Below are 57,671 nucleotides of genomic sequence, written 5' to 3' on the forward strand. Positions count from 1 at the left end.
TACGTAGTTGCTAGAGAGGGTAGGGCGTTCTCAAGGCAAAATGTGTATACTTCCTATTAGCGCTTCGGCGATTTTCACCATTAAAACGCAGAGCGTTTTCTTTTGGATAGCCCCTCTCCGCTGAGCCTAAGGCGAAGCGTGTCGGAGAGGGGTTGGGGTGAGGTTACCACGGAAAGAATTGGCTTCAGATTACACACCCCGGCTCCGAGCCCCACGCCCACGAAGAACTCATCGCCGAGCTCGGCGCCGTCTACCTTTGCCAGCACGCCGGCATCCTGAATGCTCCCCCTTTGGGGGTTGGGGGGCTAGAGAACGCCGCAGCTTACATCGACTCCTATTTGGGCTGCCTCAAAAACGACAAGCGGTTCCTCTTCCAGGCTTCCAGCCAGGCGCAGAAGGCAGTTAACTTTTTGTTGGAGGCGCCTTCGTAGTTTGGAGGCAAGCGGGACCTAACCCTTTCTTTTGGCTAAGGGAATTCCCCGGTCAGATGTCCTCAATTACTCTAATTTATCATTACTAGTCAACTACTTTTGAGGTCCAAACATTTTGTATCTTGTCAGTAGGCCCAATGTCTCTAATTCTAAACAGGTGTGTACGCACCTGTTTAGAATCTCATTCCCTTTAAAAACCGACTTCTACTCAACTTATGCTCAAACACGTCATGATCGGCGATATCAAAGTCCGTATCGATCACGAATCGGGATTTCTCTGCGTTACCGATTTAGCGGGCATTCGTGGAGACTCTACAGACAACATCAAAAACTGGATGAAAAACACGCAGACCATCCAATTCTTTGAAGCTTGGGAAAGAGATAATTCCACCGAACCGGAAACTATCGACTTTCAATCCATTTACGATAAAAACCGGGACCAAGCCTATAGGCTTAGCGCAACCCAACTCGTAGACTTCGGCTGCCAGGGAATCTTCGTCCGCCGTGGCCGCCACGGTGGAACCTTCTGTCATATCGATTGGGCAACCCATTTCGCTAACTGGTTTGATCCTGAGTACTACGTCTACACTATACGTGCCGGCCGAGAGATGTATAATCTTCTTTACGGTATGGATCAGAACTACCTTCGTTTCTCCCGACAACTAGCTGCTAAAAACTACGGATTAGTCAATGAAGCAAACCAAAAAAGACGCTATCCACAACTTCCGCTTCCTCACACCAAAAATCACGTCCCAGGACAGGGTGACGAGATCCTCCTCCTCCGCCTTCAGCAACAAGTAGACGCTGACATCCTAAATCTCGCTCTCTGGGAAATGACTGCCCTCGACTGGCGAACCCGCTTTTCTGAACTAGCTAAAGGGAATAAAAATATGCGCGATTATGCAACTACCGAGGAACTCGAAACTATGTCCGCCCTCCAGATCGTCATGCGCGAACTCCAGGACCACCAATATAGTGCTACCGAAAAACTTCAACACCTCCGCGATCGAGCGGTAGATCTCCTGAAATTTTACTGTGATACTCCTCAGAAGGAAGATACCCTTGAACTCGCCCGCCAAAAACGTGGCTGGTAAGTGCCCGCTCCCTCAATGCTCATAGACACCCTATCCTCAGCTACTGTGCAGGTGTGGCCAGGAAGCCTTCAAACTGCGTAGTGGCCGTAAAGTTCTCTCTCCCGAAGACTGGACGGGGCTAGAGAACGCCGCAGCTTACATCGACTCCTATTTGGGCTGCCTCAAAAACGACAAGCGCTTCCTCTTCCAGGCTTCCAGCCAGGCGCAGAAGGCGGTTAACTTTTTGTTGGAGGCGCCGACGTAGTTGCTAGAGAGGGTAGGGCGTTCTCAAGGCAAAATGTGTATACTTCCTATTAGCGCTTCGGCGATTTTCACCATTAAAACGCAGAGCGTTTTCTTTTGGATAGCCCCTCTCCGCTGAGCCTAAGGCGAAGCGTGTCGGAGAGGGGTTGGGGTGAGGTTACCACGGAAAGAATTGGCTTCAGATTACACACCCCGGCTCCGAGCCCCACGCCCACGAAGAACTCATCGCCGAGCTCGGCGCCGTCTACCTTTGCCAGCACGCCGGCATCCTGAATGCTCCCCCTTTGGGGGTTGGGGGGCTAGAGAACGCCGCAGCTTACATCGACTCCTATTTGGGCTGCCTCAAAAACGACAAGCGCTTCCTCTTCCAGGCTTCCAGCCAAGCACAGAAGGCGGTTAACTTTTTGTTGGAGGCTCCGACGTAGTTGACTTGGTTCTAAATGGGGTTGTACGACCCCATTTAGAACATCAACTCTCTAATCTGATCTTCTGTACTTTGTATCTTCGTTTTAAGTTTTATTGAATCAGAACTGATACAATCAGAACTTACCCATTCTAAACCTGTCGAATTCGACAGGTTTAGAATGGGGCTTCAAACTTTCGTATCCATGGCTAAATCATCATCTTTAATCGTCAAGGGCAACAACGTCCGACACGATACCAAAACAGATTACATCTGTATCACCGATTTGGCACGCTTAAAAGATGAGGAACCCGCAGGCTTAGTAGCCAATTGGCTTCGCTCAGCTGATACTGTAGACTTCATCTACGAGTGGGAATCGATCTACAATCCTAATTTTAATCATGTCGAATTCGACATGATTAGAAATCAAGCCGGGCGAAATGCCTTCCGACTGTCTACTAAGAACCTTACTGACGTTGGCTGTATAGGGATATACGCTAAAGCTGGTCGCTAGGGTGGAACCTATGCCGCTATTCAATGGGCGATCCACTTCGCCAACTGGATGGACCCCGCCTTTTATCTGGCGACCCTTGATTCTTACATCAACCTGCAAAGAGAAGTTTACGGAGAAGACGCCACCCGCCTCCGCTTCTCCCGCGAGCTCGCCGCCAAGAACTACAAGATGATAACCCAGGCTAACAGCGAACGGCACATCCCAAAACTTCCTGACCCGGGTACCCGCGACATAATTTACGGCGACTCCAGAGGCCCCGTCCGCCGTCACCTCAAACAAGTAGACGCTGACATCCTCAACCTGGCCATCTGGCAAATGACCGCCAAACAATGGCGCGCAAAATTTCAGCCCGACGATAAGCGAGCCAATATGCGCGACTTCGCTACCGCCGAAGAACTCAACACCATGGCCTCTCTCCAGGTCATCCTCCGCCACCTTCAGGAAGACCAGTACACCCGCGAAGAGATGCTCGACCGGCTAACCGTCAAAGCCAGAGAGTTCGTCAAATTTTACTGCGACACGCCGGAAAAGCTGGAGCGGTTGAAGAGGGCACGGAAAACACGTGGCTGGTAATCAATTGCAATTTCAGCAGTTTAAAGCGGTCACATCTGACAGCTTTAAACTGCTGAAGGAAACTAACTAAAAGCGCGGCCCACCCCAAAAGGCAAGCCGCGCGAAAACTTAATAGATAAGCACACAAGATAGTAAATTTCAAACTATTTGCGGCAAAAACCGAAGGCGCCGTTTATAACACTCCCTTTCAACGCTTACCTCCACTTCTTTGGCTGGCTACCGGGGTAGCCCACCAAAGAAGTCGGGTGCCTCATTCACACCGTGAACAAACCCAGCCGCACACTGACTCGGTAAAGCAAGTGCGCTGGGAGTGTGGCAAAGCAGCCAGTAGGACCTGAAGGCTTCTAAGCTGGTCAAACCTCAAAAAATGCTCATCAGCTAAGCGCAGCAGGCAAACATTTTGTCTACACAAAGTGTATAAATAATTAACACTTGTGCTATCTTTCTTACTTGGAAATTCCGTACTTTTGATGATCGAAGAACATCAGTGTTATCTAACTTTTTTAGCACGTTACCCTCACAATAAGTAGGTTTATCTTCTCTAAAAAATAAGGAGCAACTGTAAGTGCACTGCATTCGCTCCGCCAATTTTAACACCCACATGTCTAAAGAAAAAAACGGAACCCCAAGAAAGAAGCTCTCCAAGCCCATCAAAGACCCACGGATAGCTGTCAATATGCGGTTGCCCAGTAAAATCTTGGAACTACTTCGCTACGAAGCCATCGAATCCGATCGCAGCGCCACTAGTATTGTTGTCGAACTGCTACGAAAACGATACGAGGATGACTTATAAAATGAGATCCTAAAAAAGGGAGCGACTGAACTCAGTCGCTCCCTTTTTAGTGACTCAACTAGCATTTCTATCAACGAATACCTTTGCTGGGCTCTACGTTCTACCTAAGCCCGAGCAGTTTACAATGATTAACACCAGCCAGCGCAGTGTTCCTGACAAAGTCGAAAACCACGCAATCCAGGAGAAACAAAGCTTGGTATCGTCTATTCAGACATAAATCGTGGGAGGAATATCAACAATGTGAAGTGAGATAGATCCATTTGCATACTTTGTATATACTTTTAATGTATTTTGTGCTTATATTGTCCACGTGAAAAATGAACAGCTAATCCAGCTAATTCAACTTCCTCCCAAATTGTTTCGCTCTGTGGTGCAAGACGCCCTCATGGCCAAAGAACCAATTCCTACCCTTATCATCATCGGCTTCCATGACAAAGTCATCCGCTATTACCGTCCGGTTGATTCCTTACCACTTGCTGCCGATTAAGAAGTTTTACTCCAACGACCGATTTTCTACACCACTCGACCTACACTCATATGCGTAATCTTTTATTTCTAGACATTGAGACCTCCGGTCTTAACACTGGAAAAGACCGAATCGTACAGCTAAGTACACGCTTGGTATCTTTAACAGAGCCTCAAGACTATAACCAGCTTATCCGCTCCCGTAAGCTGGTCGTTCCTGCCGTAAATGCAAGCATCTATGGAGTCATCAATCAAGCTGCCGTAACAAAAGAAATAGCAATCGCTCAGGCCATCATTGAATTGACCCCATATATCCGGCAAGCCGATATCATCGTCGGTCATAACATTGCTCAGACTATCGCTATCCTTCTCGCCGCAGCCCGGCGCAATAATCATCAGGCCATCATCAAGATGCTCACCCATCCGCATTTCGGCTTCGACCTGGGAAACCGCGCCGCCATCTGCACTCAGCAACTCGCCGGCGACTACCTCCGTTTCCTCGGCCAATCTCCTTCCAGTTCCGATACCGAGTTGGCTGTCATCTACCACAGAATCTTTGGTGAAGACATCCCCCACAATCATGATATCCCTGCCAGAGCCCTCGCCTCTCAGCGTGTTTACGACTTCTTGAGCACCTTCAAGCAGAAGCACGAAAACGAGTTCCTGGCGGATATCGTCTTCTTCTAAATCTAGACGGGATAAGGCCCTGCGACTTAAACCAGATCGTAGCTCCTTACCCCAACGGGGTCCAAAGCCCCTAACACGGAGTCCGGACCAGGTCTCACGGCGGTAATCGATACCCAACGACAATCTTACGCTCACCTCTCCCCATGGACGCTCTATACCTAGCCCTCGTAACCTCCGGCCCCGATCCCATCCACGACCGGATCACCCAGATCGCCGCCCGTCTCCGCCGCGACAATTTCACCTTCGTCGACCTAAACCAGCGGGTAGGGGAGGACAATTTCAACGGCATCTTATCCCAATTCAACCACCTCCTGAAAGAGTGCGAAGTACTCATCGGCCACAACCTCCACCATCAGCTCGACTTCCTCATCGCCGCCTGCGTTCGCTCCGGCAACACCGCCCGCTTCATTCAACTGCGGCGCTGCAAGATCCTTTGCACCAAAACCTTGGCCTCCCATTATCATGAATCTGAGGGTAAGAAAGCCAGCACTACCTTGCACGCTCTTCTTGATGAACTCGCCAGCATCCCATTATCTGTTGATCCTGACGCTCAATCACAGGTAGTTGCCACCGAAATCGTCCATCAGCTAATTTTTCACCGCCTCCAGGAATCCCCCAATTTTACGCGTTTGGGTAGAGATCTCGTCCAGATTAGAGCGTGTCTAAAAATTTGAGTCAAGCTTTTTCTGAATTGACGATAGAACCATCTGAATGTTAGCCATCAAAATGAACGAAGCCGAATTTTCTATTGTCTGTTCCAAATCTTTGGTGATTCTGCGGTAGAAATTCATCCAGGCGAAGCTTCTTTCGACTACCCACCGTTTGGCTTCCACTACAAACCCCTTCGAACCTTCCGGTCTTGATGGACACTCAAAAACAACCGTGTCAAGTTGATTCATCAGGTCGGCAAACTGACCACGATAAGCATTATCCCCAAGAACCTTTGCCGCTCTTGGCATCTGAGTCCTAAAGTCAGGATAAACAAGGTCACGACCTGCTATGCCATCATGGATATTGGCAGCATGAACATTTACTCTCCATGTCCGTCCTAGTGTGTCGGTTAAGATACTTCGTTTGCGACCGTTCACCCATTTCCCACCATCAATGCCGCGATGTGTTCCGATCATGGGAGTTAGCCTAACACTTTGAGCATCAACCAAAAGTAGACTAGGAGAATCCTCTCTATCATGGACAACCTTACGTTCTAGCCGATTGAGTCCATCATTGAGTGTCTCAATAGTCCCGTTTTTAGACCACTTGTTAAAGTGGTAGAATACGCTTCGGTAGGGAGGAAATTGATCCGGCAGGTTACGCCATTGAGTACCGGTACGCACCAGCCACAGAATGGCGTTAAGTACATCTCGGAGTTGATGTTTGTGTGTATATCAAATTGCAGGTTTACGCCACTTGGATAATTTTTTCTACCATCTCCCATGCTCCGCTACATCGGTAGCAGCGCAGATTAGCCATAGCTCTAGCCCCTTCTTCGGACCATTTTTGCCCCGACAGCTTCATCCGTTGTTGGATGACGCTGCGGTGAGCCGCCTCAATGGGCCCCGACCCAATTAACAACCCCTTATCGCGGTACGTTTTATACTGCATACGATCTTCGTGTTCAAGATAATATCGAATGAGATCGGCTTTGGCTTCCTTGGCTTCCGGGCTACGCGCACGACAGGACTGAATGGTTTGCAGGACGCCTTCTACCTCATTGTTACGTAAACGTTGTAGTTGTTTTTCGATCCACTCCAGCCTTATTTTTTCCTCTCGCCATTGGCTACGAGCAAACTCAACAAGCTTTTCTTTAGCGTGAAAAAAATCGAGGATCTGTACCGCTCCTGGATAATTGTCTTCTGCCCAATTCCATATCCATTTCGCTCCGTCACCAACAATCACTTTATGTGGGTAATGAACTAAGTGTCGTTCCAGTTTCGGGAAAAACTCATTTACACTACCAAGATGGTTGACATAGATTGAGCTACGGGCATGACGCCTGCTTTCACTAAGCTGGACAACGTTTTCGTCCGTAAAAATGCGAGCTAACTTAAGCTCTCGCCACTGGTTAGGACGCGTGAAAAGCATCGCTCCGTCTACCATAACATAGACCTTATCTTTTGATGACTCCGGCGATAAGCGGGGAATGATCGCTTCGCAATCCGCTTTGATGAGCGGGTCGAGTAAGCTTCCGTAGTGTGTGCAAAGTCGCTTAATCTGCATACCCCCAATCGTAATACCTCCAATTTCTTGGAGTAGTTCACTCGCTTGATCATACACCTCGGCTTGTCCCACTAGACAACACAGCCGACGTAAACGTTCGCTGATTGCAAACGAGGCCGTTCCACGGCATAGAACGTGAGACTTGGGTAGATCGAATTTCCCAAGGCTGGTCAGGACTTTTTTTTAGCGTTACGGTCTTTGGGGAGTTTACCCAGTCCTCCTGAAATTAACCCTGCAGCAAACTTTCGAGCAATTTCCAAGACCTTTTCTTCGTACTCAATCGAGGTGGGAATCTTTTCATGAGTGGCGAAGAATTGATTTACTTCCTCTCGCATCGATTCTAATAGTTCATCGGTCAGAGGGTGTGAGTTGTCTACGGGCATCAGCAGGTTGGAATTTCAGCCCAAGTTACTAAACCTGCAATTTGATATACAATGGTCCGCTACGATTTCAGGCTGTCCTGGCTCCAAACACCTTAAGCTCCTTGATCACTGCTTGCATTTTGGGCGTGTGTGGGTCTATCCCACACTTGCGAAAAATGTGTAGAGCTAGTCTTTCGTTACGGTAAGCCGTTGTAATGTCAGACATTGAAAAAGCCACTCGATGACTTGCTGGCTGGTCCAGATAGTGGGCAATTTTGGCCAGATTTACCGTCGTCAATGCCATATTGGTGTGGAAATGGATCTTCTCTTTGCTTCGCCCTTGTCCTTGTTCCAGGCCAACAAACTGCTTGCCGTCACGAAAAAGAAACTCTTGTTGAAAACGGTATGCGTACTTACGCATAATTTCAGCGGCGGTCAATGAAGTATCCGTCGATAGATAAGTGCGGATTTCTTTTATTTGTCCTTCGTTATCTAATTCTTGAATTATAACGGCCTTGACCTCTAGCTTAACCGACTTTTGGTTGACTACTCCTTGCCAAACGCATCGCTCTGGCGTTTCCAAGTCATCTACCCTAGAAAACACGGCCGTATCAAGCTGAGCTAAATCCACTTTTCCGTCCCATTTGCGTTTTCTCACACCTGGTTTTGGTTGATGATAATAGCGTAAACTGATGTCTTTACGGGCCCGAGTGATTACGTGGAAGCCAGCTGCCACGACACGGCCCATAAAAGGATTACGGCTAAAGAAAGCATCGGCCACGATGTATTTACTGACTTTAAGTAACTCTTCGGCTCGTTCTTCAATGATGCGTGCATAGTAAGCTAACTCACTTTCACCTTCTTCCCTATCTATCGTTTGTACTGCTTCAAGATGATAAGCCGTTTTATCAGTCATATCAATGGCGGCCAAGCCTGTAATTTCAATACCGGGCTTACGCCTTCCTGCTTTGCCAGAGTGAAAGCGACCAACACCAGCAGTATGCTTGCCAGCCTTGGGGATGTAGGAAGGGTCGACGCCGATGATGAGTTCGTCGCTTGCCTGTTCTTTTACAAGTATGAGGTTGAAGGCCAACCAATCAAAAGGTTTATCAAAGTGCTTTCGATAAGTATATTCAATGAAATCACCTTGTCGGCCAAGGTTCACAAAATTGTGGCGACCTAGTAAAGCAGGCCACAGACCAAATAAATGTAGCAGAAAACGGGTCCGCCATGCACCAGTTATGGATAGCTTTTGCAATATTTGAGACGCGAGAATTTCGATTTTCGTAGAGCAAGTCATTCTTGAAGGTGTGAGAATCTACAAGGTAGGGCTTGCTCTTTTTATTTGGTGCGACAAAATCGTAGCGGACCATTGATATACACACTTGATGTTTTGTCTTGCGGTTGATTGGTAGATAATCTTTAACTTCGTTCCACTGGCTGTCAGTCAACCGAGTCCACTGCTTGGTCATATTTTGTTGTGTTTAGCGACTTACAAAATACGACTGGCAGCCTTTATATCGAAATTTTTATAATTTTAGACACGCTCTAATTGATCGTCTTAATAGGGATGAAGATATTCCCTTAGACTTCAAGTACAAATTGTTTCCCACCGCGCAGAAAGAATACGAATTAGTTTATGCGGGAAAGATGAGAAGAGAGGATATACTAGCGGGGGAAGATGGTGTTTCTCCTGTGCCTCTCCAAATTGACAAAGCCTACGATGGTGAAAGAAATCTTTTTGTAGATGGATGGAGGAACATAATTGCCTTCGGTGACTTTCAGCGTCCAAACCTGAAAGATTTGGCCTTTCATTTCAGGCTCGCGCTGTGTCGCAAAAATCTTATCAATTAACCAATAAGCTCCGCACTCTTCGGCTACATACTTTACACCGTCCGTATAAGTGTAATCGGGGAATAGTGGGTTCTTCTACCACGTCGATGTTCCCCCCATAAACTGCTTAAGGTCTAACTTTTTATCTTCCATTTTTCTCTCCTTAGTAAGTGGGTTCCACGCAACGCCTGTCGCGCGTGAACCCTTGCCCTGTGGCGAACATGGGTGTTCTGTGTCAACCGAAGGGGGATCACCCGCCCTGCACGAAGCAAAGCGTAGGAAGGGTGGGGAAGCGGTTGATCTCAGTGAGGGCAAAGCCCTTAGTTTCTAAATATCTCATAGTTTTGCCGTTACGGGGATTCCCGTAACGGCAGCTGCTCTTGGCTTATGGGTAGGAGTGGGGCGATAGCAAACCACTAGGTTCGAGTGAGTAACGAGCCACGGATGGCCAGACCCGTTAGGGAAAGCCCCTTATCTTGGTTTTACAAAAACAAACACTATGCCAGCCTCTAGAATGACACGATGTATTACGTGTGGAACGACTATCAGCATCAAAGCTTCAAGCTGTCCTAAATGTGGTGATCCAAATCCAGGACGGTTGACCACCTCTCAATCTTTCTCTTTGTTTATGACCCTATTTCTACTTGTGGGTATCATATGCTTTTTCCTCTATGCTTCAGGTGCGTTTGAGTGGCTTGCACAAATACTTGAGTGATTAACGATCAACCTGACGGCAACTCTCTTATAACAGATTCTGCCCAATCCAAGAGGGGATGAACACCTTCTCTTTTAATCGTTTCCGTTAAGATCAAATCAGATACTTTCGCCCTTACGAGCTTAGAAATCGACTTCTTAGCTCCCCCGCCAACTTTAGTATCAAGCTCTTCGATAACATCAGCCAAATCCTGTCCCGTATGGGCGACCAAAACATTGGTGTCAGCAAATTTAAAATCTAAGTAGTCCGTAATCGCTTTTAGAAGCTCAGCAGGGGTGAGGTCTTTGTTCTCTTCACTATCGGTCTGGCCTTCCTCGTAAGATATTCCTTTAGCTGTTAGCTTGGCAAACACACCCTCTTTTGTACTTTCATAAGTGATAAGGCCTCTATCCTTCAGCTCTTGAGCAATCAACTGCTCATCATCAGCGATCAGCCTGTAACCTGATAAGCGAATGAGGTATCCTAAAGAGCAATTATCCGGCTCTTCTCGGTTGAGTTGGAAGATGCGGATAGCAGCCGCGACCTTCCCTTTAAAGCTCGTATTCAAACGCTCTCGCAGTGCTTTGATAATTGCGAGGTACTTACTTTGAAGACCATAATCAAAATCATCAAAGTAGGTTTCGTTGTCGATGACCAACTCTTCCAGCTCCGCCAAAAATGTCAAAGGATCATCCCGCAAATCCATCTGGTAGCGGATAAATCAAGCTGCTTGGAAGGGCGAATTTTTCGCTTATCGGCCATCATTTCTGCCAGCTCATTGTAGTAGCAGTGGTAGCACAAGTTTGTCCCATTAACAAAATCTTCAGGAGCGTGATTGCCTTTGCTACAATCCTTCTTGAGATAAATGTCAAAGTCTGATCGGTTTTCGAGTGGATCGGACTTGAAGACCTCTTGAGTAAATCTTGTATCGCTAGAAAAGTGGAACCGTTTCATAGTATCAAAGATACGAATTGTTTGAGCGAACAGTTTAAATTAAACGTATCAAACAAAGGCTAAATATCAAGATTACTATAGGTGAAAGTGGGGCAGGAACTGCAAACCTATAGGTTTGAACAAACAGCGAGCCACAGATGGTCAGACCCGATAGAGAAAGCTCACATCTTAAATCTTATTTTGAGCAACTAAACTCTTTTAAACCTTATATCTATAGCTGAATTCTGCTCCCTATGTGCTGAGCGCATGAAACTGAATCATGCTGATTTTGATGTCCGCGTCATCGCCTAAAAGCTAAAGATCGGCGATGGCCAGGACGTTGTGTGTGAAGGCTGCTCGATGGTAGCGATCTTGAAAGAAGGTGACGGCACCAAAGCAGGAAAGGTCTACATTGGTTACTACATCCGTGGCGAAACTATATGGCGCGATTTCGTACTTGATCTAGTTTAGACAAAGACTCTTAGCTTAAAAACTAAACTAACTTAACATAAGCTTTATTATGGGCTGCGAAAAATTGCCCTTAAATAGCTCTACATTCATGTTTATCAATTAGATGTCCGCCGCCTTAATTCTCACGTATCACTTTTCCAGAATCAAGTTTCTTACCCTGATCCCAGTAACTGTAGTAATAGATTCCCGCTGAGAGATTACTCAAGTTGAAACTTGCTTGTCGGTATAATACTTGCTGAGAAAAAACCTCCCGCCCAGCAGCGTCATAAAGTTTAAAGCGGCCATTGAGTGGCATATAATCTCCCGAGTCGAGTACTAGAACATCCTGTACAGGGTTGGGAAAAGTAGTAAATATCAGTGTGCTTTGATCTTCGACCCCTACCGGTCCTAGTTCAATGGTCCGACAATGGGTATCACTCCCCAAATCATTACTCACAGTCAGGCAGACTTCATAAATACCTGTACTTATGTACGAATGAATAGGGTATCTATCGTTGCTACTCCCTCCGTCTCCAAAAGTCCAAGACCAATTCATTGGCTCATAAAAACTTAAATCTTGGAAGGAAAAGCTTAAAGTGTCTTCGGGGCTTCTATCGATACGGTAATAGGCTATGGGAAGGTTGTCGATGCCGAGGGTATCGCTCGGACTTCCATCTATTGGGCCAAGGCGATAATTGGGGTGGTTGGCAAGGGTGGAGATATTGTAGTTAGGCAAGTGGATTGAATGTTGCCGAACATCACAGGCCAACCCTTTTTCATCAGGAGATTCAATAACATGAAGCTTTGTTAGACTTGTCGGACTATTTAAATATATTTTACCGTCGGGGGCCAGTTCAGCGAGATAAAAACGACTGCTAAAGGAGTTCCATTCCTGAAATCCATCATAGATGGCTACAGTATCTTTAGTATTGAAAATATTTCCAGCCCACAGGTCATACTGAAAGACATGGTTGTAATGAGAAACATACAGATACTGAGAGGAGGGAGAAACGGCTATTCCCCCCGCACGAGCATCTGAACCAACATTAGTATGTCTATGGTTCGATAGTTGACCTGTACCACGATCAAAATCAAAAATATCTAAGTAATCATCCGCTCCTATTCTAACGTTATTGTAACGGATATAGTGGTTTCCATCTGGAGAAAACTTGGCTTGCCCTAATCCACTCTGCATATCGTAAGCTACCGCCATTGTATCCGTTAGAGTTACTCCATCTGGATTTAACAAAGCGGAATAAACAAATGGCTCATTCGCAACAGTTGCTAATACCCACCAATCCCGTCCATTGGCATGACGACAAGCCGTGAGTTCCCCTGTGGACAGAGCATCAGGAAGAATATTTTCTATTTGTTCAAAAATGCCTATTGTTCCCCTAGTATTGATAAAGGAGGAAGAGAGGTTTTGACCTAATTGTGGAAACCCGTTGGTGTAAGTCATTTGGACATAATGAACCAAGTCAAATGAATCAAAAGGTAAATAAACAAAGGTTTGAGGGAGTATTTGTTCCGAGTCTCCATTCTGTTCAAGTAGACCATTAACAATCAACTGGTCTTGTGCATTCCTAATCTCTCGATTGTTAGAATACATCAATAAGTTGCCTTCCGAGTCTGAAAGCGTATTTCCATCTTGAAAGAAAAGATCAATTTCCTGATTGTTTACTATTCGTAATTCTGCATCAAAGAAGCTTAAAATAGAAACCCCAAACGAGTCGTTCGCTGCACTTTGATCTCCTCCAGCATAGCCCAACATCCAATGATTATCATAAAACTGGGCTGAAAGGCTAGTACCAAGAGTTAGTAACAGGAGAAAACTGAAGCTCTTTATCATTTGTATATTGCATGTGGGGCTAGCCTAGTGATAGACTAGCCCCGAATTGATTTATTGTATAATAACTCCCCCACCTACAGCGTTTTTAAACACTGCTCGGGTGTTGCCAAGGTGATCTTGCAGAACATATTGATAGCTCCAACTACCGTTGCTATACGCAGCACGGCCCTGTGGATGGTAAAGAGACTCAAAACTACCATTATTTAACTCCAGGCCCGCCAGATAATCCTTACGGTTACCCTGCAAATCGATTTGAGCTAATTTACGTCCCGCCCCATCATAGATCACCTCGAACACTTGGCCACTTTTAGTGATTTGCCGGGGGAGATTAAAGATATTGTAGCTAATCAGAGACACCTGCTTGTTCGCCTGTGCTTTTACATTGCCTCGGCTATAGTCAAGATCGTAGACACACCATACTTCGTCAAAGCTACCGTCATCCCGATACTGTAGTGCACAGTCCACAAGACTTTTACCGGCGCAGCCCAAATCATGAGCAGTCACCGCTATCCGTTCATTGCTGAAAGCCAGAAAGTAGTCCGCCTCCGTCTGACCTTCACATAAAATCAGAAAGGTCCGTTTACTTCTTACCACCACCGCTACCCGCGAACGCTGCCTGGATTTCAACCAGGGCTTATTGCCCCGCATATCTGTTACCTTGATCCGATTCTTCCTACCTGCCATTCCTAAAGCGCGTTGACGGTAGGAACCCCACCATATTTACCACTCAAATAGTCCTTTTCATACGCTGCTCCGTCACGTACACCTCTGACGTCAGCTAAGGAGTACACCAAAGAGGCACCGTCCCTGTCTTTTTCAACGAAACTGATCTGGTCTCGCCGCATCAGTAAAGAAGACAGCAAGTTAGTATCGTGCGTAGCCACAATCAGCTGTGCGTTGTTCGGGTTGTTATCCAAACTATTGAACATCCTGATGATCGCCTGCGACAATTTCGTATGCATCCGCGCCTCAAACTCGTCAATGATCAGACAGTCTCCTCGTTCCAAAGCCTTAATGATGCTCCCCGCTATCTGAATTAGCTTTATCGTCCCTTTCGACAGATGTGCTTCAATCGGAAAACCAAAGCTGTTACCCTCAGGGAGATTTTTAGGCCGCACGAAAAGATTGAGCTTTCTATCCTTAATCACATCTCCCATCAGCGTAACCCTGTCGTTTGACGATAAGCCAGCGCCTTGCCTGCCTCTCGCGGAGCGCAACTCACCAAACTCAATATCCGCCCGCCTTAAAAGATCTCTTATCTTTTGACCTTCCTCATCATCAAGCAGCTGGCGAATTGTCTCGTCATCCAGCTCCGTAGCTAACGCACCATTGATAATCCGCATCCGGGAGATCGTATTGTACACCGGCTTTACTTCATCGTTCTTAAAGTGACCTAGTACCGAAAGCAATAAGGACTTCTCGGAAACAAATTTACTTTCATCGTCAAAGGCTGCGAGTAGCTTTCTCACTGACTTCAAATGCGTGGCACTCACTCTTATCCCATCCTCATCCCGAACGAAGTAAGGAACCTCCTTCTTCCCTGGAGTTCCAAATAGCCATTCGTTCACAATCTCTCCCTCAGGGGAAACCATGAAACCATAACGGTACAACGTCCTCTCTGCCAGTAACCGCAGCTCAAAAAAACTAGGCGCTTTACTAGTCAACGGGTCAGTAGCAAAAGGTTCCGCAAGCGGCAATATGATGCTTTCCGGGTTCCACGTCAAGGTCACCGCAAAGTTGAAAAAAGAAATCGCCATCAATAGATTGCTCTTACCCGAAGCATTTGCCCCGTAAATTACCTTCGACTTCAATACATCGTGTCGCTCCCCCACCCTGGCCACGTTAGAGGCCAGACCCGGATGACCAGCTTGCAGCGGCCGAGCCTCAAGGTCCAGGACTTGGAGGTCACGCAACGATCTGAAATTTTCAACGCTAAAAGAGAGTATCATAAATTGATATTTGCTTGCATCTATACAAATATAGAAATTTCAAAGCAAAAAGCATAAATTTTTCGCCGCTCATAGTTAACATTATGTTAAGTTAAAATTTGTACAGCACTAAATCCTCTTTACGCAGGCTCAATATGAATCAAGACCTTCCCGAGTCCCGGTATAGCCTCCCGCAAATGATCCTGAAGAGCATGGGAAAGGTCATGCCCTTCTTTCACCGAAATCCTCCCGTCAACAATAGCGTGTAAGTCTACGTGATGTAACATACCCGCTTTACGGACGAAGCACTTCTCCGTATCCAATATCCCATCAACCAGCAGAGATTTTCGTCTGATCTCCTCAATCAGTTCCTCATAAACCTGCTCATCCATTATTTCTCCCAGAGCCGGTCGCAGAATCAAGTAAGCGTTGTACAAAATAAAGCCGGACGCCAGCAAAGCCGCCCAGTCATCCGCCTTCTCGTATCCCGGCCCCAAAACCAAAGCAACCGATATACCCAGGAAGGCCATTATCGAAGTGATGGCGTCACTACGGTGGTGCCACGCATCCGCTTTAAGCGCGGAACTCCCCGTCTCCTTACTCTTCCGCATCACCACCCGGTAAGACCATTCCTTCCAACCAATGATGACCACCAACACTCCCAGTGTCCATGGTGCCGGACTCTCGTGCGGCCGACCAATATTCCTGATACTCTCGTAAGCAATCAAAGTAGCGGAAGCCACCATCATGGCCGTCACGGCAAAAGTGATCAACGGCTCGATCTTTCCGTGCCCGTAAGGGTGGTTCTCATCCGCTGGTCGGGCTGCATACTTCAAGCCCAGTAAGACCAGAAGAGAGGCGAATACATCATTCAGGGATTCTATTGCATCCGCCACCAAAGCATAGGAGTTGCCAAAAATCCCTGCCAATCCTTTTATCAGGGTTAAAGCAATGCTGCTGGCAATACTGAAGTAAGTCGCTTTTATGGCTTTGTGGTGGTTGTCCATCGCTAAGTAAAAGTACACCCATTAGTATATTGTTCCGTCGGCAGCATTCCATGTAATCCTTACCAAACTTTTCCCCTCCTCCCCGGTTATCTAAAACAGATGCATCACCACATCCTCCTTTTCGCGGTATACTTAATGGCCTTGGCACTCGTGCCCTGCCAGGATGAGTACGCCATCGTAGCCCCTAATGCACCCGCCTCCGTCCACGCAGCAAACTCCGAACACGAGCACGACGATGATTCAGAACACCAGGATCATTGCACTCCCTTCTGTATCTGCGCCTGCTGCGGAGCCGTCCTCGATGCACCGCCTACGCTTCTGACTATGGCCGAAGGGGAACCCTTGCCTCCCAAGGGCAATACCCAACCAACGTCTGTCCCTAACCTGAACCCCGGCATTTTTGCCTCGGCTAGTTGGCAACCCCCCAGATTCGCTTAAACCAATTCAAGGGATTACTCTGTCCCTACTCCACCCATTGGTTTAATCAATGGGCTGAATCCGTTCGCTTTACAGCCAAATTTTGTGACATCTGCCACGTCTCCCCTCTCCCGAGGAGAGGGGCCGGGGGAGAGGGCACAAGCGCACCCTCAGCCCATACCCCAACAAGTTTTCATGTTTGACAACATCATCGCCTATTCCGTCCGGAATAAGCTGGTGGTCGGTTTATTCGTCCTGGCGCTCATCGCCTGGGGCATCTTCTCCCTCCGCCAAATCCCCATCGATGCCGTACCCGACATCACCAACAATCAGGTACAGGTCATCACTTCCTCCCCTACCCTGGCCACCCAGGAAGTGGAACAGTTCATCACCACCCCCGTCGAGCTGGCACTGCAGAACCTGCAGGACCTCGTCGAGATCCGCTCCATCTCCCGCTTCGGCCTTTCCGTGGTTACCGTAGTGTTCGAAGAAAGCACCGACACTTACCTCGCCCGCCAGCTCGTCAGCGAACACCTCCGGGAAGCGGAAGAGAACATCCCCCCGGGCCTCGGCGCTCCGGAAATGGCACCCATATCAACCGGTCTCGGGGAGATATATCAGTACGTAGTCCGTCCCGAATCAGGGTATGAGGACCAATACTCTCCCACTGACTTACGCAGTATCCAGGACTGGATCGTCAGCCGCCAGCTATCCGGTATCGAGGGCGTCGTAGAGGTCAACACCATGGGCGGTTTCCTCAAGCAGTATGAGGTCGCCGTCGATCCCGAATTGCTCAAATCCGTCGGCGTCACCATCAATGATGTATTCGCTGCGCTGGAAAACAGCAATGAAAACACGGGCGGAGCCTACATCGAGAAGAACCCCCGTACCTATTATATACGTACCAACGGCATTGTCACCAGCCTAGACGATATCCGTAAGATCGTCGTCGACGTCCGCGCCGGCCGCCCCATCCTGATCGAAGACGTCGGCACCGTCCAGTTCGGTCGGGCTCCCCGCTACGGTGCCCTGGTCCGTAACGGCGAGGAAGCCGTCGGCGGCCGCGTCATGATGCTCAAAGGGGCCAACTCCGCCGCCGTTACCGAACGGGTGAAGGAGCGGGTCATTCAGATTCAGAAATCCCTCCCCGAAGGAGTCGTTATCGAACCCTACCTAGTCCGCGACAAACTGGTCTCCACCGCCATCGGCACCGTTCAGAAAAACCTGCTTGAAGGGGGCCTCATCGTTCTCTTCATCCTGATCCTGCTGCTGGGCAACTGGCGGGCCGGCCTCATCGTTGCCTCCGTCATTCCCCTGGCCATGCTCTTCGCCATCAGTATGATGAACCTGTTGGGCATTTCCGCTAACCTGATGAGCCTGGGGGCCATCGACTTCGGCCTGATCGTCGACGGCGCGGTGATCATCGTCGAATCCATCGTCCACCGCCTCCAGGTCCGGTTCGCCGGGCAAAAGATATCCCAGGCGCAAATGGACGGCGAGGTGACCGACAGCTCCATCAAAATCCGCAGCTCGGCCGCTTTCGGCGAGATCATCATCCTGATGGTCTACATCCCCATCCTCGCCCTCGTCGGTATTGAGGGCAAGATGTTCCGCCCCATGGCCCAAACGGTCATGCTGGCCATCGCCGGCGCGCTAATCCTTTCGTTAACCTACGTGCCCGCCATGTCAGCCTTATTCCTCAATAAAAAGGTTATGAATAAGCGCACCATTGCCGATCGCATCATCGGGTTCTTCCAGTGGCTTTATGCCCCGGTCCTTAATGCGGCCCTCCGTTTCAAAACGGTTTTTGTCCTGGCTACCGTCGCCCTGTTTGCCGTTAGCATTTTTGTCTTTTCCCGGATGGGCGGCGAATTTATTCCTACCCTCGAAGAAGGAGACTTGGCCATGCAGCAGATCATGCCGCCGGGAACCTCCCTCAGCCAGAGCATCGAAATGACTAAAAAGGTCCAGGATAAGCTGCTCGCCGATTTCCCGGAAATGCTGGAAGTGGTCACCAACATCGGCGCCGCCGAAATTCCCACCGACCCCATGCCGGTGGAAATTGGGGACTATACCATTGTCATGAAACCAAAGGAAGAATGGACTACGGCCAGCAACCGTCAGACTATGTTCGAAGCCATCGAGAAATCCCTGGAAGTCTTCCCCGGCCTCGGCCTGGAATTCTCCCAGCCCATCCAGTTACGTTTCAATGAACTCATGACCGGAGCCAAGGCCGATATCGCCATAAAACTCTACGGCGCGGATTTAGATGTGGCCTTCCAAAAAGCCAAGGAAGCCGAACGGATCATCTCCGGTATCCCCGGAGCCGGAACGGTGACGGTAGAGCAAACCATCGGTATGCCCCAGATCCTAGTTGATTTTAACTACCCCAAAATGGCGCAGTACGGCCTGCAAACGCGCGATGTCAACCGCGTTATCGAGACTGCCTTCGCCGGAGCCACTGCCGGCACCGTCTACGAGGGCGAACGCCGCTACGACCTAACCGTACGACTCCAAGAAGGCAATCGCGCCGGCATCTCCGATGTTCGCAACCTATTCATCCCGCTCGAAAATGGTAGCCAGGTACCGCTCCGCGAGGTAGCCTCCGTTGAGCTCGTCGATGCGCCTATGCAAATCAGCCGCGAAAACACCAACCGACGCATCGTCATCGGCGTCAACGTAGGCGATTCTGACGTGGAAACACTCGTCGGAAACATCCAGTCCGCCCTGGACGAAAACATCGACCTCCCTGCCGGTTATTATTTCACCTACGGCGGCCAGTTCGAGAACCTCCAGGCAGCGAGCGCCCGCCTCTCCATCGCTGTACCGGTCGCCCTGGCGCTTATCTTCATCCTGCTGTTTTTCACCTTCGGCAGCTTCTCCCAGGCCGCACTCATCTTTGTCGCCATCCCGCTTTCCGCGATTGGAGGCATCCTCGCCTTGGAGCTGCGCGGCATGCCCTTCAGCATCTCCGCCGGCATCGGCTTCATCGCCCTCTTCGGCGTCGCGGTGCTCAACGGCATCGTCCTGATCGGCTATTTCAACCAGCTCAAAACGGAGGGCTGGGACGACGTCCGCGCCCGCATCATTGAAGGCACCACGGTCCGCCTGCGGCCCGTCATCATGACCGCCTCGGTCGCCTCCCTCGGTTTCCTCCCCATGGCCCTGTCCACCTCGGGCGGCGCGGAGGTGCAACGACCACTCGCGACGGTGGTCATCGGCGGCTTGCTCACCGCCACTTTCCTCACGCTCATCATACTCCCCATTCTCTACAGCTGGCTGGAAGGATGGAAGAACCGGAGGAGTGGCGTGTCTAAAGTAGCTGTCTTAATACCATTACTATTGTGCTCTTTTTGGGCGCGGGCGCAGGTGCAAGGTGAGTTGGAGGAGCAAGGCGACCCTACCCCGATGACCCTGAACGAAGCGGTCAACCTCGCGATCACCCGTAACCCAATCGTTACCGCCGCTAATCAACTCACGGAGCAAAACCGAAGTCTCCAAAACCTCCCCTACTCCCCCGGTAACACCGACATCAGCTACCAGGGAGACGGCCTTTTCCGGGAGAATGGGCAACGGGTCAACCAGTTCGCTGTCGTACAGCAGTTCGCCCACCCCGCCGGCATCCGGGCAACCAACGCCGTTCAGGATGCCATCGTGCGTTCCAACGAGATCAGTGGTCGGCTTACCGAGGCCGAGCTGGCCCTGGAAGTAAGTAACCGGTATTATGAACTCCAGCAGCGGGAAGCATCGCTCCGACTGTACGAACGGCTCACCGCAACCTACGCGGAGTATTACCGAACGGCCCTGATCCGTGCGGAAACCGGCGAAGCAAACCGCCTCGAAGCCCTCAACCTCAGTTCTCGTCTCCGGGAACAGGAGTTACTGGCCCAACGGGCAAGACTTTCGGTAGCGTCCCTACGGCAACGGCTCGGCGTATTGATCGGAGCCGACGGCGACGTCACCGCCAGAGACACCTTAAGTCAGATTGCCCTCCCCTTCTCCATCGATACGTCCATAAATACCCTGGCCGTTCAACTGGCGGAGCAGGACATCGCCTTCACCCGCGCCAATATTGGCCGCACCCGCGCTGAACTCAAACCCGGCTTCCGCCTCGGTTATTCCGCCCAGCATTATTTCGAAGGGGGTTACCTCAGCGGTATCGAGGCCGGTATTACGCTGCCCCTTTTCAACAAGTCAACTAAGAGGCGCATCGAGGCTCAACAGTTGGGCGTCGCCGTTGCGGAATCTCAACTGGAAGCTACCCGCCTCCGCCGCCGTAGCGAACAACTGGAGGCCAGTAACCAGCTCCGGGAGATCGAAGCTTCCCTGACCTTTTACCGTGAGCAACTGGCCGTAGTAAACCCTGAAATCGTTCGCATCTCCCGCCTCAACTACCGGGCCGGTGAGATCACCTACCTCGAACTGCTCAGCGCACTCGAGATGCTGGCCGACAACAACATCGGCTACCTCGAATCCCTCCTGGCCTACAACCAAACCGTAGCCCGCATCCAATTCCTCAACCAATAATTCCATCGTCCCGATGAAAACCATAAAGCAACTAACTAGTGCCCTCCCCGCACTGCTCCTAATCCTCATTCTTTGCACCTGCGACCGCGCCCATCAACACGAAGAAGGGGACGGCCACGACCACGACGCACCCGCCACCGAGAAAATGGCCGACGATAAGCACGGCGATGATGAACACGACGACCATGACGGAGAACACGAAGAAGAGGAAGGCGTCCACCTCACAAAGATTCAGATGGAAACCATGGATATCGGCTTCGGCGATTTTACCAACCTGAAAATTAACGATTTCGTCTCAGCTACCGGCACCCTCGATCTGCCGCCCAACGGATATGCCGCCGTAAGCGCTCGCGCCATGGGGTTTGTGCGCAATTCCCGGAATTATGTGGAAGGTGATTACGTCAAAAAAGGAGCGACACTCGCCTACCTTGAGAACCCTGACTTTATCGATCACCAACAAAACTACCTGGAAACTTCCGCTGAACTCGCCTTTCTACGCCAGGAACTCGAACGTCAGGAAACGCTCCTGGCTGCGGATGCCGGCATCCTGAAAACCGTCCAGCGGCTCCGCTCCGAAGTTGCCGCTAAAACGGCGCGTCTGGCCGGTATTCGGGAACGACTCGAATACCTGGGCATCAGAACCGTGAACCTGACCGCCGAAAACATCACCAATCGCATCACGCTGTTCGCCCCGCGCTCCGGCTACATCACCAGTATCGCCACGCACGATGGTATGTACGTCGAACCCGCTACCGAACTGATGGAACTCATCGACGAAAAGCATTTTCACCTCGAACTGGACGTTTTCGAACGGGACATTGCCAAAATCAGCAAGGGGCAAAAAATGACCTATACCGTTCCTTCAATCGGTCCGGAGCGTTACGAGGCCGAAGTGCACGTGATCGGCAAGGAATTCAACGAGGAGAATAAAACCGTGCGCGTTCACGCTCATCCTTCCGGGAAGCAACCACCCTTCGTACGAGGTCGCTTCGTCGAAGCCCGCATTTTCCTTACCGACCAAACCGTCCGGGCGCTTCCGGAAGACGCCGTTCTACGCGAGGGCGACTTCTCCTACATTTTTGTCGCACCGGCCGAAAACAACAGTGACGAGGTGGAATTCGAACGTCTCCGCGTCAACCCCGGTATTACCGACGGAGGCTTTACCGCCGTTCGCCTCATCGATCCATTGCCGGATGGTATGCGCATTGTCACCCAGGGAGCCTATTTCGTCTACGCCCAGAGCCAGGCCGGAGAACTCGAACACGAACACTAAACGATCATGAATAAAAGTATCTATAAAGTTACCGCCATGGACTGTTCGGCCGAAGAGCAAATGGTCCGGATGCAGTTAGAGCCGCTCCCTCAGGTGGAGCGGCTCGACTTCGACCTACCCGCCCGACAACTAACCGTATATCATCGCGATGTGGTTACTCCCGTTACCCAAGCCCTCCATCAGCTTAAATTAGGAGACCAATTACTCACCACTGAAACCGCCGAACTTCCAGCAGTGGACGATGATAGTGCCCAGCAAAAAAAGATCCTTTGGTGGGTACTCGGCATCAACGCCGGGTTCTTCCTGGTCGAAATGGTTTTTGGTCTGATTTCCGGTTCTATGGGGCTTATCGCGGATTCGCTCGATATGCTGGCCGACGCTTTTGTCTACGCCCTGAGCCTGTTGGCTGTCGGTGCGGTTGCAGCCCGTAAAAAACAGATCGCCGGTTACAGTGGCTATATTCAGATCGGGCTTGCTGTTCTTGGCTTCGTGGAAGTGCTACGTCGCTTTATTGGTTATGGGGAAGTGCCTGACTTTAAGGTCATGATCATCGTAGCCTCCCTGGCTTTGGTTGGGAATGCCGTCTGTCTGTGGCTTATCCAAAAAACCAAGCGAGGCGAAGCCCACATGGAAGCCAGTTACATCTTCACTTCTAACGATATCATCATCAATTTTGGAGTAATCTTATCCGGTGTCCTCGTCTATCTCACCGCTACACGTTGGCCTGATTTGGTCGTCGGTAGTATCGTCTTCGCCGTCGTACTCCGTGGGGCTTTTCGCATTTTGAAACTAACTAAATAATCTATCGCAATACACAATCATGAGTAAATTAGAACTGGACCTCCCGGTCCTACTCCCCCAAATACCCGACGAGCGCGACCAGTGCGTCACCCGTCTATTGGCTGCCCTCAACGCCGAAGCCGGTATTGAAAAAGCCCACATTAAGGAGGGCACGCCCGCTGAGGTTTGTATCCATTACAATCCTGAACAACTGGCTCTGAGTAAAGTAAAAGCCATTGCCAGGCGTGCCGGCGCGGACATTACTTCCCGCTATCGGCATTTGCTTATCGATGTGACCGGCATCCGGCACCAACGCCACGCCCGCCAGCTCGGGGAACAAATCGGAAAAACACCCGGCATCCTAGAAGCCGTCGTGTCAGGTGCCGGGGTAGCCAGGATTGAATACGATAGTACCCTCACGGACGAAAATACCGTGCGGGCCGCGATCGCTGACACCGACCTACAAATGGGAGGCACGGTCAAAAGGGATGAACACGCCGGCCACGACCACGGCCCCGGAGAACACGGAAAGGAAAAACACAGCGGCGGAGACGGCCACAACCACGACCACGGTGGCATCTTCGGCGAGAATACCGAGCTCTATTTCGCCATTGCCAGTGGCGTTTTCTGGCTCGTCGGTCTCATCCTGAGTTTCCTAAGCGGTGTTCCTGAACTGGTTTCAACGGTGCTGTTCGTCATCGCCATCCTGCTGGGAGGTTACTTCATTCTTATCGAAGCTATTCAGACCATCCGTCAGGGTAAGTTCGAAATCGACTTCCTGATGCTCGTAGCCGCCGCCGGTGCCTGCGCGCTCGGGGAATTCCAGGAAGCAGCCCTCTTGCTATTCTTGTTCAGCATCGGCCATGCCCTGGAAAACTACGCTATGGGCCGTGCCCGCAAATCAATCGAGGCACTATCTGATCTGGCCCCGCCAACCGCGCTTGTCAAACGTGATGGTACTACCACCGAAGTAGGCGTGGAAGAACTGGCCTTAGGCGACATCATCGTTGTCCGCCCAAATTCTAAAATCGCCGCCGACGGCGTGATCGTCAGCGGAACCTCCGCCGTCGATCAGGCACCCATTACCGGAGAGAGCGTTCCGGTAGATAAAATACCGGTTACCAACCCTGACGCTGATTTTAATCTCGATAATCTACCATCAGAAAACCGTGCTTTTGCCGGTACGATCAACGGCAGTTCCCCGCTTGAAATCAGAGTCCTCAAACTGGCAAAAGACAGTACCCTTTCCCGCCTCGTTACCCTCGTCAAGGAAGCAGAAACCCAGCAGTCGCCCACTCAGCAACTGACCGATAAGTTCGAGCGGTATTTCGTTCCCGCCGTCATCGGCCTGGTCTTCCTCCTGCTCTTCGCTTTCCTCGTCATCGACGAGCCGTTCTCCAAGAGTTTCTACCGGGCCATGGCCGTCCTGGTCGCCGCTTCTCCCTGCGCTTTGGCGATCTCCACCCCTTCAGCCGTGTTAGCCGGTATTGCCAGGGCCGCGCGCCAGGGCGTTCTCATCAAAGGCGGACGCCCACTCGAAGATCTCGGTGGCATCACCGCCCTGGCTTTCGATAAAACCGGTACCCTCACCGAAGGCAAGCCCCGCCTCACCGAAGTGATCCCTTCCGGAGAAGCGACGGAAGCGGAATTACTAACCGTAGCCATAGCCGTTGAAGAATTGAGCGACCACCCCCTGGCCGCCGCCATCGTAACGGGAGGTAAAGAACGTCTTGGAAATACTACGAATATTCCCGCCGCTGAAAACCTGGAAGCGCTCACCGCCCGGGGCGTCAAAGCCACGGTTGCCGGCAAAACGGTCCACATCGGTAACCGCCGCCTGTTCCGTGAACTGACCGGTACCGAAATACCTGCCGCCATCGATCAGGAAATGTCCAAACTGGAAGACACCGGCAATACCGCTATGATCGTTCACCAGGGCGATCGCTACCTCGGCATCATCGCTGTAATGGACGTCGCCCGTCCCGAAGCGAAAGCCACCCTGGCCGCCCTCAAAGAACTCGGTATTAAAAAGATGGTCATGCTCACCGGCGACCATCAAAAGGTAGCCGATGCCGTCGCCGCCGATATCGGTATCACCGACCCGCTCGGCAGTCTCCTGCCTGAAGACAAAGTAGCCGCCATCGAGCGCCTCCGGGCCGAGGAGGGCATGGTCGCCATGATCGGCGACGGCGTCAACGATGCCCCCGCTATGGCTAAATCAAACGTCGGCATCGCCATGGGAGCCGCCGGCTCCGATGTTGCCCTCGAAACTGCCGACGTCGCCCTCATGGCTGATCGCCTCGATAACCTCCCCTTTGCCATAGGCCTGAGCCGTAAGGCCAAGTCTATCATCCGGCAAAATTTGGTCATGAGCCTCGGTATGGTGGTGATCCTCATCCCGCTTACGCTACTAGGGATTGCGGAGATCGGCCCGGCGGTTATTGCGCACGAAGGATCTACACTGGTGGTGGTAGGAAATGCACTCAGGTTACTGGCTTACAAGAAGTAATAACTATACGGACATGGTTCAATCTGTATATTGCTTCTATTCACCGCAAAATTCAACGACATGACTTTTTACTGGAGAATGCCCGAAGGGCTTCAGCTATATTATCAAAAGGAACTTAGCGATTACAGGTCCGCTTTTTCTAAAGGCGAATTACAAGTCGCTTGGCAACACTTGGAAAGGGCTCATATCCTTGGTCAGCCCTGGGCCGTCGAACATTCGGAAGTGCATTGGCTTATGCTTCGCTTCGGTTTCGCCATCAAAAGCTGGAAGGAAATTCGCGGCCAGCTGTTACGCCTGGTATTTGGCGGGGTCAAGTCATTCGTCGGGAAAGTTCCTACGGGTAACACCGGAGGAGCTAACGTTCCGCCGCTACAACCAATGGAAATCCCTGAAGATTTGAAAAGAATGTTATCTCCCTTCTCCCCTACCCGCTAGTTCCAAATGGGTAGCTATTAAAATTACGCTTGCTCATGAAGACTATGGAAAATTTGGAGAAAGCTGAAGACTATTACGACAAGTTTTCCCGCTTCTACGACATCTTGTCTCCCGATTGGTACTACCGTAAGCCACGGGAATTTGCCGTCCGTGTAATGGAATTAGAGGAAGGTCAAAACATCCTTAACCTTCCCGTTGGAACCGGCCAAAATTTCGAATACTTCCAGCAATACCTCAAGGGCTCCGGGAAAATAGTTGGCGTCGATCTCTCCGGGGGAATGCTCCAAAAAGCACGACAGAAGATCAACGCCAACAAATGGAACAACATCAGCCTCTTCAAAGACGATGCCACCAAAATCAACGAAGATTGGGTCCGGGACCATCTTGGCGAAGGAGTCAAGTTCGACGCTATCCTCTGTGACCTCGGGCTATCCGGTTTCCCCGAATGGCGGAATGTCATCGATAACCTTCTTCCCCTCTTACGGCCAGGCGGAAGGTTTGTCATCATGGATTGGTATATCGAGCAGCCTGGTCTGCGCGCGGAATTCATTAAATGGATCGGCGGCGGCGAAGTGGACCGGCCGCTCTACCAGTATTTAGCAGAACGGGTGGAAGACTTTCAGTTGAACGACTCGTTTAAGGGAGGGGATGTTTTTGTGGCTTGGGGAGATAAAGTAAAAAGGCTTTAAAAAGACTGTACCTTTCCTCGAAAGGCGAAATGTCTGCTACTGCCGTAGCTTATAACGTAGGCGAGGCAAGTACTTGAACCAACCAAACTTATTGACGTATGATATTTGAACATGAGATAAAGCCACCTGCTGATTGTACCGCAGAAGAACTAGAAGACTTCTACGAGATGTGCAAAGAGGCAGATCAAGTCTCTCTGATCAACTTAAAAGACAGAATCTTGAATTGTCCGTTCTTGGCTTTTGCTCGCCATGAAGAAAAAATAGCGGGCATAGCCGCTATCAAGGTCGCGGGTGAAAACTATCGGCAGAGAACGTTTACGGCATCTAAGACCACCCTTGATAACAAGTTGTTCCCTCACGAGGTCGGATATGTATACACGAAGCCATTTTATCAAAAAAATGGAATTGGGAGCACGCTTGCTGATATGCTAATTTCAAAATTTACAGATCAAAATTTATTCGCAACTACGGGAAATCCAACAATGAAGCGGATTCTTGAAAAAGGTGGCTTTGGAGTCGCCGGCAGCTCCTATCCAGGAGACCATAATGACACCTTAGAACTATTGGTGAGAGATAATTCTTTCACTCATTGATGCCTTGGGCCGAGATTTTACTTAAGGACCATAGAACTTGCGAAAAGTAACCCGCCAACCCCAAATCCACCACCACACAGTACAACTCATATCCATCAGGAATGATTACGCCTTTAGCCAGATATAGGTATCCAAGGTCCCAGCCAGCATGTAGCAAAAGGCCCAGGGGAATCAATAACGCGTTCTTACGCAGGCCTCCGTAAGCTAGCAACCAAATAACTAAAGCCTGAACACCGCTGACAATCAGTAAAGCGGTGTCACTCCCAGCAAAACCAACGTAAATGAACCCAATCGCCGTAAGCATCAGGCCGCCGGAAGTTGCTCTATCGAGGCGCAATAATTCTATTGCACCAGCGATTATACCAACGGTTATCAGACCGAGAAGAAGAATAGAAATTGTCATGCGAAAAGCAATTTAAGTGGCAAGCTGAAAGTCTACAATTTCGCCGACTTCAACCGCAAACTATTAGCCACCACGGAAACGGAGCTCAACGCCATCGCTCCGCCGGCAATCATGGGATCGAGTAAAAAGCCATTGATTGGGTAAAGCAGCCCGGCGGCGATTGGAATACCAATCAGATTGTAAATGAAAGCCCAGAACAAATTCTGACGGATGCCACGAACCGTAAGTTTAGAAAGACGAAGTGCTTTGGGAATAGCCGACAAGTCAGAAGTGATCAGCGTCATCTTGGCAACGTCCATCGCAATGTCCGAGCCTTTCCCCATAGCTATACTTACGTCCGCCTGCGCCAAAGCATGGGAATCGTTAATACCATCGCCCACCATGGCCACTACCCTACCCTCAGCTTGCAGTTGCTCCACGAAGGCGGCTTTATCGGCCGGTAACACCTCGGCGCGGAAGTCCTTTAGCCCCACCTCTTTTGCGACGGCGGCGGCGGTCTGCTCGTTGTCTCCGGTCAGCATGTATACGTCGATGCCTCGCTCCTGAAGCGTTGCGATCGCGCTACGGGAACTCTCCTTGATCCGGTCGGCGATAGCGATGATCCCAAGCACATTCCGTTCATCGGCTACGTATACCACAGTATTCGCGGCCTCCCGCAGTTTTTGGGCGCGGTCGCGGGTGCCGGGGGAGGTTGCAAGGCCGTGTTCGTTCATCAACCGCTCGTTACCGACGTAGTAGGTTGTCCCTTCGTAATTGGCGCTGATCCCTCGGCCAGTAATGCTGGTGAAATCATCAAGGGCTACCGGTTTTATCCCTGCTTCTTTTAACCAGGCAGTCACGGCTTCAGCCAGGGGGTGCTCGGACTTAGCTTCCGCCGCCAGCACCACGCTCTTCCAACCTTCCACTGCACCTGCGTCCGCGCCCGCTTCCCAATATTCTTCCGTCACGTTGGGACTCCCCTCCGTAATCGTCCCGGTTTTGTCCAGTACGATCGCGTCTACTTTATGACCTAATTCCAGGCTCTCCGCGTCCTTGATCAAGATGTTATTCTCAGCCCCCTTGCCTATACCGACCATGATCGCCGTAGGAGTCGCCAAACCCAGCGCGCACGGGCAGGCAATGATCAAAACCGCTACGCTGGTCAGTAAAGCGTGGGTGAAGGCATCCTCGCCCCCCAGCACCATCCAGCTGATGAAAGTGACCACCGCAATAGCCATCACTATCGGAACGAATATGCCCGCAATCTTATCCACCAATTTCTGCACCGGTGCCTTGCTCCCCTGCGCCTGCTGCACCATCTTGATGATCTGTGCCAGTAAGGTCGCTCCCCCTACTTTCTCAGCAACAAACCGGAAACTACCCTTCTGATTGACCGTCCCCGCGAACACCGCTTCACCTTCGGCTTTACGCACCGGCACCGGCTCCCCCGTAATCATACTTTCGTCAACGAAGCTATTTCCGTCCTGCACCTGGCCGTCAACGGGTATTTTCTCTCCAGGTCGTACCAACAACAGCTGCCCCGTAGCGACGTCCGAAATCGCCATCTCTACCTCTTCTCCATTGACGATCGCTTTGACCGTCTTCGGTTGCAATCCAATCAGTTTCTTGATCGCCGAAGACGTATTCGATTTTGCCCGCTCCTCCAGTAATTTCCCGAGAGATATGAACGTGATGATCACCGTCGCCGCTTCGTAATAAACGTGTGGTTCTAGTCCCTGCCGCAGCCAAAACTGCGGATACAAGGTGTTGAAAAGACTGAACAGAAAAGCAATCCCCGTACTCAGCGCTACCAAGGTGTCCATGTTAGCCTGGCCGTGACGAGCCTGTTTCCAAGCGTTAACGTAGAAGTGGCGACCAAACCAAAATAGAACCACCGAGGCAAGCCCCAGGCTTATCCACCGCCCCGCAGGCCAATCCATAAAGAACATCCCAATGATGAAAACGGGAAGCGTGAGGATGGCCGACCATATCGTACGCTGCCTGATCTCCGCGTACTCCCGTTGTTTTATTTCTTCTTGGACCGCCGAGGGATCTTCTACATCTACAATCAGGTCATAACCAACCGCCTGAAGAGCGTTTCTCAATTCGTTTGTCGTTATTTTATCATGGTCGAAATCCACCAGCGCGGTCGTATTCGCAAAATTGACGCTTACGTCGTTCACCCCCGGTAATTTCTTCAGGGTACTCTCCACGCTGGAAGCGCAGCCGGCGCAACTCATTCCCGTGACCGGGAAGGATGCTTTTTCTGTGGACTTTGTGCTTTTATCGTGATCGGCAACTACATTCATCTAACTTTCCTTTAGATTACAAAATTCGGGCGATGAAGTGCTGAATACGTTACAGTATCATGGCTAATGATTACATCATTGCGTAATGAAGTTTACTTTAGCTCCCGCTTCAACAACTGCGCGTTCACCGCACAAATCACCGTACTGATACTCATCAGTGCAGCGCCAAATGCCGGGCTGATCACCAACCCAGGAACAAAGCCCGTGGCCAGGGGCAATGCTACCGCGTTGTATCCCGTAGCCCACCAGAGGTTTTGAATCATCTTTCGGTACGTAGCCTTGCCGAATAAGATCAGGTTGGCAATGTCCTTCGGATCACTATCCACTAAAACGATATCGGCGGTCTCCGCCGCCACATCGGTCCCGGAACCGATGGCGATACCGACGTCGGCGCGCGCCAGGGCCGGGGCATCGTTCACGCCATCACCCGTCATGGCCACAAACTCACCCGCTGCCTGCAGTTCCTTAATCTTGTCCTGCTTCTGATCCGGAAGGACCTCCGCCAGGTAGTCGTCCATACCTAACTCCTTAGCTACGGAGGCGGCGACCCGCTCATTGTCTCCCGTCAGCAGCAAGCATTTAATGCCGTTTTTTTGAAGCGTATCAATCGCTCCCGCGGAAGATTCCCGAATCTGGTCGGCGAAGGTGACGAAGCCGACAAGTCGGTCGTCAATAACCAGGAAGATTTTCGTTTCTACCCCGTCATCACTGTCGTCCGGGGCCGTGATGCCCGCGGCTTCCAGCATCAGGTAGCCGCCGGCGCGGACCGCTTTGCTTTCCACCGTTCCGCTCACGCCTACTCCGGCTTCATATTTGAAATCTTTGCTCGTGGGTATTTCCAATCCGTCAGCTTTAGCCCGCCGTTGTAATCCCTTCGAAATGTGGTGCTCCGAACTGCTTTCCACCGCCGTAGCGTAGCGTAATATCTTTGCCTCGTCCCAACCTTCAGCCAGCGGTACCACCCGGGTAACTTCGTGCGAGCCCTTAGTGAGCGTCCCCGTCTTATCAAATACAATAGTGGTGATCTTGCGCGAGTTCTCGAAGGCCGTCCGGTTGCGGATCAGCAGGCCGTGTTTAGCGGAAACGCTGGTGGAGATTGCCGCGACCAACGGAATGGCCAGCCCCAGCGCGTGCGGACAACAGATGACCATCACGGTCACCATCCGCTCCAAAGCAAAGGCTAACTCCTTGCCCATAAACATCCACACGGCGAAGGTGCCGAAGCCCGCCACCAGGGCAATGACGGTAAGCCACTTAGCTGCCCGGTCGGCCAGGTGCTGGGTCTTTGACTTTTGCCCCTGAGCATCCTGTACCAGCTTAACAACTTTAGCTAAATAGCTGTCCTCCCCTACTCCTTTCACCTGGACCTTAATAGCGCCGCTGCCGTTGATGGAGCCTCCAATAACCTCCACCCCTTCGGATTTGCTCACCGGTACACTCTCACCCGTCAGCATACTTTCGTTCAGGGAACTACTTCCCTCTTTGATCACTCCGTCAGCTGGAACTTTCTCCCCTGGCTTAATCAGGATCAGGTCCCCGGTTCTTAATTCGCTGATCGAGACTTTATTTGCCTGTCCGTTTTCATCAATCCGCGTTGCATCGTTAGGCATTAGCGCAGCCAGCGCCTCCAGTGCTTTACTAGCACCGAGTACAGAGCGCATCTCGATCCAGTGCCCGAGCAGCATGACCACGATGAGGGAAGCCAGTTCCCAAAAGAAAGTCTTTCCCTCCAGGCCAAATACCACGGCGGAACTGTAGATATAAGCCGCTGAGATCGCAATCGCGATCAGCGTCATCATTCCCGGAGCCCGTTTACCCAGCTCTTCTTTCAGGCCTTTCAAAAATGGCCACCCACCGTAAAAGTAAATGATGGACGACAGTACGAACTGGAGATACCGGTCTCCCGCAAACGTCCAGCTTATCCCCAGGAAGTTTTGGATCATGGGCGCAAGTATCAATACCGGTAACATTAGTATCAGCGACACCCAAAACCGGCGTTTGAAATCTTCGATCATCATCCGGTGATGGTCACCATGATTACCGTGTCCGGAATGGTCCATTTTTGAATGATCCGTAGTGGCGTGATCCATCTTACTGTGGTCCATTCCCTGGTGGTTCTCGTCGCTGATCGCCGCTTCATGCCCGTGCTCAGTGAGTTCCGCCAGATGGTCTTTAGTCCCACTTACCGCTCCCTTTACCGTTGCCAGCGCGTAGTCGCCAACCGAAGCAACCGCTGCGTTGAGGCCTTCTACGGTAACGTGATGGTGCATAGTGACTACGGCCTGTGGCGGATCTAAACTGACCTGTACAGACTGAATACCCTGTACAGCCTCTAATGCTTTTTGAACCTTGGCGACGCAGTGATCGCAAGTCATGCCGGAAATAGAATAAGTATGGGTCATGTAGTAAGATGATTTTGCAGCAGCTATTTGCTTCTGCTGGCCAGAGAAATAAAAGAAGAGATAGCAAAAACGGAAGTAGCAAAACCTAGCACCATTTCACCCCAGACCACGACTTTTGCCGGATATGTAGTCGGGGTAATTTCACCAAATCCGGTAGCTGTGAAGGTGACAGTGCTAAAATAAATTCCGTCAAACAAGCAGTACCAGATGCTCGGTGGGTTCATGTTTTTGAGCGCATTCGTATCAGCCAGCGTTAACAAAAAGAAGGTCATCCCGTAGCTAATAATGAAGATGGCTACCATCAGCCCTAATAACAATAAGCAGTGTTTGATTGGCTTATCGTTATGCTGTAAATGCTTAAAAACATTCTGTACGGTGGTACGCAAATAGTAGCCTAACTGTAGTATCGATAGCGTAGCAATTACAAATGATGCCCAGGGCGACTCAATGAGAATCGCACCATAGCCTATAAGACTACAGACGGTTATCAAGAGTACTTCTCTCCACCATGAGTCTATCTCGAAGGAGCTACTGAAACTCATTGTATGAACATTATAACGACACCAAACAATACCAGCGCCATCAGTATGAGCGTAGTGATTCCGTTAAGTAGTCGTTTCACGATGCCCGGATTTTCGTCCGGCTTACAACAGTCTTTCATGTCAGTTAGTGTTTAAACTTAATTTACGCTTTAAAACCTGATGCTCAGCCCACCACCGTATCCAAAGCGGTTATCGTAGCTCCCCATCAGCGAAAAGTTCCGGCCCAGCATGTACTCCATGCCGGCACTCCAAACAGTTTCGCCCTCGTAATCCGTGTTGCTGTCTTCACGACCTACTACACCGAAATCCGCTTGGTACTCGTAGTAGCCAAAGGCGGATAAGCGCGGGAATAACATGATACTACGGCCAATACCAATGCGCGGCCGCAGCTTATTATCTACCCGCATATCGATGTTGAACAAGTAAGGGCTCAGCCACCGAACACCAGCTACCGCTGTGATCGATGGATCGTCGAAGCTCTCCTCTACGCTATTCTCTACGTTGACACCACCAAATACCCGAACCCAGTCATAGAGGTAACGCTCATAGGATATCTCGGCCTCGAAGTTCTTATTGTAACCATACTCCACATTCAAATTGAACTGGTTACGGATGTTGGAAGAAGTAAGGCTAAGACCACTCATGTGGGAAGCAACATCCGCCATTCCCCAGGTGTAAAACTGATCGGTTTCCGCGATAAGGTGGCTCAGGGGCGCGTCTGCTAAACGCTCGTCGCGCGGAGTATCGTAGCTGAAAATACGCGCCATACCGCCCATCATGTGGTAAAGGATATGGCAGTGGAAAAACCAGTCGCCGTATTCATCCCCGTAAAATTCGATGGTGACTTCCTGCATCGGCGCTACGTTAACCGTGTGCTTCAGCGGTGAGTATTCGCCGTTTTCATTGATCACCCGAAAGAAGTGCCCGTGGAGGTGCATCGGGTGGTGCATCATCGTCAGGTTGTTAAACGTGACGCGGGTTACTTCATTCGCTTTGATCTTGATTTTATCCGTCTCGGCCAAACCTACACCGTTAAAGCTCCAGACGTAGCGGTTCATGTTCCCCGTCAGGTTCAACAGTATTTCCGTCACCGGCGCATCCGGCGCATAGGCCGTTTTATCTGGCGATCGCAGGTAGCTGTAGTCAAAGGCTCTTCCCATCATCTCTGCCGGTGGCATCATACCATCTTTCCCTTTATTCATACCGGGCATCTGGCCGTGGTCCATGCCTGCCATTCCTGGGTGCTCCTTTTTATCCATTTTCTGTCTACCCATCATGTCCGTGTGCTCTTCAGGGCTCATATTGCCGTGATCCATACCCTCCATTTTCGGCATTTTCTCTTTGCCCATCTTCATCGAATCAGCAGGTATGTTCATATCATCCATCTTACCTTCTGCCATCTTCATACCGGCCCTATCCATTGGTTCTGTTTTCTGATCGCCCATCTTCATGCCGCCCATTTTGCCGTCCGACATATCCATCTGCATCCCGTATTTCTCCTTGATCTCGTAGCGTTCGTCTTTACCGGGATTAGCCTTCAGCGCCGGAGCCCCCATCCGCATATCCATCTTTGCCATCATCTTCATCATCCCGATCTTATCGGGACGGGGAATCTCCATGGCGGGGTACAGCTGGCCGGTACCGACTGTTGTCACCGCCTTGCCTGAGCCATCGAAGGCGGAGGCTTTTACCTCAAGTTTTCCATCGTCCGGGATCGTGACAATGAAATCGTAAGTCTCGGCATTCCCGATCAGGGTCTTATTCTTTTCCACGGGAACTACGTCCAGGCCGTCTGCGGAAACCAATAATGGGGGCGGCCCACCAAACGTCAGCCAGAAATAGGAGGACGCCGCGCCGTTGATGATGCGCAGACGTACCCGCTCACCGGGCTTGAAGTCCGGATTCTCCGAACTGCTCTCCCCATTAATCAGGAAAGCAGAATAATAAATATCAGCAATATCAGCTCCTTCCATGCGCTGTCGCCAGAAATTGAGTTGAGCACCAAGGCCTCCCCGGGCAATCACCCGGTTTAACGGTGTCGCGGTCCCTTTTTTAATGCCGTACCACTCGTTGCCTCGTTTAAGGTTTTTAAGTACGCTGGCTGGCTTCTCGTCCGTCCAGTCTGATAGCATCAACACCAGGTCTTTGTCATACTCCAGATTCGTTTTCTTTGGCTCGATCACGATGGAACCATACACGCCGCTTTGTTCCTGGAGCATCGTATGCGAATGATACCAGTAGGTGCCAGATTGCTTCAACGCAAATTCATACACAAAGCTTTCCCCGGGTTTAATCGGTGGCGTATTAAGATAAGGAACACCATCGTAGTAATTGGGTAACAGGAGGCCATGCCAGTGTACGGAGGTCTCCATTTCCATATTATTTATCACCGTGATCCGCGCAAATTCTCCCTCTTTAAAGCGGAGCACCGGACCGGGAATGCCGCCGTTAACCGTCATTCCCATAACGGGTTTCCCCGTAATATTTACGGTTTTGGACGCTATTACCAACTCGTACTCATGAACGGGAAGATTATTGGGGTTACCTTCCAGGGAGCCCTCCGGCGTAAACCCGATTTGTTGGGCAAACACTACAAATGGCAATAAGAAGAACAGAAAAATTGAAGCCAGAAATTTCATAATATATAGTTTAAAACAAGTGGCCGGCAGGAAGCCGGCCACTTTAATTTACCCTTACGATGGGTAGGTTTACGCAGCCATGCTCCGGCACGCTTCAGCGCACTTCTTACAGTGGTCGTGTGCATCGCACAACTCAGCGCAGTAATCACACACCTTGGCACACACAAGGCGCAGTGCCCTTTGGCTAACTTACTGTCGACAGACACCGGGCTAATCTTGATTTTCCAGTCGATAAATCATCTTCTTCATCTCAGCAATCTCTCGCTCTTGTGCTTCAATTATCTCTTCCGCCAGTTTTATCGCCTCAGGGTCTTTAAGGTGCGCTTTCTGGCTCACCATAATAGCTATACTGTGGTGAGGGATCATCGCCTTCATCCATTGCACATCGCTTACGAAAGTTTGTTGACGCAGGCCGGCAAGGGACAAGACAAAAGCTAGCACGGATACACCAAGAATTACGTAGTTCCAGATTTTATTCTTGTACATCCCCCACATGAAAAGTAGCATGGTGAAAGCCATTGCCGCAATCATCAGTAGCGTCATGTAAGTACGGGAAGGAGCCAGATAGATATGGTCCATTTTATCTACGCTCAAGTACATCACGGCGTACATGATGACGAAAGAAGTCGCCATCATGATGCCAAATTTGAGGTAGGGGTTCATCCCTTTTTCATCGTTCATTTCCTTGTCGTGATTCATCATTGTTGGGTGGGTTAATACGTAAAACTGAAATTATTAGGGGCGCGGCCGCAGGTGCGGAGCTGGTTTGAAGAAGCAGTGTGGAAGGGCCAGGTTTTATTTTATCTCTGCCACGACCTTTCCACACTTCAGCATTTTATCGCCATAGTAAGGGTTGCGAATGTCAGACACATCGGAGAACCAATCTCCTCCCGCACCGTCGAAGGCCATCGGACAGTGCTGCTTGTAAATGACGCCGTCGGTAATGCCATCGGTAAAAAGTGGTTCCAGTCCGGTTGTCAGTTCGGCAAAAGTGGATCGAACACCTTCAAGGTCTTCTGCATCTGCCACTTTCTGGGCAAGGTCGCGGAGTGCTGGCTTATCATTGCCAAAAGCCTCGGCCAGGTTACCGGCTGCAGATGTGGCGTCGTCAGCATCACTGTTAACCAGTGCCATCTGTAACTTCAGGTAGTACTGGTAAATGGTTGCAGTAATCCCGTCCGCGAAGGTGGCGTCAAAGGCATCAGGAGTAGCGGCCTTTTCCGCTTTCACCTCTTCAGGGGTATTGAGTTCAACATCTGTATGATTCGCCATCTCAGTAGCATGATCCGTATTGGTTCCGCTATTGCAAGCCTGTAAAATGGCTAGAGCAAGGAGTAGTAAAATGGTTTGTAGTTTCATTTTCTTTTGTTTTTTTATAAAAGGCAATCGTCAGCAACCGTGTTCTTGTCACATTTTGCATGGACTGTTCTAATTATGATATTTTAGAGTTTGTCAATAGGTCGAGGCTTATAATCACCCTTAGCTCGGAAACCGCTGGGCGTTTCTCCTGTCAGTTTTCGGAAGGAGGCGGAGAAATGACCTGGTGATTTATACTTAAGTCTCTTTGCTACTGCCTTAATATTGATGTTCGTTTGAAACAGCAATCGCTTTGCTCGTTCTATCCGGTGTAGCTGGTAGAACTCTTCGATCGTTCGCTTTTCCGAACAGGAAAAATGGCGACTTAGGTAGCTGTAACTCAACTCCACTTGCCGTACGATAATCTCGGAAAGGGGAATGTCTGTTGTCGCCAGATCATCGTACACGTATTCAATGACGACACCCTTTACCTGAGCGACAAGGTTATGACCGTCTTGCCTCAGACGTAGTCCTACATTCCTCAAAGCGTCGGATATGCCTTGCAATGGGGCATTATCCGCCGGTGACAGTGTCCGGACGTACCCTAGTTCAATTTCAAGTACCCTCCAGTCAGCTTCTTCCAAGATCCGCTCGACAGCCATAACACAGCGATAGCAGACCATGTCATCGATGTACAATGTTTGTTCTTTCATTTCCGTGATGATTTGCCGATAAATAAAAGCGTGTAAAAGCCCCACCGGCAAGACAAGTGCCTGCCGGAAGGGCAACTATCACACTCACTTTATTCTATCGTTTCCATCACTCGGCCACACTTCAGCATCCGGTCGCCGAAGTAGGGGTTACGAACCGCCTCCGTGTCGCTTAACCAATCACCTCCGGCGTTATTGAAAGCCATCGGACAATGTTGCAAGTAGAGTTCCGTATCGTTCCCACCAAAACGCTTAATGGCACCGGCCAGCGGTGCGGACATGGCGGAAAAGGCCTGCCGTACATCTTCCAGGCCCTTAGCTGCAACTGCTGTTTCGGTTACAGATTTTAGCTGATTTAAATACCCCATCCATTCCATATGGGCATCGCCCGTAACCAGCTTCATGTCGACGGAAGCGAGCGCAAGCTGCATAGACGCAGCGGCACTTTTTGCGGTACCTGCATCTGATTTAACCAACGCGTCTTTTATGCGGAGGTACTCCTGCGTAACGTTGCTCAACTGAGCCTGAAAGACACTATTGGTTGCTGCACCACTAGCTTCCCCGTGGTGATGCGCCGACTCAGCACCATGGGCTTTAGTATGAACGGCCTGGCTATTACAAGCCGTTGCGAAAAAGCCTAGGAAGGCAAATAGGAAAAATGATTTGAAGAAATTCATGCTTCGATGAACTATGAGAAAATTACCGTAATTGTTACTTCTCGGATTTGATAAGATTTATTTTTGAACTAAAAGCCTCGATTGCTGGAGGTAGCTCTTCGTTCGCAAGGCGAACGAAAAAGTTTAGGATCTAGCCAGCAGAGACGATCCATTCCGGTCACTCATTTGGCCCTTTCCAGATACAATCCACCTTATGAATTGCACCATACATCAATATCAAATCAAATACACCTGCCACTCGCTCTTCACGTCAACTACGAGCGGAGGCGGTCGATAATTTTCAAGTTTACCTAATTTACGCGGACGCGCAGCGGTCGCTATCTCCGGAAATAGGAGAAGTGGTAGGTATGGAGAAGCAATTGACGATAATGGCAAGTCTCCGGAGGTTTCAACCTCTCTATCTTCATCCAATTGGACATAGTCAAATTCGTCACCACAACAGTTCTTTCGTTTTACCTCACTTCCCTCTTTAGGGTGTGACGGGCAAGACTCCGTCTTTTCAGCGTGGCAGCTTTCAGCCGTGCCAAAAATGGCAAACGACTTCAACTCTCCCCCACAATAATGCCGACTCACCGGTACTCCGACGGAGCCGACGAGCACGTTGAAAGCCAACAATAAGGAGAGTATTTTATTCACTTAAAAGCTTATTTCTTAGTTAGAAAGAAGGAGAATCATCGGCTAACGGATCGTTGCTCCAGAACTAAGCAACTGGCTCAGCCACGTATCCAGCGTCAGCAACAACCGCCCGGACTTCATCCGCCGTCAGTACTTCCGTCTCTACGGTCAATGTACGTTCAGGGCTTTTCAAATCGACTTCCCATTGCTTAATGGCTTCGTTTCCATCAAGCGCTGGTGTAACTCCGCGCAAGCAGCCACCACAGTTGATATTGGTTTTAAATTTCATCGTAGTCATAAGGCACACTTTTTAGTTTGTAATGCAAAGTACGGGCCCTAACCTCCCTTACTCGTTATAGTATTCTGGTCAATATTTACATCATTCCGCGTTTCCAAGCGCATCCAAAGAGCGTCGATCTGGGTCTTTCAACTTCCGAAACGCTGTCGGAGTCATCCCCGTCTCCCGTTTAAACTGACCGGATAGATGAGCCGTACTGCTGTAGTCCAGATCAAAAGCAATCTCACTTAAATTTTCCTCCCCGTAAGTCAGTAACTCCTTCACCCGCTCGATCTTCTGCCGGATAAGAAATCGCTCGATGGTTTGCCCTTCGTGGCCAGAGAAAAGTTTTGACAGCGTCGCGTAATTCTGCCGCAATTCCCGGGACAAGTAGTCAGATAGATTCTCCTCCGTCGGCTTGCTGTTCTGGTTTCGGACATGATCGATGATCAACGCCTTGATCTGCTCTACCTGCTGATCTTCAGCGTCCAGTAGCAACTCAAACCCGTTCTCTTTCAGCACTTCGGCAATACGTCGGACGCCCCCCTCATCCGGAGGAGTGGCATAAGTCACCGTCCCCATCCCCACCGCTTCCGGCGGGTAGCCAGCAGCAGTCAGCTCTTCCCGAACAACACGGATGCACCGCGGACAAACAATGTTCTTGATCTTCAGTATTGGCATCGTTTCTTCGTTTATTGGTTAATTACCGCACCACCACGTTGCCGGTCCTCGCGAACCTCCAACCTCCGCACGTCCTCCAGGTTAATCTCTGAAAGCAGATTCAATTCCCCTGCGTCAAAGCCAGCAGGTAGCTCTTTGATGGAGCGAGCCTTATTTCCCGGCGTATTCCAGTTATGGTAATCGCGTACGGTAATGCCACCTACTTCGCGTTCGTTATTAGCTTCGCGTAAGCGAGGTGCTTTGCCACCAGGATGAGAATAAGCCAGGTACTTCAGCTGCCGGGTATCGGGTGTGAACCAGTACATATACTCGTCATCAGCATCCTCTCCACCGTTGTCGGTAGTAAAGGCAATTTCGATCTGGTCTAACACCTCGCCTTTGATCGTATCACGGCCCAGGTAAGTCGGGATCACGGCAGGGTCGCTAAGCACCCATGGCATGAAAGCAAAATAAATGACCGAATTAACGGAGTTACTGTAAGCTTTACGCTTCTTCTCCGTGATGTCCGCGACCTTCCCGTCGATGTATCGTACCAACCCGTCGTTATCCAGTACGTCACGGGTTACTTCGTTAGTCGTAGAGTCCGTCCACCAACGCTCGTAGGTATAGGTCCCGTTGGTCTGTTGGTAGCGGTACTCCTTATCCCGGAAACGAAAGGCAAAGGCCGCTTCGTCCATCTCTTCTAGGCCCGCAACTACAATAGCTTCCTCAATGATTGCGCGGGCTTGGCGGTTGGCTTCAGTTTCGGGCGCACGCACCACCGCATCGGCGGCTATTACCTCCGCCTCTGCAATAGAAGCTGGTTCAGCACAAGCGATGGTAAAACCCAACAGGAAAACCAGGACTAGATAGCGGCAAAGTGCCAAATTTGAGTTCGTCATCATCAGTTCAATTAGTTATTAAAATCTACCGCTAACCAGCAGTTGGTAGCAGCCGGTTAGCGGTAGAAGGACAAGATTGGAGGGGCTACTTCGTACCCTCTTTTTTAGCACAGCTGGCACCGGCCTTGGGAGCGCAGCAGCCACCGGCCTTTGCTTCTTTAGGTTGGCAGCAGGCCATCAGTTTGGCCTGCGCATCGGGATTCGGTGCTACATCGTCGGCCTGGTAGCCAGCGTCAGAGATGGCCTGACGTAGCTTGGCTTCGTCTACTTTCTTGCCTTTGTAGGTGACGGTGACTTGCTTGGTCTCCAGGTCGAGTACGGCCTCTTTAACCCCGTCCAGGGCCGTAAGCTGTTTCTCAATGGATGCCTTGCACATCCCGCACTGGGCATTGGTCTGGATGACGAGTGTTTTCGGCGGCGCGGCCATGGCCACGAAGGCAAACACAAGAAGGAGGATGGGAAGAATACGCATGGTTAAAATGGTTTATGAAAGTGAAAGGAAGTCCGGCTCAAATTGTGGGCGCGGACGCGGGTGCAGAGACCGCCGAAGGCAGCAGCGAAGCTCACGTTGAATTAAACAGATTTTCGCTGACCCCTTACTCCTGTTATTTAGTGCTTGTGTCCGTTATCAGTATGCTCCGCCTGAGCGATGTAATTCATGCCACAAACCGGGCATTCGCCAGGCTTATCGCTGCCGCTGTCGTCGCAGTGCATCGGGCAGACGTACGCTGAAGTAAACTCCTTGCCCTCTCCGTGCGGAGCAACGGTGGAGGTTTCGGCAGCAGTGTCGGTGGTCGCAGCGGAATCACCACAAGCCGTGAAGGCGAAGGTGAAAGACAGGACCAGCATCAGGGCGGTCATTGATTTAAGAAAACGCATGGTTGAGTGGATTTTGGAGCAGTACTCCGGGTAAATAGTTAGTTGTGATCGTCTTTGCCTCAACGGGCATTGTACGCTGCTCATCCGATACATCTTTTAGCCTGGTGTAGCCGGACAAAAGTTCATCGGATGCGTCAGCGCACTTTATAGTTCCTCGGTCACGCTCCCGCACTTCAGCATCTTGTCGCCGAAATAAGGGTTGCGAATCTGTTCTTCATTACTAAGCCAGTTGGCGCCGGCATTATCAAAAGCCATCGGGCAGTGTTGGACGTAATATTTGCCGTCTACGCCGAAAGCCGTCAAAGCATTAATCAGTGCTTGGGAGAGAAAGCTAAACTGCGCTCGCTGGGCTTCCACCTCATCCTTTTTCAGCAGCGTATTAGCGTGGGCTTCCATCGCTTCCATTTGCTTCATCCAGTAAACGTGTGCATCGCCTTTTACCTGCATCATGTCGACCTTGGCCAACATTTCTCTCAGTGATGCCAGCAGCGTTTCGTCCGCCAGTTCGGTAGCGACCATCATGTCTTTCAGCGGAAGGTAGGCTTCAACAACTTTACCCAACTGCGCTCGAAAAGCTTCCGGTGTATCCTCCCGGTAATCCGGTATAGCTACGGCGGTGACACCCTCGGTTTCTCGTCCCTGAATCAGCACGTCCCGATTCATCATGCTTGCTTTATTATTTAGCTGTGCCGAGGCATCAATTTGAAAGGCTCCGTTTACCACCACCCGGTCGCCAGCGGCCAGCCCCTCTGTTATCCGGTAGCCCTCCCCTACCCGGTCCCCAACGGTAATTTCCCGAAACTCATAGGTAGGTACTTCCATGTCTGGCAACTCCACATAAACGACGGAGCGCTCGCCCGTCCAAAGCACGGAGGAACGAGGAACAATCAGTTCATCGCCACCTGCCACGTCTCCCCTCTCCCGAGGAGAGGGGCCGGGGGAGAGGGAAACGGTTCCCTCAATAAACATCTCCGGTTTCAACCGCCCCCGCCGGTTACTAACCTCCGCCCGCACCGCCGCCGTCCGCGTTGTTGGGTCAATCACCGGATCGATGAAGGTCACCCGCGCGTTGTAAGTCTCTCCCGGCCGGGAAGCAACGGTAAACGACACCTTATCGCCAACGTCGATTTTCGCCAGGTCTGCTTCGTAGGCGTCGAATAAAGCCCAGAGATTACTCAGATTGGTATAGGTATACAGCGCACCTCCGGCCTTTACGTACTCGCCGACTTCGGCTTTAGTTTCCAGAATCGTACCGCTACGATCAGCATAAATCGGGAAGTTGCTGATGACCTCACCGCTTTCTTCCAGCTGAGTAATTTGCTCATCAGTCACCTCCAGGTTACTTAGCTTTACACGCGCTGCAGCAACCAGTTCCGGGTTTACGTCGGCAAACTTTTTTGCTTGCAACAACTCTTCCTGAGCAACGACTAGGTCGGGGGAATACACCGTCGCAATCCGCTGGCCGGCGCGGACTTGCTCACCGGAAAAGGAGACGAATAGTCGTTCTACTCGGCCGCCAAATTCTGATACTTCTACGGCCGCCGTTCGCTCGTCCGGCGCAAGTCGACCGGTTAGCTGGATGGTCCGGTCAGCATTGCTCTTCGCCCCATCCATCGCACCCGCGGCCGCGCCCCTATTTGCTTCAGGATTACCGACAACCACCGTCCGCACCCGCGCCATAGCGACCGCCGCCTCCGTCATCGTCAGTACCGCCGGGTCGGTCGAATTCCCCGTTTGTAACGGAATAAGATCCATTCCACACAACGGACAATCGCCCGGCTCGCCTTGCTGAATTTGTGGGTGCATTGAACACGTCCATATCTGTGCCTCTCCGTCACCTTCGTCCATGGCTTCATGGTCGTGATCAGCGTGTTCATCCATTACTTCGGCCTCGCCACCAAACAAAAAATAGCCGGCTAGCAAACCCAGGACTAATGCCCCCACAAGGTAAATTATCGTTCTAATGTTCATCTTTATTGGTTTATGAGGTAGCGATCAATTACCGCTCGTTGTGTAAGAATGATCGTTTGTGCCAGCACCGTTTTCGTACGGTACCCGATCAGTTGGTTTTCCAATCGCAGCAGTTCATCAAAGGCGCGTTTGCCGTTAGTGAACTCACTCCTGGCAATCGATATCGTAGCATCAATCACCTGCGATTGTTCCCGTAGGTAGTACAGCTCATTGGCTGCGTTGTCAATGGCGTTCAGCGCGCGGCGGATCTCCGCTCGGAATTCATTTTCGCTGGATTCCCGCCTGGCATCCAGCGCAAGAATCCGAACCTCCTCCTCCTGCCGTTTGGCCGAAAATTTGCCTTTACTCAGGGGAATGGTCACCATCGCCCGGGGTAAGATCACGTCCCGGCCATTGCGCAGAGGGTCCGCGTCGTCGCGGCGGCCGGTGGCGATGTAATCGACACCGACGCCGAAGTCCGGTCGTTGGTCCAGTTTGGTCAGTTCGATGGCGGCGCGGTTGGCTTCCTGCTGTACCTTATATATGCGCAGTCCGGGGTGATTACTCAGGTCGGGATCGTCGTTGGCCAGGTCCGGGGCAAAATCCAGGGTTTCCGCTACCCTATCCTCCACGTCTAAGAGGGCTACCACCTGGGTATCCGCCGGCCGGTTGAGTAACTCGTTAATGATCACCATCTCTTGCTGAGCCAGATGTCGAAACTCGGCCAGTTCGCGCTCAACTTGTTGACGTTGGAGTTGAATCCGGTATACGTCAACGGAACTCCCTTTCCCTGCTTCTACCCTACTTAATGCAAGACGGTCAAGACTTGTATAAAGCGCCAGACTTTCCTCCAGCACCTCCCGGCGCGCCTCCAAACCCGCCAGACTGAAATAGGCTTTCTCCAACTGAAAGATCAGCAGCAACTGGCGGGCGGCCACCTTCTCCAGCAGCGGCCGGGCGCGGGCGTCCGCCACCCCGGCCATCGCCGCCAGCTTCCCCGGCCAGGGCAACATCTGCGTGGCACCGACGCGGAATTGCTGCGGACCGGTCCTGGTTTCCACCGGTAGTATGAACACACCGCCACCAATCTCAAGGTCCGGCAACTGATCCAGCTGTCCCCCTATTTTCATCGCCGCTTCGTAGTCCAATTGCAATGCCCGTAATTCCGGATTTTCCCGGCGCAGTTCTGCTTTTAGGCTGTCCAGGCTTTGGGCGCGGACGCAGGTGCAAGACAAGGCTAAGAAGAGCAATAGGAATACTCCTTTGTGTTTGCATGTCAGTATTTGCGGTAGCCACGAGCGCAGCGAGCAAATAGCAGCGGAGCAAATCAAATATCGCATATCAAGAATCGCATATCGCATATCAACGAAGTTTAAGTTTTATCTCCTCCCGCATACACCAAAGCACTGGCACCGTAAACATCGTCACCACCTGCAGCGCCATGCCGCCAAAACTGGGGATCGCCATCGGCAGCATGATGTCCGCCCCCCTCCCCGTAGCCGTCAGTACCGGCAGCAGAGCCAACAAAGTCGTTGCCGTCGTCATCATCGCCGGACGGACGCGTCGCAACCCACCCTCGATCACCGCCGCCCGGATTTCCGCCACGTTATTGGGTGTATTTCGCACAAAACTGTCCCTCAGAAAAGTTGCCACCAGCACCCCGTCGTCGGTCGCGATGCCGAACAAAGCCAGGAAGCCGACCCACACCGCTACGCTCAGGTTGATTGTCCGCATCTGAAACAAATCCCGCAGGTTCTCTCCGAAGAAGTTGACATCCATGAAGTCGGGGTCAGCGTAGCCGCCAAGCAAGAGGAACCCTCCAGAGAAAGCCACGAACACACCGCTGAATACCATCAGCGCCGTCGTCACCGACTTAAACTGGAAGTACAGAATCAGAAAGATCAGTCCCAGGGCTATTGGTACCACCAGGCTCAGCCGCTCATTGGCCCGTACCTGCTGCTCGTAATTACCGGCGAAACGGTAACTGATGCCAGCGGGAACGTCCAACTCACCGGTTTTAGCTAAGCCGTCAAGGTAAGCCGTCGCATTTTTGACAACTTCCACCTCTGAGAATCCATCCAATCGATCAAAGAGTACATAGCCGACCAGAAAGCCGTCTTCGGATTTGATCGACTGCGGACCTTGCTCATAACGGATATCGATCAGCTCACCGAGTTTGATCTGTCCGCTGCGGGTCGGGACAAGAATGTTCTTAATGGTCTCCGGATTATCCCGTAGTTCACGTGGGTAGCGCAGGCGAACGGCGTAGCGTTCGCGACCTTCAACGGTTGTAGTCATTTTCATCCCGCCAACGGTGGCCATAATCTGCTGCTGGACGTCCGTTACGCTTAACCCGTACCGGGCAATGGCCTTGCGCTTCACATCGAGCAGCAAGTAAGGCTTGCCTACGATACGGTCGGCGAACACCGCCGCGTCTTTCACGCCGTCGACATTCTTCAGCTCTCGCTCCAGCTCCAGACCAAAGGCCTCGATGGTGGCCAGGTCCGGCCCCCGCACCTTGATCCCCATCGGCGCCCGCATTCCCGTTTGCAGCATCACCAGCCGGGTTTCAATCGGCTGGAGTTTAGGAGCGGACGTCACCCCCGGAAGCTGAGCGGCGGCAATGATCTCCTCCCAAATATCGTCGGGCGATTGGATGTGATCCCGCCACTGGCGATAGTACTGACCGTTTTCGTCGGGGACCAGCCCCGACTCGATATGTGATATTTGATTCTTGATATTTGATTGGCGATTTGCTACCGCTGATTCACTCGCGGGGCTCGGCTGCCGCAGGTTGGAACGACGGACAAATTCACCCTTCTCGTCCACTTTGAAGCGGAGCCGGTGTCCGTCCTCATCCGTCAAATACTCCGACTTATACAAAATCATATTCTCATACATCGACAGGGGCGCCGGGTCCAACGGGCTGTTCACCCGGCCGGCCTTGCCGACGACCATCTCCACTTCCGGAATGGTGGTCACCGCCATATCCAGCGTGCGGAGATTCTTGAGGTTCTCCGCGATCCCGGCGTGCGGCATACTTGTCGGCATCAGGAGAAAAGCCCCTTCTCCCAATGCTGGCATAAACTCTTCTCCAATACTTCGGTACGACTGGAAGCCCGCAAAGATTAACAGCCCAATCAGCAGCAGGAAGAGCACCTTTACCCGCAGCAGAAAACCGAGAATGTGCGTATAGAAATGAATTACCAGCCAGAAGAAGCCCAGTAAGCTGCCCGCTACCACAACCACGAACAGGAAATTGGTCGCCTGACTCTGGTTCACACCCAGCGGTAGCCAGTAGCCGGCCAGCAGCCACGCTAGAACCAATGCAATCGCTACGTTCACCAGCGTCTTCAGCCACTGCTCTTTCCTGCCTCCCACTGCACCCGCGTCCGCGCCCTCTTCCCCTACAACAGCAGTAACAATACCGAGCACCCCGGCCAAAATAGTAACTACTCCCAACCACCAAGTTACCAGTACCCAGGCGGCAATTCCCGCAACGATCAATAGCCCGTTGCCCACAATCTTTACCCGCTTACTGTCCCGGTCCCAGCCCAAAACCGTATGCGCCAGCGCGGGGATAATAGCCAGCGCCACAACGATTGCAGCAATCAGCGCAAAGGTCTTCGTAAACGCCAACGGCCGGAACAACTTCCCTTCCGCCGCTTCCATCGTGAAGACCGGCAAAAAGCTGATAATTGTCGTAGCCACCGCAGTCAGCACCGCCGAGCCCACTTCCACCGTCGCCTCATAAATACTCTCCAGCCTACTCTCCCCTTCCGGCGGATCGTTCAACCGGTAAACCATACTCTCCGTCAGCACAATCCCCATATCCACCATCGTCCCGATTGCGATGGCGATACCAGACAAGGCCACAATATTGGCGTCCACCCCGAAGTAGCGCATCGCGATGAAACACATCAGGACCGCCACCGGCAGCGTTCCTGCTACCAACAACGATGATTTCAAATTGAACAGTAACAAGATCACGACGATGGCCGTAATAAGAATTTCCAGCGTTAGGGCTTCCTCGAGCGTCCCGATCGTTTCTCGGATAAGTTCGGAGCGGTCGTAGAAGGGGACGATGGTAACCTGGCTTACCGTGCCGTCTTCCAGTTCGCGGGTTGGAAGTCCGGGGGCTAACTCCGCGATCTTAGCCTTCACGTTGTTGATCACCTCCAACGGGTTAGCCCCATAGCGCGCCACCACCACCCCACCGACAGCCTCCGCCCCGGATTTGTCCAGAATGCCCCGCCGCGCGGCCGGGCCCACCGTTACCCTCGCCACGTCGCGCAGGTAAACCGGCACATTGTTTTTCTCACTGACAACGGCAAGCTCCAGGTCATCAAGATTTTGCAAGTAACCCAGCCCGCGGACAAAATATTCAGCCAAATTGATTTCTAACGTCGCCGCTCCCACATCAAGGTTAGACCCCTTGACCGCAGCCATCACCTGCCCAAGCGTAATGCCGTACACCCGCATTTTATCGGGGTCCACGTCCACCTGGTACTCCTTTACGTGGCCGCCGATACTGGCCACCTCACTCACGCCCCCGGCGGCGCTCAGACCATAACGGACGTAGAAGTCTTGAATACTCCGCAGCTCATCAAGGTCCCAGCCGCCGACGGGCGTACCCTCCGGTGCGCGCCCTTCCAGCGTATACCAGTACACCTGCCCCAAGGCCGTGGCGTCAGGACCGAGCGTCGGCGTAGCGTTCTCCGGCAGCAAGCCCGCCGGCAGAGAGTTCAGTTTCTCCAGAATTCTACTGCGCGACCAGTAGAACTCCACCTCCTCCTCGAAGATCAAATAGATACTCGAAAAGCCAAACATCGAGTTGGAGCGGACGGATTTCACCCCCGGAATCCCCAACAAGGTCGAGGTTAACGGATAAGTGATCTGGTCCTCCACGTCTTGGGGCGACTGCCCCATCCACTGGGTAAAGACGATCTGCTGGTTCTCCCCGATATCAGGAATAGCGTCTACCGCCACCGGATCACGCGGCAAACCGGGAATATTAAATTCAAAGGGTGCGGTGGCCAGGCCCCAGCCTACGAAGAGCAGCAACAAAAGCCAAACAACCAGCTTATTCTCTAAGAAGAAGCGCACAAAAGCGTTAATCATAAAACGACACTTGACAAAAATCACGAAAGCCCCGGTCAGCCGTAGCTGCCGGGGAAGTTGTAATTCATCGTGTCGTTATAAGCGGAAGATCTGGAACTCGCGCACCAGGTCCGGTATCAACGGAGGCGGGCGGTAGTTCTCAAAGTTCGTGTTTTTGCGCGGCCGCGGGTGCGGGGGCAGGTAGTTAAAGAGCTGGGGTGGAAAGTCAGGTAATACCGCTACGATGGTTGGCAAGGCATCCACCACCGTCTGTTCCTGATCGTCGATCTGTACCAGCACGTGCTCGTCGTCACAGCACCCTTTCTTTTTACTGTCGTTCTCCTCTTCAACCGGCGCGGGGTGGAACGGGCAATGCGCTTTCTTCTGCTCTTTATGGCACTTCTCCGCCTCGCCAAAAATGGCGACCGACTTCAACTCCCCCATACAGAAATGACGATTCACCGTCAACCCAGCGGAGCCGAGGAGGACGAGAGTCGCCAGAAATATGTGAAGTAGTCTAATCAAGTTAGAAGGCTGTTTACTCTAGTAAAGATACAGGCATTAGGCGGACAAAGTTGAGATGAGCATAATATGGATAGTTTTTGCAAAATGTCGTAAGCGCCAAAGAGTCAACGTCATTCCATCTAATATTTTTTCGTCGCTGACCCTAAGGGCATCCAAAACTTACCGATCATGGCTAGTTATCGACCGCACCAAAAGTGCTAAAACGCCCTGTCCTTTCCCGTAGCCTCCCTACCCCTTTTCTTTGGGCTACGGGTCCCCCACATAGGAGGTGAGCAGATTCTTATTCTGATCACCAGGTCTCTTTTGACCACCAACTCCTATCCATGGCCCCTATTCCATCTACTAACAAGGAACCAAAAGAATTCCGCTTCCGGGTTTGGCCTTTTTATCTCTTGGAGACAAAAGGTTACACCAGCGAAGAAAACACCAGCCTACTCAATTCTACCACATCCTTCCGGCGGCTCTGGCTGATTGTTGTTTGCCTGCTCATTCTGCTAGCCTATGCGACTTTAGGAGAGTTTCTCCGAGGGCTGATCCCCGCTTTTTCTTAAAACCAATAGGAATCCACTAGTAAGTACAGAAGGCTACACATATTGCAACTTTGTGTTGGTTACCCTAGTTGTTACAAACTAATTCACTCGTACAAGTAAACCTGATTTAGCCTATGATCACTGCGTCCAGAATTCGAGAAGAAGTAGAGTCTTATGATCTTAGTAAGCCCCACTATGCTCAGTTCAGACTTTGCGTAAAAGGTGAAAAATTCGCCGAACAACATAAGCTCGTTTTCAAAGAGATCACCGAAGAAGTAGAGTCTACGCCGCAGGCTTTCTATGATCGTGCCAGATCCTATGTCCGTAATCATAATGAAATTGCTTTTGCGCTTCGGAAAATACACGTAGGGGCTACTAAGGAACACGAAGATCAGGCGGTTGCCGTTTTTCCCGCACTTGAGCGTGTTGCAAAATTCCGCGAAGCTGCTCCCGCATTGAGGTTCTACGCCTATTACCTCACCCGAAGAAGAACACCGTTCGGAAAACTCACCGATCCTGAAGCGGCGTTGAAGTGCTTCAAGTCATTTGGCCTTACCTCCGGCGACATAGATACCATCTGAAGACTCCGGCACGCCACCTATCATCCAGGATCATCTAGTGAAGGCTTTGTCACTTCCGACGCTGGCAAAAAAATATGCACCCACGCCAAAGTGCTGGAGCTCGTCGACAAGATCGATGAGCTAAACCGCTGGGTGATGATGATGACGATCTACCTTACCATCTACAACTCGCAGTTCACCCTACTTATCATCAGCCTACTGCATTACGAGTATTACAATAACTTCAAACTCTACGCTGATTCATTAGGCCCGATCTATAAGTTCCTTGGAACTTCTAACCAGGAGCCGGAACCTGATCCGGCAGCCCCCACCCCCCCTAAGCTAGCCCAGTGGATCACCATGGCCTACCCTTTTATTAAATCCCCTCGCAAGGCTTTCATGGGGTATACAATAGTCAAAGGGCTAACCAGTAAAATATCTTCTAACTTCAAAAAGGCTAACAGTCGCACCGACGTGGTCCAACTATTTGAAGCATTCCAAGAGAAGTCGTTAGAAGTAGCGCAAACCTTACGAGTACAGGCTGCTACACAAAGCGATGAAGAAAGCCAGGCCGCACTAATCCAATTCGCCGAAGCCATCGAGCGCGACGCTGAGCGTCGTCTGGACCTTAATCGTAAACCTCAACAAGACATGGTCGACTTTATGGTCAGGCAGCTCAACAAGAATCCAAAACCTTAGCACCCTATAGAGCTTCTATCCTGCGATAATCCGCTAAAAGACATTAAAAATCACCATAGCCAAACATCTGTTTGTCCTCCTTCAGCGCGTCTATTTCTCGCTGGTCAATTTCAGCCTGGACATGTTCGATAATATCGGAAATGTCATTATCACCGGTATAACCATCAATCAATTCGTAAACATCTTCCCAATTTCGTTTTCTCCATCTGCTTACGTTTGTGCCGGCGGCAAACATTCCTCCGCTTGGGGTCCACCGGATGGTACGAAAACTCTCTACGCTGTTATCGTAGCTAAGGTAGAGGTACACCGCCTCTGGATAGTAGTCAGGTAACTGCGTTCGAATACCGTCGAGAATCATACGCCGTGCCATCTTGTCTTCTATGTTGGCGACTAGATACTTAAAAGCATAAGGCTTCATGGTCTTTTTGAAGTCAGCATCAACACTATTAAATAGTGTCTTTAACGCACTGTCACCAAAAAAGTGGAAGTGCTGTACTTCAGAAATTAAGTCCGCGCACTTAGAGAAGAATGGTAATATATCAGGTACTGACCAGATCAATCCAAAATGACGCTTTCGACCTAAATGCTTATTTGAGTTGGCGTCCACATAATCGGCTCTGACATAATTGACAAGAAAGCCAGGCGCGCGTGAGAGTATCTTACATAGTACTTTTAGGGTATGATCAAAATGATCATCAACAGCTATTTGTCGGAGGTAAGATCTTTTCGCTAGTTCTACGTCATGACTGACCAAAAAGTCTATCATCGGCTCCTCCCCCACGTAGTAAAACTGCTTCCCTTCGGCAACTTGTTGATGAATAGAACTTAGCCAACCCAAAAGCTCATCATTATGCTCGGCGAATTGCTCTAAAAGGTGGAAGTTTACCTGCCCTTTTTGAGGGAGATCGTTAATCGTCTTAACGATTTTTTTTCTTATTTCAGTAGTTACCAACTCTGGTGCTAGCGACTGTGCAAAAAACCAGAATCGTCTCTTTCGGTAGGTTTCCGGTAACGCCTTTAGCGCGCTCAGGTACAGTTCCACCAATTCTTTCTTACTTCCCAAGTGGACTACCAGTTCACGATCGATTGGTAGATCAAGCCTTAACCACTCGTCGAGCAGGCAACCTCCTACAGTTACGTCATTCTCTAAATTAGCCCGCAAAATGGTTCTGAGACCTCGCTCTACTTCAAAACCTATCAGTAGGTCTGCTTGAACGATTTCTTCCAGTTCAGCACAAAAAGACTTTCCAGCTTCGCGATTAGGGAATAAGTACTCCCGCTTCAAAAAATCGTCATGACTGACGGTATGTTCTTCTATGCTTTGATCCTCACCCCGATGGTAGTTCCAATATCTCCACCCTATATTTTTTAGCGTACATAGCACCGGTGAATTAAACCTTGCTTTGATCGACCCAATCATTCCAAGACCCTGGCCTCGAGTAGGTCCATAATCTTCAAGGGCATCCATTAGTTCGTGTACCATTGCCGCGTCACCGATGTCTTCCGGGTCAAGGTAATCACTTATGATTTTTCCAATCCAGTGAATATCCACAGAAAGCACCTTCCCCGTAATCCGGCTGTAGCGTCCATTCGCTAACAACTTCAGCGTATCGATAATGCTTTTCGATTGAGTGGGGTACAAAAAGTGGAGTTGTTCCCAAATCAAAATTCTCAGCTGCTGGCCACTATTCAATTCTCCCCCCTCTCTTAAAGCGTGTTGATATTCCTGAACACTCGACCCGTGTGAAAGGTAGAACCCCGCCACGCTCAAAAAGACAGCTTGACATAATGATTCACCAGCGGCTACCCCTTCAAGTAAGAGTTTGAATAAGTACCGTTGCCGTTCAATGTTCTCAATAGGACCACCGCTCTTCAGTAAAATTCCTTCTTTAAAAATCTTAAGCAAACCAAGAAAAGAGCTAGGCTTTCGCGCGCAGTACTGAAAAGCCAAGTCTATCGCTTTTTTAAAAATTTTCTCCTCCGACTGAAGTAGGCTCCCTAAAAAGCGGAGCTCGGTTGATCGGGTATAATGGTTCACAGTCTGATTGTCCAATGCAACCGCAAAATTGTGCTCTTTGATTTGTGGCAGTCTACTGACCCGTAGCCTCATTAGCCGAATCAGCCTATCTTCCCTGAATCGCCAAAACACCGTAAAGTACTGGTCCCAATCTGTATCTGACACCAGTAACTTTTCCTTGACTAATAAGTCACTCTTGACGGCATCCAATATGACTCCCGTACCGAACCGCTGCCCGATTTCATTCACGTGCTCCGATAACTTACTGTAATGTTGTCGGTCAAACTCATACTCCATCGCTTTCCGAAAATCGAGCACCTTATCTTTAATGAAAGCTAAGTAAAAGAAGTACGTAGCAAATACTTGCTCTGATAAAACCGCCATTTCAAAACGCTGTGTCACCAGTTCTCTTCGGCGAAGAACGTTGATACAGTCTTGAAATTTATCAGGGTCTACTCCGAATTCATGTAGTAAGGCATCCCGGTCACTCTGCTTTTCCGCCCCCATATCGAAAGTCTTAAAAAGGGAGAACATACCGAGCGTCTGAATATAATCACGCGTAAGCAGGCCCTCAAAATCCCTCACGTAAGTAGAGAAATAGAGGTCAAAGAGTTCTAGGAATGAAGCGGGTAGCTTTTCTACCTTATCGTCTTTCAGCAGTCGGGCAGCCATAAGCGCAAACCGGATATTCCCTTTAGCCAGGCGCGAAATATCCCATTGCTGATAATCTTTTACGATCTTATACGGAGAGTTGGCCACAATCAAACGAATCTCTTCATCTGAAACAACCCCAATGGTCATCGTCGCTGTTTTGACCGCCGCCAATACTTGCTCAACCGCCTCTTTCGCATAGTTTCTGACGGTCAAAACAATTCGAAAATCCTTATCGTGATGTTGTTTCGAAAAGTTGATTACTTGCTTCAAGTTGTCTAGCTGTCGATTCGCATCTTCTACTAGTAAGTAACCAGAAGTAAGATTGTCAAACCAAAGTCGTAAGTCTTTGTAAACGTCCTGGCCATTGTCCTCCAAAACAAATACCGGCCGCTTATTCTCTTCTGATAGTTGTTCTAGAGCGTGTAGCGTCAATCTTGATTTTCCCACTCCAGAACCACCGCTAAGGCAGACTATCGAATGAGTGCTGCAGTTCGCCTTCAATTCCTCTACTTCATCTTTACGCCCGATGAAAGAATTAGTCAGCGGTGTAGCAATTCCGCCGCTGTGTTTGGCTTTAAACGCTATAAATTGCTCAAGCAGAAACAACTGACCGGTACCGATGGTAACGGAAAGAAAAACTTCCGCCAGCCCTGGATAACGTTGCTGTAAGTCTGTTGCAAGCGTGGCCAGGCCCAAAAAGCTAATCTCAAAGCCCCTTTTCTTACCGTAATCCTTCAGGTCTAATTCCTGATCAGGGTTGAGATCAACGGTGTAGCAAAGCTTCAACTCTCTTATATCTTCAGGCTTCAAACCTAAATTGTTTCTCTCTTCCTCACATCCATTGATATCTCCTTTGAACTTCTTTACGGTCTCAGTTTTACCCGCCGTTGTAGTGTGCTCTGCCCACATCATACGTCCGTCATCGAGCCAGAAATGAGCGTCCGGCTGACCGGTATTGGTCTTCAGCTTAAAGGCATGACTCCCGTTCGGAGAGACGCCGACGATGCTTGAATCAGAAAGGCGCAGGTACTGATTGACAAGCAGCTGGAAGCTAGCGGAATCAATCTCTTGCAAGCGTCTTGGAATTTCGGGATTAGATTGCGTCATAACGGGGGTTTTGTGCTGCCTTATTATAGCAATCTTCATGCCATTGGTGGCAAAAGGGACTTCTCTTTTTAGAATTTAATGAGCCTGAATCTTTCGTATGGCATCTCTGAATTCTAGTTGCATTTTAGGAAATTTATGAAGGAGTAAAGAAACATCCCTATCTTTACACCTCCGACGCACACCGCAGACTAAACCCATCCAGTCATGCGAACCATCCTCACGTCGTACCCCTTCATCATTTTCCTCGCCGCCCTGATCGTTCTCCTTTACCCGAGCTGCGAACCGGCTGATCCCGTTGTCGAAGAACTCCCGACCACCGCCACCATTACCATCGACTTCTCCGACCCCAACACCCACGCCGGCAACGCCGGCGGCTACCGTTACATCTACGACGGCGTATCCTACTCAGCTACCTACAACGCCTGGGCAACCTGGTCCTGCGCCTCCGGCCCCGACTTCTTCGCCGCCTGGGACGACACCTCCCTAACCGTCTGGCTAGCCCATTGCCCCGCAACCCTGCACCTCGAATCAATCACCACCCAAACCAGCGACGGCACTCCCCTACCCATCGAATCCTGGACACCAGTAGCCGACGCCCTCGAACCCACCTACCAGCTAACCCTGAACCCAGCCAACTACGTCGACATCGAGAACGGAGCCACCACTATCACCCTCAGCTTCACCTACCTCTGACAATAATCGACCCCAGCGGGGTCAAACCTGTTTAACCCCGGGTGAAGCAAGCGCCCAGCGCGAGCGTAACCCGGGGTTTCCGACAGCGCGCAGCCGCGACCTCCCCCCCGGATGTCAGCACCACATCTCCTTCCGACAAACTCCCTCCGATCCCTACACCGCAGACTAACCATAAATCAAAGTCATGCGCCACCTCCCCCTGCTCCTCCTATCCCTACTCTGCACCTGCGGCCCCCACCAACTACGTCGACATCGAGAACGGAGCCACCACTATCACCCTCCGCTTCACCTACCTCTGACCACTCCCGACCCCAGCGGGGTCAAACCTCTTTAACCCCGGGTGAAGCAAGCGCCCAGCGCGAGCGTAACCCGGGGGTTCCGACAGCGCGCAGCCGCGACCTCCCCCCCGGATGTCAGCACCACATCTCCTTCCGACAAACTCCCTCCGATCCCTACACCGCAGACTAACCACAAATCAAAGTCATGCGTAACCTCCCCCTGCTCCTCCTATCCCTACTCTGCACCTGCGGCCCCGCCCCCAGCTGCCAAGCCCAGGTACCCGACACCCTAATCACAGTAACTAAGCTCCCCTACCCCGAAGCCAGAATCTTCGCTCCTCCAGTACGGGAGGGGCTTGCCCCCTCCCGCCACGAGCAAAGCGAGCATCCACACCTATCACATCTCCCCTCTCCCGAGGAGAGGGGCCGGGGGAGAGGGTACGAATCCTGCATCCAAACCCGCCACCTCCGCCTCCGCGAAGCCGAACTCGCCACCCTTACCAAAGCCCACAAAAAAGACTGGCTAAAATACATCCCCTCTTTAAACGCCGGCCTATCCCCCGCCCTCCGCCGAGATCAGGATGGCAACTTCAGCTCCCGCCTCACCCCTACCCTGTCCCTGGGCATAAACTCATCCCTGATCTACCAGGCCCATCGCAACAAACAACAACGCGCCGCCACCCGTGAATCCATCATCAAACGCTCCCAACTAAAGGAAGACATAGAAATCGCCAAGCTCCACCGACTCCAGCGTCGCCTCGAAGTAGAAACCGACAAGCTTAACCTCCACAACGGCGTCGCCGATATCGACCGCCAGCTCTTCACCCTCTACCAAAAACAGTACGAAAACCACGACATCTCCCCGGAAGAATACCTCCTCAAAAGAAAAACCTTCCTCCTCCAGGAACTCAGAAACCAAGACCAAATCACCCGCATCGAAACGCTACAGTACGAGATCGAAAACCTCGCCGGTTGCCTCTCAAACCCTCAAGCTCATCATCCAACTACCACTAAAAAATGATCCAGTTCCATTTTAGAGCCATTTGTCATACCTTTAGGCTAAGAAGTTTATTTTTCAAGTTTAACGTGCTTAATAGGTTTATCCATCACCCAAAATCTATTCAAGTACTTGTCTCAAGGAGCTCCCTCTGGCAACTTAAGGCATAAATCCGTTTACTAGTTTTATAGCGGTTCTTCACAATCGGTGCCTACCTGTAGCCTCAACGCTTAACCCGTGCGGCAACGGCATTACTATTCCCGCCTCTGTAACAGAATCTAATCCACGTCATCTAACAAGATCTTTCAAACGATGTCAAAAGAAAATAAATCTGCTCCCAATCAAAACAAAGACGAAAGCCAGGCACCTGCTATCCCTCAACGCGACACCCGCGTCAGGGTCAACGTCCGCGTTCCCAGCAGACTCATGAAAATCATCAAAGAAGAAGCTATCCATCATGATCGATCCGTCAGCAGTATGGTCATCGAAGCCCTATGGGAGAAATACCGAAAGGATGAAAAAAACTCCAAGTAAAAACACTAACCACAAAACCCTTCCTCAAGCTTCAAGTC

General features: G+C 50.8%; 50 protein-coding genes and 2 pseudogenes. 22 read left to right on the forward strand and 30 right to left on the reverse strand.

What is annotated here, in order from left to right; genetic code table 11:
* The first annotated feature begins 188 nt into the window (after window positions 1-188).
* The 8 genes from FUA23_RS23095 to FUA23_RS10980 all read left to right on the forward strand — a co-directional run bounded on the left by FUA23_RS23095 (window position 189) and on the right by FUA23_RS10980 (window position 5,877).
* A complete protein-coding gene (locus FUA23_RS23095) occupies window positions 189-431 on the forward strand; it encodes a zincin-like metallopeptidase domain-containing protein (RefSeq protein WP_187270985.1) in 243 nt (80 codons plus the stop codon).
* A gap of 215 nt (window positions 432-646) precedes the next feature.
* Complete coding sequence (locus FUA23_RS10955) at window positions 647-1,525, forward strand: KilA-N domain-containing protein (protein ID WP_147930787.1); 879 nt, start codon at window positions 647-649, stop codon at window positions 1,523-1,525.
* A 425-nt stretch (window positions 1,526-1,950) separates the two neighbouring features.
* Window positions 1,951-2,193, forward strand: coding sequence for a zincin-like metallopeptidase domain-containing protein (locus FUA23_RS23100; protein ID WP_187270986.1), 243 nt, complete (start codon window positions 1,951-1,953; stop codon window positions 2,191-2,193).
* A gap of 183 nt (window positions 2,194-2,376) precedes the next feature.
* Window positions 2,377-2,685, forward strand: a complete 309-nt coding sequence (locus tag FUA23_RS10960; RefSeq protein WP_187270975.1) for a KilA-N domain-containing protein — start codon at window positions 2,377-2,379, stop codon at window positions 2,683-2,685.
* A 48-nt stretch (window positions 2,686-2,733) separates the two neighbouring features.
* Complete coding sequence (locus tag FUA23_RS10965) at window positions 2,734-3,258, forward strand: hypothetical protein (protein ID WP_147930789.1); 525 nt, start codon at window positions 2,734-2,736, stop codon at window positions 3,256-3,258.
* A gap of 601 nt (window positions 3,259-3,859) precedes the next feature.
* On the forward strand, window positions 3,860-4,051 hold the full coding sequence (locus tag FUA23_RS10970) for a hypothetical protein (RefSeq protein ID WP_147930790.1): 192 nt from the start codon (window positions 3,860-3,862) through the stop codon (window positions 4,049-4,051).
* Window positions 4,052-4,669: 618 nt separating this feature from the next.
* The gene (locus tag FUA23_RS10975) at window positions 4,670-5,203 is read left to right on the forward strand and encodes a 3'-5' exonuclease family protein (protein ID WP_187270976.1); all 534 of its coding nucleotides are present in this window, start codon (window positions 4,670-4,672) and stop codon (window positions 5,201-5,203) included.
* A gap of 143 nt (window positions 5,204-5,346) precedes the next feature.
* Entirely contained in the window at window positions 5,347-5,877 is a 531-nt protein-coding gene (locus FUA23_RS10980; protein WP_147930792.1) for a 3'-5' exonuclease family protein, read from the forward strand.
* On the opposite strand, the pseudogene FUA23_RS10985 reads toward FUA23_RS10980, so the two are convergent.
* From FUA23_RS10985 to FUA23_RS11025, 10 genes and pseudogenes are all read right to left on the reverse strand, one after another.
* A pseudogene (locus FUA23_RS10985) lies at window positions 5,866-6,570 on the reverse strand (IS5 family transposase); the annotation flags it as partial. The gene FUA23_RS10980 and the pseudogene FUA23_RS10985 sit on opposite strands and share 12 nt — an antisense overlap.
* 31 nt (window positions 6,571-6,601) lie before the next feature.
* Window positions 6,602-7,420: a UPF0236 family transposase-like protein gene (locus FUA23_RS10990; RefSeq protein WP_147930794.1), complete on the reverse strand. Its 819-nt coding sequence runs from the start codon at window positions 7,418-7,420 to the stop codon at window positions 6,602-6,604.
* Between the two features lie 170 nt (window positions 7,421-7,590).
* A complete protein-coding gene (locus FUA23_RS10995) occupies window positions 7,591-7,803 on the reverse strand; it encodes a hypothetical protein (RefSeq protein WP_147930795.1) in 213 nt (70 codons plus the stop codon).
* 67 nt (window positions 7,804-7,870) lie between these two features.
* Window positions 7,871-9,040: a transposase gene (locus FUA23_RS11000; RefSeq protein ID WP_187270977.1), complete on the reverse strand. Its 1,170-nt coding sequence runs from the start codon at window positions 9,038-9,040 to the stop codon at window positions 7,871-7,873.
* 410 nt (window positions 9,041-9,450) lie between these two features.
* A pseudogene (locus FUA23_RS23105) lies at window positions 9,451-9,693 on the reverse strand (DUF6876 family protein); the annotation flags it as partial.
* Window positions 9,694-10,337: 644 nt separating this feature from the next.
* Window positions 10,338-11,015, reverse strand: a complete 678-nt coding sequence (locus FUA23_RS11005; RefSeq protein WP_147930797.1) for a hypothetical protein — start codon at window positions 11,013-11,015, stop codon at window positions 10,338-10,340.
* An 813-nt stretch (window positions 11,016-11,828) separates the two neighbouring features.
* Entirely contained in the window at window positions 11,829-13,541 is a 1,713-nt protein-coding gene (locus FUA23_RS11010; RefSeq protein ID WP_147930798.1) for a PKD domain-containing protein, read from the reverse strand.
* Window positions 13,542-13,592: 51 nt separating this feature from the next.
* Complete coding sequence (locus tag FUA23_RS11015; RefSeq protein ID WP_187270978.1) at window positions 13,593-14,168, reverse strand: RloB family protein; 576 nt, start codon at window positions 14,166-14,168, stop codon at window positions 13,593-13,595.
* 59 nt (window positions 14,169-14,227) lie between these two features.
* Complete coding sequence (locus FUA23_RS11020; RefSeq protein WP_147930800.1) at window positions 14,228-15,490, reverse strand: AAA family ATPase; 1,263 nt, start codon at window positions 15,488-15,490, stop codon at window positions 14,228-14,230.
* Between the two features lie 119 nt (window positions 15,491-15,609).
* Window positions 15,610-16,476, reverse strand: a complete 867-nt coding sequence (locus FUA23_RS11025; RefSeq protein WP_147930870.1) for a cation diffusion facilitator family transporter — start codon at window positions 16,474-16,476, stop codon at window positions 15,610-15,612.
* Window positions 16,477-16,575: 99 nt separating this feature from the next.
* On the opposite strand from FUA23_RS11025, the gene FUA23_RS11030 reads away from it, so the two are divergent.
* From FUA23_RS11030 to FUA23_RS11065, 8 genes are all read left to right on the forward strand, one after another.
* On the forward strand, window positions 16,576-16,914 hold the full coding sequence (locus FUA23_RS11030) for a DUF6660 family protein (protein WP_147930801.1): 339 nt from the start codon (window positions 16,576-16,578) through the stop codon (window positions 16,912-16,914).
* Between the two features lie 174 nt (window positions 16,915-17,088).
* Window positions 17,089-21,420, forward strand: coding sequence for a CusA/CzcA family heavy metal efflux RND transporter (locus FUA23_RS11035; RefSeq protein WP_147930802.1), 4,332 nt, complete (start codon window positions 17,089-17,091; stop codon window positions 21,418-21,420).
* A gap of 13 nt (window positions 21,421-21,433) precedes the next feature.
* On the forward strand, window positions 21,434-22,693 hold the full coding sequence (locus tag FUA23_RS11040; protein WP_147930803.1) for an efflux RND transporter periplasmic adaptor subunit: 1,260 nt from the start codon (window positions 21,434-21,436) through the stop codon (window positions 22,691-22,693).
* 6 nt (window positions 22,694-22,699) lie between these two features.
* On the forward strand, window positions 22,700-23,494 hold the full coding sequence (locus FUA23_RS11045; protein WP_187270979.1) for a cation transporter: 795 nt from the start codon (window positions 22,700-22,702) through the stop codon (window positions 23,492-23,494).
* A gap of 19 nt (window positions 23,495-23,513) precedes the next feature.
* Window positions 23,514-25,982 (forward strand): heavy metal translocating P-type ATPase, encoded by a 2,469-nt coding sequence (locus tag FUA23_RS11050; protein ID WP_147930804.1) that lies wholly within the window; start codon window positions 23,514-23,516, stop codon window positions 25,980-25,982.
* Between the two features lie 60 nt (window positions 25,983-26,042).
* Window positions 26,043-26,417 carry a DUF3703 domain-containing protein gene (locus tag FUA23_RS11055; RefSeq protein WP_147930805.1) on the forward strand — a complete coding sequence of 125 codons (375 nt, stop codon included), beginning with the start codon at window positions 26,043-26,045 and terminating at the stop codon, window positions 26,415-26,417.
* Between the two features lie 35 nt (window positions 26,418-26,452).
* A complete protein-coding gene (locus FUA23_RS11060; RefSeq protein WP_246144163.1) occupies window positions 26,453-27,106 on the forward strand; it encodes a class I SAM-dependent methyltransferase in 654 nt (217 codons plus the stop codon).
* A 98-nt stretch (window positions 27,107-27,204) separates the two neighbouring features.
* Window positions 27,205-27,699: a GNAT family N-acetyltransferase gene (locus tag FUA23_RS11065; protein WP_147930806.1), complete on the forward strand. Its 495-nt coding sequence runs from the start codon at window positions 27,205-27,207 to the stop codon at window positions 27,697-27,699.
* Here FUA23_RS11065 and FUA23_RS11070 read toward each other — a convergent pair.
* The 19 genes from FUA23_RS11070 to FUA23_RS11165 form a co-directional block, all read right to left on the reverse strand.
* Window positions 27,689-28,102 carry a DUF6010 family protein gene (locus FUA23_RS11070; protein ID WP_147930807.1) on the reverse strand — a complete coding sequence of 138 codons (414 nt, stop codon included), beginning with the start codon at window positions 28,100-28,102 and terminating at the stop codon, window positions 27,689-27,691. The two genes, FUA23_RS11065 and FUA23_RS11070, sit on opposite strands and share 11 nt — an antisense overlap.
* A gap of 32 nt (window positions 28,103-28,134) precedes the next feature.
* Window positions 28,135-30,390, reverse strand: a complete 2,256-nt coding sequence (locus FUA23_RS11075) for a heavy metal translocating P-type ATPase (RefSeq protein WP_147930808.1) — start codon at window positions 30,388-30,390, stop codon at window positions 28,135-28,137.
* 92 nt (window positions 30,391-30,482) lie between these two features.
* Window positions 30,483-32,792: a heavy metal translocating P-type ATPase gene (locus FUA23_RS11080; RefSeq protein ID WP_147930809.1), complete on the reverse strand. Its 2,310-nt coding sequence runs from the start codon at window positions 32,790-32,792 to the stop codon at window positions 30,483-30,485.
* Window positions 32,793-32,815: 23 nt separating this feature from the next.
* Window positions 32,816-33,178 carry a potassium channel family protein gene (locus FUA23_RS11085; RefSeq protein WP_187270980.1) on the reverse strand — a complete coding sequence of 121 codons (363 nt, stop codon included), beginning with the start codon at window positions 33,176-33,178 and terminating at the stop codon, window positions 32,816-32,818.
* Between the two features lie 305 nt (window positions 33,179-33,483).
* Entirely contained in the window at window positions 33,484-35,973 is a 2,490-nt protein-coding gene (locus FUA23_RS11090) for a multicopper oxidase domain-containing protein (RefSeq protein WP_147930811.1), read from the reverse strand.
* 210 nt (window positions 35,974-36,183) lie between these two features.
* Complete coding sequence (locus tag FUA23_RS11100) at window positions 36,184-36,675, reverse strand: DUF305 domain-containing protein (protein ID WP_246144165.1); 492 nt, start codon at window positions 36,673-36,675, stop codon at window positions 36,184-36,186.
* Between the two features lie 93 nt (window positions 36,676-36,768).
* Window positions 36,769-37,332, reverse strand: coding sequence for a DUF3347 domain-containing protein (locus FUA23_RS11105; protein ID WP_147930812.1), 564 nt, complete (start codon window positions 37,330-37,332; stop codon window positions 36,769-36,771).
* Window positions 37,333-37,415: 83 nt separating this feature from the next.
* Window positions 37,416-37,982, reverse strand: coding sequence for a helix-turn-helix domain-containing protein (locus FUA23_RS11110; RefSeq protein WP_147930813.1), 567 nt, complete (start codon window positions 37,980-37,982; stop codon window positions 37,416-37,418).
* A gap of 89 nt (window positions 37,983-38,071) precedes the next feature.
* Window positions 38,072-38,656 carry a DUF3347 domain-containing protein gene (locus FUA23_RS11115; protein WP_147930814.1) on the reverse strand — a complete coding sequence of 195 codons (585 nt, stop codon included), beginning with the start codon at window positions 38,654-38,656 and terminating at the stop codon, window positions 38,072-38,074.
* A 216-nt stretch (window positions 38,657-38,872) separates the two neighbouring features.
* A complete protein-coding gene (locus FUA23_RS11120; protein WP_147930815.1) occupies window positions 38,873-39,292 on the reverse strand; it encodes an HYC_CC_PP family protein in 420 nt (139 codons plus the stop codon).
* Window positions 39,293-39,356: 64 nt separating this feature from the next.
* On the reverse strand, window positions 39,357-39,569 hold the full coding sequence (locus tag FUA23_RS11125; RefSeq protein ID WP_147930816.1) for a heavy-metal-associated domain-containing protein: 213 nt from the start codon (window positions 39,567-39,569) through the stop codon (window positions 39,357-39,359).
* 81 nt (window positions 39,570-39,650) lie between these two features.
* On the reverse strand, window positions 39,651-40,229 hold the full coding sequence (locus FUA23_RS11130; protein ID WP_147930817.1) for a helix-turn-helix domain-containing protein: 579 nt from the start codon (window positions 40,227-40,229) through the stop codon (window positions 39,651-39,653).
* Between the two features lie 11 nt (window positions 40,230-40,240).
* A complete protein-coding gene (locus FUA23_RS11135; RefSeq protein WP_147930818.1) occupies window positions 40,241-41,113 on the reverse strand; it encodes a DUF6503 family protein in 873 nt (290 codons plus the stop codon).
* A gap of 82 nt (window positions 41,114-41,195) precedes the next feature.
* Window positions 41,196-41,582 carry a heavy-metal-associated domain-containing protein gene (locus FUA23_RS11140; protein ID WP_222707025.1) on the reverse strand — a complete coding sequence of 129 codons (387 nt, stop codon included), beginning with the start codon at window positions 41,580-41,582 and terminating at the stop codon, window positions 41,196-41,198.
* Window positions 41,583-41,719: 137 nt separating this feature from the next.
* Window positions 41,720-41,989, reverse strand: a complete 270-nt coding sequence (locus FUA23_RS11145; RefSeq protein ID WP_147930819.1) for a heavy metal-binding domain-containing protein — start codon at window positions 41,987-41,989, stop codon at window positions 41,720-41,722.
* A gap of 144 nt (window positions 41,990-42,133) precedes the next feature.
* Window positions 42,134-43,960, reverse strand: coding sequence for an efflux RND transporter periplasmic adaptor subunit (locus tag FUA23_RS11150; protein WP_147930820.1), 1,827 nt, complete (start codon window positions 43,958-43,960; stop codon window positions 42,134-42,136).
* 2 nt (window positions 43,961-43,962) lie between these two features.
* Window positions 43,963-45,189, reverse strand: coding sequence for a TolC family protein (locus FUA23_RS11155; RefSeq protein ID WP_187270981.1), 1,227 nt, complete (start codon window positions 45,187-45,189; stop codon window positions 43,963-43,965).
* A gap of 112 nt (window positions 45,190-45,301) precedes the next feature.
* On the reverse strand, window positions 45,302-49,060 hold the full coding sequence (locus FUA23_RS11160) for an efflux RND transporter permease subunit (protein WP_147930822.1): 3,759 nt from the start codon (window positions 49,058-49,060) through the stop codon (window positions 45,302-45,304).
* A gap of 75 nt (window positions 49,061-49,135) precedes the next feature.
* Complete coding sequence (locus FUA23_RS11165) at window positions 49,136-49,564, reverse strand: HYC_CC_PP family protein (protein WP_147930823.1); 429 nt, start codon at window positions 49,562-49,564, stop codon at window positions 49,136-49,138.
* A 664-nt stretch (window positions 49,565-50,228) separates the two neighbouring features.
* On the opposite strand from FUA23_RS11165, the gene FUA23_RS11170 reads away from it, so the two are divergent.
* Together FUA23_RS11170 and FUA23_RS11175 are read left to right on the forward strand one after the other, a co-directional pair.
* Window positions 50,229-50,675, forward strand: a complete 447-nt coding sequence (locus FUA23_RS11170) for a hypothetical protein (protein WP_147930824.1) — start codon at window positions 50,229-50,231, stop codon at window positions 50,673-50,675.
* 90 nt (window positions 50,676-50,765) lie between these two features.
* The gene (locus FUA23_RS11175) at window positions 50,766-51,353 is read left to right on the forward strand and encodes a hypothetical protein (RefSeq protein ID WP_147930825.1); all 588 of its coding nucleotides are present in this window, start codon (window positions 50,766-50,768) and stop codon (window positions 51,351-51,353) included.
* A gap of 43 nt (window positions 51,354-51,396) precedes the next feature.
* On the opposite strand, the gene FUA23_RS11180 is transcribed toward FUA23_RS11175, so the two are convergent.
* Window positions 51,397-55,131, reverse strand: coding sequence for an ATP-binding protein (locus FUA23_RS11180; RefSeq protein ID WP_147930826.1), 3,735 nt, complete (start codon window positions 55,129-55,131; stop codon window positions 51,397-51,399).
* A gap of 204 nt (window positions 55,132-55,335) precedes the next feature.
* On the opposite strand from FUA23_RS11180, the gene FUA23_RS11185 reads away from it, so the two are divergent.
* The 4 genes from FUA23_RS11185 to FUA23_RS11200 all read left to right on the forward strand — a co-directional run bounded on the left by FUA23_RS11185 (window position 55,336) and on the right by FUA23_RS11200 (window position 57,633).
* Window positions 55,336-55,824 carry a hypothetical protein gene (locus tag FUA23_RS11185; RefSeq protein ID WP_147930827.1) on the forward strand — a complete coding sequence of 163 codons (489 nt, stop codon included), beginning with the start codon at window positions 55,336-55,338 and terminating at the stop codon, window positions 55,822-55,824.
* A gap of 41 nt (window positions 55,825-55,865) precedes the next feature.
* Entirely contained in the window at window positions 55,866-56,123 is a 258-nt protein-coding gene (locus FUA23_RS11190) for a hypothetical protein (protein ID WP_147930828.1), read from the forward strand.
* A gap of 184 nt (window positions 56,124-56,307) precedes the next feature.
* Window positions 56,308-57,123, forward strand: a complete 816-nt coding sequence (locus FUA23_RS11195) for a hypothetical protein (protein WP_147930829.1) — start codon at window positions 56,308-56,310, stop codon at window positions 57,121-57,123.
* Window positions 57,124-57,411: 288 nt separating this feature from the next.
* Window positions 57,412-57,633: a hypothetical protein gene (locus FUA23_RS11200; protein WP_147930830.1), complete on the forward strand. Its 222-nt coding sequence runs from the start codon at window positions 57,412-57,414 to the stop codon at window positions 57,631-57,633.
* The last annotated feature ends 38 nt before the right edge of the window (window positions 57,634-57,671 follow it).

It is taken from the genome of Neolewinella aurantiaca (assembly GCF_008014675.1).
Classification (GTDB): Bacteria; Bacteroidota; Bacteroidia; order Chitinophagales; family Saprospiraceae; genus Neolewinella; species Neolewinella aurantiaca.

Excerpts from the sequence above, each read along its gene's own strand:
- FUA23_RS10955 (WP_147930787.1), top strand. The coding sequence starts at position 647 with ATGCTCAAACACGTCATGATCGGCGATATCAAAGTCCGTATCGATCAC.
- FUA23_RS10960 (WP_187270975.1), top strand. The coding sequence starts at position 2,377 with ATGGCTAAATCATCATCTTTAATCGTCAAGGGCAACAACGTCCGACAC.
- FUA23_RS10965 (WP_147930789.1), top strand. The coding sequence starts at position 2,734 with ATGGACCCCGCCTTTTATCTGGCGACCCTTGATTCTTACATCAACCTG.
- FUA23_RS10970 (WP_147930790.1), top strand. The coding sequence starts at position 3,860 with ATGTCTAAAGAAAAAAACGGAACCCCAAGAAAGAAGCTCTCCAAGCCC.
- FUA23_RS10980 (WP_147930792.1), top strand. The coding sequence starts at position 5,347 with ATGGACGCTCTATACCTAGCCCTCGTAACCTCCGGCCCCGATCCCATC.
- FUA23_RS10990 (WP_147930794.1), bottom strand. The coding sequence starts at position 7,420 with ATGCAGATTAAGCGACTTTGCACACACTACGGAAGCTTACTCGACCCG.
- FUA23_RS10995 (WP_147930795.1), bottom strand. The coding sequence starts at position 7,803 with ATGCCCGTAGACAACTCACACCCTCTGACCGATGAACTATTAGAATCG.
- FUA23_RS11005 (WP_147930797.1), bottom strand. The coding sequence starts at position 11,015 with ATGGATTTGCGGGATGATCCTTTGACATTTTTGGCGGAGCTGGAAGAG.
- FUA23_RS11010 (WP_147930798.1), bottom strand. The coding sequence starts at position 13,541 with ATGATAAAGAGCTTCAGTTTTCTCCTGTTACTAACTCTTGGTACTAGC.
- FUA23_RS11020 (WP_147930800.1), bottom strand. The coding sequence starts at position 15,490 with ATGATACTCTCTTTTAGCGTTGAAAATTTCAGATCGTTGCGTGACCTC.
- FUA23_RS11025 (WP_147930870.1), bottom strand. The coding sequence starts at position 16,476 with ATGGACAACCACCACAAAGCCATAAAAGCGACTTACTTCAGTATTGCC.
- FUA23_RS11030 (WP_147930801.1), top strand. The coding sequence starts at position 16,576 with ATGCATCACCACATCCTCCTTTTCGCGGTATACTTAATGGCCTTGGCA.
- FUA23_RS11035 (WP_147930802.1), top strand. The coding sequence starts at position 17,089 with ATGTTTGACAACATCATCGCCTATTCCGTCCGGAATAAGCTGGTGGTC.
- FUA23_RS11040 (WP_147930803.1), top strand. The coding sequence starts at position 21,434 with ATGAAAACCATAAAGCAACTAACTAGTGCCCTCCCCGCACTGCTCCTA.
- FUA23_RS11045 (WP_187270979.1), top strand. The coding sequence starts at position 22,700 with ATGAATAAAAGTATCTATAAAGTTACCGCCATGGACTGTTCGGCCGAA.
- FUA23_RS11050 (WP_147930804.1), top strand. The coding sequence starts at position 23,514 with ATGAGTAAATTAGAACTGGACCTCCCGGTCCTACTCCCCCAAATACCC.
- FUA23_RS11055 (WP_147930805.1), top strand. The coding sequence starts at position 26,043 with ATGACTTTTTACTGGAGAATGCCCGAAGGGCTTCAGCTATATTATCAA.
- FUA23_RS11060 (WP_246144163.1), top strand. The coding sequence starts at position 26,453 with ATGAAGACTATGGAAAATTTGGAGAAAGCTGAAGACTATTACGACAAG.
- FUA23_RS11065 (WP_147930806.1), top strand. The coding sequence starts at position 27,205 with ATGATATTTGAACATGAGATAAAGCCACCTGCTGATTGTACCGCAGAA.
- FUA23_RS11070 (WP_147930807.1), bottom strand. The coding sequence starts at position 28,102 with ATGACAATTTCTATTCTTCTTCTCGGTCTGATAACCGTTGGTATAATC.
- FUA23_RS11075 (WP_147930808.1), bottom strand. The coding sequence starts at position 30,390 with ATGAATGTAGTTGCCGATCACGATAAAAGCACAAAGTCCACAGAAAAA.
- FUA23_RS11080 (WP_147930809.1), bottom strand. The coding sequence starts at position 32,792 with ATGACCCATACTTATTCTATTTCCGGCATGACTTGCGATCACTGCGTC.
- FUA23_RS11090 (WP_147930811.1), bottom strand. The coding sequence starts at position 35,973 with ATGAAATTTCTGGCTTCAATTTTTCTGTTCTTCTTATTGCCATTTGTA.
- FUA23_RS11100 (WP_246144165.1), bottom strand. The coding sequence starts at position 36,675 with ATGATGAATCACGACAAGGAAATGAACGATGAAAAAGGGATGAACCCC.
- FUA23_RS11105 (WP_147930812.1), bottom strand. The coding sequence starts at position 37,332 with ATGAAACTACAAACCATTTTACTACTCCTTGCTCTAGCCATTTTACAG.
- FUA23_RS11110 (WP_147930813.1), bottom strand. The coding sequence starts at position 37,982 with ATGAAAGAACAAACATTGTACATCGATGACATGGTCTGCTATCGCTGT.
- FUA23_RS11115 (WP_147930814.1), bottom strand. The coding sequence starts at position 38,656 with ATGAATTTCTTCAAATCATTTTTCCTATTTGCCTTCCTAGGCTTTTTC.
- FUA23_RS11125 (WP_147930816.1), bottom strand. The coding sequence starts at position 39,569 with ATGACTACGATGAAATTTAAAACCAATATCAACTGTGGTGGCTGCTTG.
- FUA23_RS11130 (WP_147930817.1), bottom strand. The coding sequence starts at position 40,229 with ATGCCAATACTGAAGATCAAGAACATTGTTTGTCCGCGGTGCATCCGT.
- FUA23_RS11135 (WP_147930818.1), bottom strand. The coding sequence starts at position 41,113 with ATGATGACGAACTCAAATTTGGCACTTTGCCGCTATCTAGTCCTGGTT.
- FUA23_RS11140 (WP_222707025.1), bottom strand. The coding sequence starts at position 41,582 with ATGCGTATTCTTCCCATCCTCCTTCTTGTGTTTGCCTTCGTGGCCATG.
- FUA23_RS11145 (WP_147930819.1), bottom strand. The coding sequence starts at position 41,989 with ATGCGTTTTCTTAAATCAATGACCGCCCTGATGCTGGTCCTGTCTTTC.
- FUA23_RS11150 (WP_147930820.1), bottom strand. The coding sequence starts at position 43,960 with ATGAACATTAGAACGATAATTTACCTTGTGGGGGCATTAGTCCTGGGT.
- FUA23_RS11160 (WP_147930822.1), bottom strand. The coding sequence starts at position 49,060 with ATGATTAACGCTTTTGTGCGCTTCTTCTTAGAGAATAAGCTGGTTGTT.
- FUA23_RS11170 (WP_147930824.1), top strand. The coding sequence starts at position 50,229 with ATGATCACTGCGTCCAGAATTCGAGAAGAAGTAGAGTCTTATGATCTT.
- FUA23_RS11180 (WP_147930826.1), bottom strand. The coding sequence starts at position 55,131 with ATGACGCAATCTAATCCCGAAATTCCAAGACGCTTGCAAGAGATTGAT.
- FUA23_RS11185 (WP_147930827.1), top strand. The coding sequence starts at position 55,336 with ATGCGAACCATCCTCACGTCGTACCCCTTCATCATTTTCCTCGCCGCC.
- FUA23_RS11195 (WP_147930829.1), top strand. The coding sequence starts at position 56,308 with ATGCGTAACCTCCCCCTGCTCCTCCTATCCCTACTCTGCACCTGCGGC.
- FUA23_RS11200 (WP_147930830.1), top strand. The coding sequence starts at position 57,412 with ATGTCAAAAGAAAATAAATCTGCTCCCAATCAAAACAAAGACGAAAGC.